At 67.1% G+C, this 57,671-nt stretch carries 41 protein-coding genes, 1 tRNA gene and 3 pseudogenes (2 of these 45 only partly in view); 22 read left to right on the forward strand and 23 right to left on the reverse strand.

Translation table 11 applies throughout. The features are described 5' to 3' along the window. On the reverse strand, nucleotides 1-289 hold the start of the coding sequence (locus BKH28_RS03235) for an NAD(P)H-dependent oxidoreductase (RefSeq protein ID WP_075417457.1). It extends 323 nt beyond the left edge of the window; the window shows 289 of its 612 coding nt (coding positions 1-289); the start codon lies at nucleotides 287-289; the stop codon falls past the left edge of the window. Then, nucleotides 289-840, reverse strand: a complete 552-nt coding sequence (locus tag BKH28_RS03240) for a TetR/AcrR family transcriptional regulator (RefSeq protein WP_075417458.1) — start codon at nucleotides 838-840, stop codon at nucleotides 289-291. The genes BKH28_RS03235 and BKH28_RS03240 overlap by 1 nt, the downstream gene beginning before the upstream one ends. A gap of 813 nt (nucleotides 841-1,653) precedes the next feature. Between BKH28_RS03240 and BKH28_RS03245 the strand changes: the two genes are divergently transcribed. Together BKH28_RS03245 and BKH28_RS03250 are read left to right on the forward strand one after the other, a co-directional pair. Beyond that, complete coding sequence (locus BKH28_RS03245; protein ID WP_075417459.1) at nucleotides 1,654-3,678, forward strand: DUF885 domain-containing protein; 2,025 nt, start codon at nucleotides 1,654-1,656, stop codon at nucleotides 3,676-3,678. 674 nt (nucleotides 3,679-4,352) lie between these two features. Continuing rightward, nucleotides 4,353-5,237: a glycosyltransferase family 2 protein gene (locus BKH28_RS03250; protein WP_075417460.1), complete on the forward strand. Its 885-nt coding sequence runs from the start codon at nucleotides 4,353-4,355 to the stop codon at nucleotides 5,235-5,237. Here the strand turns inward: BKH28_RS03250 and BKH28_RS03255 are convergent. After that, nucleotides 5,234-7,663: a hypothetical protein gene (locus BKH28_RS03255; protein WP_256695452.1), complete on the reverse strand. Its 2,430-nt coding sequence runs from the start codon at nucleotides 7,661-7,663 to the stop codon at nucleotides 5,234-5,236. The two genes, BKH28_RS03250 and BKH28_RS03255, sit on opposite strands and share 4 nt — an antisense overlap. A gap of 26 nt (nucleotides 7,664-7,689) precedes the next feature. Further along, nucleotides 7,690-8,622 (reverse strand): fructosamine kinase family protein, encoded by a 933-nt coding sequence (locus BKH28_RS03260; RefSeq protein ID WP_075417461.1) that lies wholly within the window; start codon nucleotides 8,620-8,622, stop codon nucleotides 7,690-7,692. Between the two features lie 101 nt (nucleotides 8,623-8,723). Here BKH28_RS03260 and pheA point away from each other — a divergent pair, with 101 nt between their 5' ends. Together pheA and BKH28_RS03270 are read left to right on the forward strand one after the other, a co-directional pair. Further along, nucleotides 8,724-9,668, forward strand: a complete 945-nt coding sequence (gene pheA / locus BKH28_RS03265; RefSeq protein WP_075417462.1) for a prephenate dehydratase — start codon at nucleotides 8,724-8,726, stop codon at nucleotides 9,666-9,668. Nucleotides 9,669-10,831: 1,163 nt separating this feature from the next. Beyond that, nucleotides 10,832-11,389, forward strand: coding sequence for a low molecular weight protein-tyrosine-phosphatase (locus tag BKH28_RS03270; RefSeq protein ID WP_075417509.1), 558 nt, complete (start codon nucleotides 10,832-10,834; stop codon nucleotides 11,387-11,389). A gap of 4 nt (nucleotides 11,390-11,393) precedes the next feature. Here the strand turns inward: BKH28_RS03270 and BKH28_RS03275 are convergent, their stop codons facing one another. Next, nucleotides 11,394-12,389, reverse strand: a complete 996-nt coding sequence (locus tag BKH28_RS03275; protein WP_075417463.1) for an alpha/beta hydrolase — start codon at nucleotides 12,387-12,389, stop codon at nucleotides 11,394-11,396. Between the two features lie 217 nt (nucleotides 12,390-12,606). Here BKH28_RS03275 and BKH28_RS13610 point away from each other — a divergent pair, with 217 nt between their 5' ends. The 3 genes from BKH28_RS13610 to BKH28_RS03290 all read left to right on the forward strand — a co-directional run bounded on the left by BKH28_RS13610 (nucleotide 12,607) and on the right by BKH28_RS03290 (nucleotide 15,574). Continuing rightward, complete coding sequence (locus tag BKH28_RS13610) at nucleotides 12,607-13,869, forward strand: methionine ABC transporter ATP-binding protein (RefSeq protein WP_256695453.1); 1,263 nt, start codon at nucleotides 12,607-12,609, stop codon at nucleotides 13,867-13,869. Further along, nucleotides 13,866-14,582: a methionine ABC transporter permease gene (locus BKH28_RS03285; protein WP_075417465.1), complete on the forward strand. Its 717-nt coding sequence runs from the start codon at nucleotides 13,866-13,868 to the stop codon at nucleotides 14,580-14,582. The genes BKH28_RS13610 and BKH28_RS03285 overlap by 4 nt, the downstream gene beginning before the upstream one ends. Before the next feature lie 128 nt (nucleotides 14,583-14,710). After that, the gene (locus BKH28_RS03290; protein WP_075417466.1) at nucleotides 14,711-15,574 is read left to right on the forward strand and encodes a MetQ/NlpA family ABC transporter substrate-binding protein; all 864 of its coding nucleotides are present in this window, start codon (nucleotides 14,711-14,713) and stop codon (nucleotides 15,572-15,574) included. Nucleotides 15,575-15,842: 268 nt separating this feature from the next. Here BKH28_RS03290 and BKH28_RS13695 read toward each other — a convergent pair. Together BKH28_RS13695 and BKH28_RS13700 are read right to left on the reverse strand one after the other, a co-directional pair. After that, nucleotides 15,843-16,424, reverse strand: a pseudogene (locus BKH28_RS13695) (transposase); the annotation flags it as partial. A 24-nt stretch (nucleotides 16,425-16,448) separates the two neighbouring features. Beyond that, nucleotides 16,449-16,604: a transposase gene (locus tag BKH28_RS13700; RefSeq protein ID WP_256695454.1), complete on the reverse strand. Its 156-nt coding sequence runs from the start codon at nucleotides 16,602-16,604 to the stop codon at nucleotides 16,449-16,451. Nucleotides 16,605-17,370: 766 nt separating this feature from the next. Here BKH28_RS13700 and BKH28_RS03300 point away from each other — a divergent pair. Continuing rightward, entirely contained in the window at nucleotides 17,371-19,365 is a 1,995-nt protein-coding gene (locus tag BKH28_RS03300) for an HsdM family class I SAM-dependent methyltransferase (RefSeq protein WP_075417467.1), read from the forward strand. Beyond that, nucleotides 19,362-19,925 (forward strand): restriction endonuclease subunit S, encoded by a 564-nt coding sequence (locus BKH28_RS03305; protein ID WP_075417468.1) that lies wholly within the window; start codon nucleotides 19,362-19,364, stop codon nucleotides 19,923-19,925. Before BKH28_RS03300 ends, BKH28_RS03305 begins: the two co-directional genes overlap by 4 nt. A 197-nt stretch (nucleotides 19,926-20,122) precedes the next feature. On the opposite strand, the pseudogene BKH28_RS14000 reads toward BKH28_RS03305, so the two are convergent. The 5 genes and pseudogenes from BKH28_RS14000 to BKH28_RS13520 all read right to left on the reverse strand — a co-directional run. Next, a pseudogene (locus tag BKH28_RS14000) lies at nucleotides 20,123-21,684 on the reverse strand (IS1634 family transposase); the annotation flags it as partial. A 116-nt stretch (nucleotides 21,685-21,800) separates the two neighbouring features. After that, nucleotides 21,801-22,997, reverse strand: a complete 1,197-nt coding sequence (locus BKH28_RS03325) for a glycerate kinase family protein (protein ID WP_075417470.1) — start codon at nucleotides 22,995-22,997, stop codon at nucleotides 21,801-21,803. A gap of 77 nt (nucleotides 22,998-23,074) precedes the next feature. Then, nucleotides 23,075-24,646, reverse strand: coding sequence for an SLC13 family permease (locus BKH28_RS03330; RefSeq protein WP_143224056.1), 1,572 nt, complete (start codon nucleotides 24,644-24,646; stop codon nucleotides 23,075-23,077). After that, entirely contained in the window at nucleotides 24,643-26,277 is a 1,635-nt protein-coding gene (locus tag BKH28_RS03335; protein ID WP_075417511.1) for a sensor histidine kinase, read from the reverse strand. Before BKH28_RS03335 ends, BKH28_RS03330 begins: the two co-directional genes overlap by 4 nt. 5 nt (nucleotides 26,278-26,282) lie before the next feature. Further along, nucleotides 26,283-26,432, reverse strand: a complete 150-nt coding sequence (locus tag BKH28_RS13520) for a hypothetical protein (RefSeq protein ID WP_178388096.1) — start codon at nucleotides 26,430-26,432, stop codon at nucleotides 26,283-26,285. 547 nt (nucleotides 26,433-26,979) lie between these two features. On the opposite strand from BKH28_RS13520, the gene BKH28_RS03340 reads away from it, so the two are divergent. From BKH28_RS03340 to BKH28_RS03355, 4 genes are all read left to right on the forward strand, one after another. Continuing rightward, nucleotides 26,980-27,699, forward strand: a complete 720-nt coding sequence (locus BKH28_RS03340) for an ABC transporter ATP-binding protein (protein WP_075417471.1) — start codon at nucleotides 26,980-26,982, stop codon at nucleotides 27,697-27,699. Further along, on the forward strand, nucleotides 27,696-29,087 hold the full coding sequence (locus BKH28_RS03345; RefSeq protein ID WP_075417472.1) for an FtsX-like permease family protein: 1,392 nt from the start codon (nucleotides 27,696-27,698) through the stop codon (nucleotides 29,085-29,087). The genes BKH28_RS03340 and BKH28_RS03345 overlap by 4 nt, the downstream gene beginning before the upstream one ends. Before the next feature lie 132 nt (nucleotides 29,088-29,219). Further along, complete coding sequence (locus BKH28_RS03350) at nucleotides 29,220-30,524, forward strand: sensor histidine kinase (protein ID WP_256695456.1); 1,305 nt, start codon at nucleotides 29,220-29,222, stop codon at nucleotides 30,522-30,524. 3 nt (nucleotides 30,525-30,527) lie between these two features. Then, nucleotides 30,528-31,220: a response regulator transcription factor gene (locus BKH28_RS03355; RefSeq protein ID WP_081380019.1), complete on the forward strand. Its 693-nt coding sequence runs from the start codon at nucleotides 30,528-30,530 to the stop codon at nucleotides 31,218-31,220. Nucleotides 31,221-31,640: 420 nt separating this feature from the next. Here the strand turns inward: BKH28_RS03355 and BKH28_RS03360 are convergent, their stop codons facing one another. The 5 genes and pseudogenes from BKH28_RS03360 to BKH28_RS03380 all read right to left on the reverse strand — a co-directional run bounded on the left by BKH28_RS03360 (nucleotide 31,641) and on the right by BKH28_RS03380 (nucleotide 40,046). Further along, the gene (locus BKH28_RS03360; protein ID WP_075417473.1) at nucleotides 31,641-33,224 is read right to left on the reverse strand and encodes an RNA-directed DNA polymerase; all 1,584 of its coding nucleotides are present in this window, start codon (nucleotides 33,222-33,224) and stop codon (nucleotides 31,641-31,643) included. Between the two features lie 31 nt (nucleotides 33,225-33,255). Then, nucleotides 33,256-36,306: a type I restriction endonuclease subunit R gene (locus tag BKH28_RS03365; RefSeq protein WP_075417474.1), complete on the reverse strand. Its 3,051-nt coding sequence runs from the start codon at nucleotides 36,304-36,306 to the stop codon at nucleotides 33,256-33,258. Nucleotides 36,307-36,321: 15 nt separating this feature from the next. Beyond that, nucleotides 36,322-37,260 (reverse strand): GIY-YIG nuclease family protein, encoded by a 939-nt coding sequence (locus BKH28_RS03370; RefSeq protein WP_075417475.1) that lies wholly within the window; start codon nucleotides 37,258-37,260, stop codon nucleotides 36,322-36,324. Between the two features lie 4 nt (nucleotides 37,261-37,264). After that, nucleotides 37,265-38,491, reverse strand: coding sequence for a restriction endonuclease subunit S (locus BKH28_RS03375; RefSeq protein ID WP_143224057.1), 1,227 nt, complete (start codon nucleotides 38,489-38,491; stop codon nucleotides 37,265-37,267). Further along, nucleotides 38,488-40,046: pseudogene (locus tag BKH28_RS03380) on the reverse strand (type I restriction-modification system subunit M). Before BKH28_RS03380 ends, BKH28_RS03375 begins: the two are co-directional and overlap by 4 nt. Nucleotides 40,047-40,678: 632 nt before the next feature. Between BKH28_RS03380 and BKH28_RS03385 the strand changes: the two are divergent. Continuing rightward, nucleotides 40,679-41,533, forward strand: a complete 855-nt coding sequence (locus BKH28_RS03385) for an MT-A70 family methyltransferase (protein ID WP_256695462.1) — start codon at nucleotides 40,679-40,681, stop codon at nucleotides 41,531-41,533. On the opposite strand, the gene BKH28_RS03390 is transcribed toward BKH28_RS03385, so the two are convergent. From BKH28_RS03390 to BKH28_RS03405, 4 genes are all read right to left on the reverse strand, one after another. Next, nucleotides 41,517-43,577, reverse strand: a complete 2,061-nt coding sequence (locus tag BKH28_RS03390) for a hypothetical protein (protein WP_075417477.1) — start codon at nucleotides 43,575-43,577, stop codon at nucleotides 41,517-41,519. The two genes, BKH28_RS03385 and BKH28_RS03390, sit on opposite strands and share 17 nt — an antisense overlap. A gap of 102 nt (nucleotides 43,578-43,679) precedes the next feature. Beyond that, nucleotides 43,680-44,318, reverse strand: a complete 639-nt coding sequence (upp, locus tag BKH28_RS03395) for a uracil phosphoribosyltransferase (protein ID WP_075417478.1) — start codon at nucleotides 44,316-44,318, stop codon at nucleotides 43,680-43,682. 572 nt (nucleotides 44,319-44,890) lie between these two features. Then, nucleotides 44,891-45,736, reverse strand: coding sequence for a response regulator (locus BKH28_RS03400; RefSeq protein ID WP_075417479.1), 846 nt, complete (start codon nucleotides 45,734-45,736; stop codon nucleotides 44,891-44,893). A 14-nt stretch (nucleotides 45,737-45,750) separates the two neighbouring features. Continuing rightward, a complete protein-coding gene (locus tag BKH28_RS03405; RefSeq protein ID WP_256695457.1) occupies nucleotides 45,751-46,986 on the reverse strand; it encodes a sensor histidine kinase in 1,236 nt (411 codons plus the stop codon). A gap of 433 nt (nucleotides 46,987-47,419) precedes the next feature. On the opposite strand from BKH28_RS03405, the gene BKH28_RS13720 reads away from it, so the two are divergent. From BKH28_RS13720 to BKH28_RS03425, 4 genes are all read left to right on the forward strand, one after another. Continuing rightward, a complete protein-coding gene (locus tag BKH28_RS13720; protein WP_256695458.1) occupies nucleotides 47,420-47,755 on the forward strand; it encodes a hypothetical protein in 336 nt (111 codons plus the stop codon). Then, nucleotides 47,752-48,600 carry an ABC transporter ATP-binding protein gene (locus tag BKH28_RS03415; RefSeq protein ID WP_081380020.1) on the forward strand — a complete coding sequence of 283 codons (849 nt, stop codon included), beginning with the start codon at nucleotides 47,752-47,754 and terminating at the stop codon, nucleotides 48,598-48,600. Before BKH28_RS13720 ends, BKH28_RS03415 begins: the two co-directional genes overlap by 4 nt. Further along, the gene (locus tag BKH28_RS03420) at nucleotides 48,597-49,955 is read left to right on the forward strand and encodes an FtsX-like permease family protein (RefSeq protein WP_075417481.1); all 1,359 of its coding nucleotides are present in this window, start codon (nucleotides 48,597-48,599) and stop codon (nucleotides 49,953-49,955) included. Before BKH28_RS03415 ends, BKH28_RS03420 begins: the two co-directional genes overlap by 4 nt. Before the next feature lie 720 nt (nucleotides 49,956-50,675). Continuing rightward, a complete protein-coding gene (locus tag BKH28_RS03425) occupies nucleotides 50,676-51,539 on the forward strand; it encodes an aldo/keto reductase (protein WP_075417482.1) in 864 nt (287 codons plus the stop codon). Between the two features lie 244 nt (nucleotides 51,540-51,783). Here BKH28_RS03425 and betT read toward each other — a convergent pair whose 3' ends face one another. Beyond that, a complete protein-coding gene (gene betT / locus BKH28_RS03430) occupies nucleotides 51,784-54,018 on the reverse strand; it encodes a choline BCCT transporter BetT (protein WP_075417483.1) in 2,235 nt (744 codons plus the stop codon). Between the two features lie 206 nt (nucleotides 54,019-54,224). Between betT and BKH28_RS03435 the strand changes: the two genes are divergently transcribed. The 4 genes from BKH28_RS03435 to BKH28_RS03445 all read left to right on the forward strand — a co-directional run bounded on the left by BKH28_RS03435 (nucleotide 54,225) and on the right by BKH28_RS03445 (nucleotide 56,250). Then, nucleotides 54,225-54,656 (forward strand): nucleoside deaminase, encoded by a 432-nt coding sequence (locus BKH28_RS03435; RefSeq protein WP_075417516.1) that lies wholly within the window; start codon nucleotides 54,225-54,227, stop codon nucleotides 54,654-54,656. A gap of 105 nt (nucleotides 54,657-54,761) precedes the next feature. Then, nucleotides 54,762-54,850 (forward strand) — tRNA-Ser (locus BKH28_RS13525). A gap of 128 nt (nucleotides 54,851-54,978) precedes the next feature. After that, nucleotides 54,979-55,455 carry a hypothetical protein gene (locus BKH28_RS03440; protein WP_075417484.1) on the forward strand — a complete coding sequence of 159 codons (477 nt, stop codon included), beginning with the start codon at nucleotides 54,979-54,981 and terminating at the stop codon, nucleotides 55,453-55,455. Between the two features lie 330 nt (nucleotides 55,456-55,785). Next, entirely contained in the window at nucleotides 55,786-56,250 is a 465-nt protein-coding gene (locus BKH28_RS03445; RefSeq protein WP_075417485.1) for a nuclear transport factor 2 family protein, read from the forward strand. A gap of 142 nt (nucleotides 56,251-56,392) precedes the next feature. Here BKH28_RS03445 and BKH28_RS03450 read toward each other — a convergent pair whose 3' ends face one another. Continuing rightward, nucleotides 56,393-57,671, reverse strand: partial view of an ATP-dependent RNA helicase gene (locus tag BKH28_RS03450; RefSeq protein WP_075417486.1) — the 3' end only. 1,652 nt of this gene lie beyond the right edge of the window; only the last 1,279 of its 2,931 coding nucleotides appear in the window; its start codon lies off the right edge, out of view; the stop codon is at nucleotides 56,393-56,395.

Consider the following 57,671-nt stretch of genomic DNA (forward strand, 5'->3'; position numbering starts at 1 on the left):
AGATCGGGCAGATGACAATGATGCGCGAGGCCCCCTCGATGAGCTTCTGGTAGTGGCTCACCAGCGGGTCCAGCGTGCCGCCCTCGCTGAACAGGGCCAGCTCCTCGGCGGTGTAGCGCGGGTCGAAGCCGTCGGCGTAGAGGTCGACGACGTCGTAGGGCCTTCCCGCCTTGTCCAGGGCGGAGGTGGCGGCCTCGAGTACGGCGTGGTTGAAGGAGCCGTCGTAGGGGTGGGCGTAGACGATGAGGGTGCGGTCGCCCGTCTTCTTGAGGGGCTTCTTGGCTGTCATCAGCTGTCTCCAATCGTGACGATGGCGCGCAGGGCTGCGCGGATGAAGGTGGTGTCGGCGGTGGTGGCGCCGACGGCGATGAGCTGGGTGTAGCCCTGCAGGCAGGACCACACCAGGAGGTGAAGCGGCGTCGGATCGGTTCCCTGCTGTGCAGCCAGACGCTCCACCTCGCCGCGGGTCAGTGCCAGCAGTGGGTGGTCGTCGAGGCGGTCGAGTGCCGTGATGGCCGCGGGGCTGATCTGATTGAACTCGAAGAGACGCGGGTGCTCTGCGGCCAGATCGACCAGAAGAGTCCCGATGCCGACGAGTGACTCGAGCGGATCGTCCTGGATGAGGGCGTCCGCGCGCTCGCCCAGTGAGGCCGACAGCCGGCGCGCCGCGGCCTCGAAGAGGCTCGTCTTGGACGGGAAGTGCTTGTAGCACGCGGGCGTGGTCACTCCGCAGGCGCGGGCCACCCCGCTCAGTGTCACCGCATGCCACCCGTTGGAGTCAATGAGGTCCAGGGTGGTGTCGATGAGCCGCTGACGGGTGTCCGTACTGCGTCGGTCCATCTTCACACTAGATAGGTTAATCAAGTTCACCTACCTGTCAAGGAGGTGGGTGGGGCTGTGCTCGCCCGGCCCTCTCTGTCAATCATGAGTGACCACGATGTGGTCAGGCCGGATCCGGTGGGTGCGACTCGGAGGTGGGGGCCGCTCGCCTGTGAGCGCTGCCAACGGCGGCAGCGCAGCGATGTCAGAGGGACACTGAGATGCCCCTGACCAGCGCGGATATCGGTACGGGTGAACCGCGGCCGTAGATCCTTGACACTGTCGGCGCGGCGTCCTTCAATCGTGCCACGTCCATCACAGCACAACGACAGCACGACGAAGGACCTCAACGCCGGGGCGACCCGGCCCGTCCAGAATGAGAGGAGCGCTGATGACTCGTACTGTTTGCGGCTCTGCACCGCGGTCGACGGCCATGTGTGTCAGCCTGCTGCGCTCCTGCTCATCGACCGGCTGGCGCCATCGATGCCCCTCGATCGCTACCTAGTAGCCACCTGCTGATCGCCGGCAGTCATCTTCGGGTGCTTGCGCCGGCTGGAGGGGTGGAGAGTCTCGGCTCCCCGCGTCCACTGCCGATGCCTCGGTCCGGGCTCGTCGTTGAGTCTCGCACCTCGGGATCAGATCAGTACCAGTTCCCACTCCGCGTCCGCCGCCTTCAAGCCGAGCAGGGACGCCCGCCAATTCATCCAACTTTCTTCGCCGTCAGATCCACGATGCCTATGGACCTTTGTTTCGGTTCCTGGCACCCTGGTGAAACGGCAATGTCGCCGCCGGGCCCGCACGCCATGCGGCGAGTGAAGCGAAAGGCCTGATGTCATGACCGACGACCCCTCGAAGCACTCTCCATCCGGCCCCGCCGTACCTCCGGCCGGCTCCCACACGCAGGACGCCCCCACCGGCACGGCGGACGCCACGCCTGCGCCCGTCACCAGCCCGGTGAGCACCGGGCCGCCCGAGCGGCCACCGGTCCACCCGCAGCATCCGAGCTCAGGGACCTGGCGGGCCGTCCGCACGGCCGGCGCCCCCTTGAGCGTGCGCGAGGTCGAGGCAGCATCCTCCGCGGCGCCCGCCGCTCACACCTCCGCCCAGGCCGCCACCCGCTCCTCGGTCCGCTCCCCCTCGGAGACCGCGGCCGCCGGCGTCGTCCTGCGCGACCTTGCCGACGAGTACGCCCAGCTCCTGTGTGCCCACGATCCCGAGGCGGCTGCCCGCACCGGACTGCCCGGCGGGACCATCCTGCCCGACTACTCGCCCGCGGGACTGGCCGAGCGTCTCAGTGCCGAGCGCTCCCTGCGTCACCGCGTGGCCGCCGTCGACCACTCGACCGGCTCCGACGAGCTCCTGCGCCGCCACCTCCTGGAGCGTCTGGAGACCTCCATCCAGTTCATCTCCGCCGGGGAGGAGGGCGGCAACCTCGGTTTCCTCTCCTCGCCGTTCCAGCAGATCGCCCGTCAGCTGCAGCGGCCCCCTGAGGCGCCCGACCGCGCCGGCTCCGACGAGGCGGACCTCGCCGAGGCCGAGGCCAAGTGGGAGGACGCCTGGAACCTGCACCGCACCCGTCTGGAGGCGCTGCCCGCCGCCCTGGAGGGGCTGGCCGCCTCCCTGTCCGCCTCCGCCGAGGCCGGTGCGATCGCCCCGCTCAGTCAGGTCGACGTCGTCGCCGGGCAGGCACGTGACCTCGCCCGACGCCGGACCCAGGGACTGCCCGAGGACCTGCCGGCCACTCTGCACGTCCAGCTCCAGGAGGCGGACATCGTCGCCCGCCGCGCCGCGCTGGACTTCGCCTCGCACCTGCGCACGACGCTCTCGCCGCGGGCGCCCCAGGCCGAGGGCGTCGGCCCTCAGCGCCACGCCCTGTGGATGCGCCGCGTCCTGGGCACCCGGGTGGACCCCGAGGAGACCTACGCCTGGGCCACTGAGGAGCTGGGGCGGGTCATCGCCGAGCAGGACGCCATCGCCGTCGACATCCTGGGGCCCGGCGCCGATGCCGGCAGCCTCAACCGGCACCTGCGCGCCGACCCGACCCACGCCCTGCGTGCGGAGGACTACACGACCTGGGCGCAGGAGGTGGCCGATGAGGCCTGGGACGCCGTGGTCGGCCGGGTCCTTGACCCGCCCGACGGTCTGGGCCGCCCCCGGGTGCGCCTCGGGGAGCTCGGAGACGGCGCCGTCCACTACGAGGAGCCGCGCGGTACCGGCGGAGAGCGTCGGCCCGGCATCGTCATGCGCTCCCTGGCCGACGGCGAGCAGCTGGTGTGGCCGTGGATGGAGCGGACCACGGTGCTGCACGAGTCGGTCCCGGGCCACCACGTCCACGTCGGTGCCCACGCCACCAGCACGCGCCTGACCGCCTGGCAGCGCTATCTGGGGTCCGTACCCGGATGCGACGAGGGGTGGGGCCTGTACGCCGAGTCCCTCGCCGACGAGCTCGGGCTCATGCCCACGCCCGAGGACCGCTTCGGTCGCCTGGCGGCACGCCGCTGGCGCCTGGCCCGGGTCCTCGTGGACCTGGGTGTCCACTCCCGGCTCCCCGTGCCCGACGACGTCGTGGCCCTTCCGGGGGCCTGCCGTGAGTGGAACCGGGCGACCGTCACCGCCGTGCTGCGCCACCACACCGTGATCTCTGAGGGGCGCCTGCGCTTCGAGGTCTCCCGGCACCTGGGGTGGCCGGCCCAGCCGCTGGCCTACGCGGTGGGTGAGCGGGTCTGGCGGGCCGGTCGGCGCAGCGCCCAGGCGCAGGCCCGCGCCGAGGGCGGCGAGCTGGACCTGCGCGCCTTCCACAACCGGGGCATCGACCTGGGCAGCGTGGGACTCGATCTGCTCGTAAGCGCCTTGCACTGACCTGCATGAAGGATGCAGAGGCGGTGCGCCGGGGTCTGGTCGTTCGTCGGCCGGACCCCGGGCTCATGTGTGGCCCGGTCTCTTCTCCGTCGCGCCTGTGGGGAACTGCCGGAGAGCGGGGGCGCAGGCGGCGTGAATGCCCCGCCGCCTGCGCCGATGAGTCGGGCGGCGAGTGCCCTGGGGCTGGGCGGTCGGTGGTGAGGGCCAAGGCGTGCCGGGGCGGCAGGGGAGTCGCCCCGGCACACGGAAGGACGCGAAATGCGCCGGCGGAACCCGGCTCCATTGACGGGCTCCTTGCCTCCACTGTGCCACGAGAACCGGGCGTGACGTGCCCAAACGGGTAACTTTAGTGTCTGAATGACGAAATGTGACTCATTGCAGCAACTTTTCTCAGTTTCTCCGGGGACCGTGGTCCCATGCTGAAGGTTTGACACAAATTCACCGAGGAGAGCCTGGGAAGGGCGGTCGTCGCCTCCTCCCGGCGCGTCGGCGTGTCGCGGCGACCGGCAGGACGTGCTGGGCATGGCCGGTACGTGTCCGCTGTGCGTGGAGCCTGAGGATTCCGCGCAGCATAGTACGAGAGCAGAGAACTTGATGGGCCTCACAAAAAAGGCGCGCGATAACGGGGTGCTCAGGTATCGGCTGGAGGCAGCGAGTCTGGATACCCTGGGGGCGTGAGTTCCACCAAGCGGCCCGACCAGCGCGTTGCCGTGGTCATCCCTGCCAAGGATGAGGCTGAGCGCATCGCCACCACTGTTCGGGCCTGCCGCTCCATTCCGCGGGTGGACCTCGTCATCGTCGTCGACGACGGCTCGACCGACGGAACCCAGGACCACGCCCGCGCCGCCGGCGCCGTGACGGTCCGCCACTCCGTCTCACGCGGGAAGGCCTCCGCCATGGAGACCGGGGCCTCGGTGGTCGCCATGCGCGACTACTCCGACGGTCCCGCCCGGCTGCTGCTGTTCATCGACGCCGACCTGGGGGATTCGGCCGCCTCCTGCGCCGAGCTGGTGCCCCCGGTCGTCGACGGCGTCGCCGACATGTCCATCGCGGTGCCCCCCAAGCAGTCCGGGGCCGGTGGCCGCGGCCGGGTCGTGCGCGCCGCCAGGCGGGCCATCTCGCTGTCCACCGGGTGGCTGCCGGTGGCGCCGCTGTCCGGTCAGCGATGTCTGAGCCGTGAGGCCTATGAGAAGGCGGTGCCCCTGGCCGACGGCTGGGGGGTGGAGGTCGGTCTGACCATCGACGTCCTCGTGGCCGGGCTCGCCGTCATCGAGGTCCCCTGCGACATCACGCACCGTGTCACCGGTAACGACCGGGCCGGCACGATGCACCGCGCCTCCCAGTACAAGGACGTCCTGCGGGCCGTGACCCGGCGCAAGCTGCGTCGCCACCGCGTGCCGCGCGCCTCCTTCGAGAAGGCGGCCGCCGAGCAGGACCACTTCTTCGCCTACCGTGCCGTGCCGCAGCCCCCCAAGGCCGACGACGACGTCGAGACCGCCGAGAAGCCGCACGATGGCGAGGACTCACAGACCACTGCCTCGGAGACGGCCGAGCGCTAGCGCACCGAATCGCTCCCGGCCAGCGTCAGCGCCAGCAGGGTGGGGGCGGCGGACGCCAGGATGAAACCGGCCATCGTGACGCCGGAGTCGTTGACCAGGACGGCCACGAGCGTCAGCACCCCCAGAGACTTCAGCGCCGTCGTCCCCCATTGCGCGGACAGGGACGTTCCACGCGTGGGGGGACAGGGATCCGGTCCCCCCTCGCGTCGAATGTCCCCGTGGGCGGCGGGGGCGAGCCAGACGTAGGGGCTCGTGCCGGAGTGCCAGGCCCGCACCTGCCTGCGCCCCCACCACGAGGCCGCGGCCACGAGGACCACGACGCAGGCCAGGGCGATCGCCATGACCGGCTTCGTGACGAAGGGCCCGACCAGTGCATACGCCTTGCGTCCCAGCACGCCGGCGGCCGAACCGTCCACCACCTGACGGGCGAAGCGCCCCAGGTGCGTGGGCCCACCGGGGCGGAGGAGGTCGACGACGGCGAACCCGCCCACCACCAGGACCGTCGTGGCCCCAATGACCAGCCAGCGCCGCCAGCTCAGGCGCAGACCCGCCAGGCCCGCACCGAGGAAGGCCAGCGTCGGCACCAGAGTCAGGGCGCCACCCACGTCCGCGCCCAGCTGCGGGGCTCCATCGACGAGCAGTGCCGCCCCGCCCAGCAGGGCCGTCGCAAGCAGCGCGGTCCGCCGGCCGCCGCCCAGCGCCACCCAGGCGCCGGCGATGACGACGACGAGCGCGCCGGCCACCAGCGCGAAGGCCGTATTCGACACCCCGTAGAACCGGCCCGCCACCACCGCGTTCATGCCCAGTGGGTTGTTGAAGGCCAGGGGTGCGCCCGCAGCGGCGTCGACCAACCAGGTCAGCGGGATCGCCGCCGCCACCAGCAGGGCCGTCAGGCTCGCCCCGCTGGAGGACGGAGACGACGAGGAGGGCATGGGGCTGCCCGCCTCGTCCTGATGCGGCTCGGCCGCGACGTCCCCGGAGAGGGCCTCGGCCGATCCGGCTGCCTCAGCGGCTGCCGTGGCGCCGAGTGCTGAAGGCGGAGGGATCGGGGAGGAGGTGGAGCGGGGTCGCCGGCGTCGCCGCACCAGCGCCACGGTCCCGGCGGCCAACCCCCCGATGCCGGCCGCGACCAGCACGGCCGCGGCCACAGCGACGACCGAGGCCCACACCGAGGGGGAGCCGGCCCGGGCCCCCACACGCCACCAGGGGACGGTATTGACCAGCAGCAACGCCGTCGGCAGGCCGCTGAGGTAGACGGCCACCCGGGTGACCCGGCGGCGCAGAGCCGTGCGCCGGCTCGCCTCCGGGTCGCGCAGCACGACGGCGGCCCAGACCAGGAGCGCCACGGCCAGCCCCATGAGCAGGGCGCCGGCCCGCATCACTGTGGCCTGAGAGGCACGGGCGTGCAGGGCGTCGTCGGCGAGCCGCGAGATGCGGGCGTCCCCGGTGGCGGCGGTGTCGGCTGTTGCGCCGCCCTCGCTGCCGGTCTGGGGCAGCGTGAGCGCCTGGCCGTCGAAGGCCGGGTCGCGGCGGTCGGCCAGGGCGGCCACGAGAGTCGGGGTGAGGTCGGTCAGCTGGGCCAGGCCGGGCTGGTGCGTGGAGTCGCCGACGACAAGGCCATCGGAGGAGCCGAGCGCGCTGGTCGTGCCCGCGGGCAGGACCGCCATCTGAGGGCCGGGGGCCTCGTCGTCGGCCAGGGAGACGACGACGAGGCGGGTGCCGGGGCGCGCCTGCTCCTGGACCCTGCGCAGGGCGTCGTCGAGGGCGGCGATCCGCTCGGCGTCGGAGGAGGCTTCCCGGGCGGTGTCGACGACGGTCAGATCCGCGCCGGCGGCCAGGGCCTCGGCCACGGAAGGGGCCAAGGCCGGCCTGTTCGCCGAGCCCCCCGGTGCGCCCATGGTCAGCTGCGTCCCGGGACCGACGGCCTGGATCGAGACGTCACGCCCGAGCGCCCCGACCAGGGGAGTGCTGTCGGGGATCGCGGTGGTGGGGCCGGCACAGGAAGCGGCCGGCTTGATGGCGCTTGCGCGCTTGCCCCGGCCCAGGGTGAGCCAGCCGTCGGCCGGGCAGGTGCGGTCCGCCGGAGTGCGCACGGACAGGTTCATCGGCTCGCCCTGGGAGGCGAAGGCCAGCAGGTGGGCGGCCGCCGAGTCGACGCCGGGAGAACCGGAATCCTCACCGGCGGGCGCGCGGGAGGCCTGTGCCCGCAGATCCGCCCAGGTGAGATTGTTCGTCCCCAGGACGACCACCGGCGCCGGCCGCGAGGCCGAGGCGGCATCGGGGGCCGACTGGGACGTCGACGTCGTAGGAACCGCGGCGGCCAGTGCCGAGCCCACCATCGTCAGGATCATGCCGATGACCACCAGCAGCACGAGGACGTACACGACCGCGCGCACCAGGCGCTGTTGACGTCGTCGAGGTCTCACCCTGCCAGCCTACGGGGCCTGGTCGCTCACAGGTACTGGCGGGCCACAGCGACCGCCTCCCCGCCGTAGCCCCCACCGAAGAGGAAGGCATGAATCATGATGATGTGCCAGGAGTGGAGCCCCACCCGTTCGCGCCAGCCCTCCGCCAGCGGCGAGACCTCGTGGTAGGCCGCGTAGATGCGATCCAGGTAGCGCTGCCCGAACACGCCCAGGGCCGCCAGGTCGGTCTCAGCGTGCGCCCCCTGCGCCATGGGATCGATGAGCACGCCGACCACCGCCGGCCCGCCGGCCGCTACGTCAGCGGCCCCGCCCACGGGAGCCTCCCCGCAGGCGGACTCCTGCGGCCCGAGCCCGGCGCGCGGCGGCGCCCACTGGGCGGCCTCATCGGCCGGGGTCCACAGGACATTGCCGCACCACAGGTCCCCGTGCGTGCGGGCCACCGCGACCCGCGCGCCGCGCTCGCGGGCACCGGCGCGCACCAGGGCCGGCTGGTCGGTGTCGAAGTCGCCGTCGCGCAGCCGCTCACACATCCGCTCGACGATACGGGCCCCGCCCACGCTGATCGAACCGTTGTCCCGACTGGGCTGCAGGTAGGGCAGGATCCGGTCCTCGGCGTAGAACTCGCCCCAGCGGCGCGGCTCGCCCTCCTCCGCGGCGTGCGGCCGCAGCCGGATGTCCGAGCGGCCCATCTGCGCCCGGCCGTCCCACCCGGGAGGCGCCGCCCCGAAAGCCGGGGCACCCGCCGCGTGGGTGACGGCCAGCGCCCGGCCGAAGGCCTCCGCCCCGGCCGGCGTCACGCTGGTCGTCGTCAGCCGCGGCTCCTCCAGCCAGCCCGGACCGCTGGTCACCGGCACCACGTGCGCCCCGCCGTCGGCCATCGCCTCGGCGAGCCAGGTCAGGCCCTGGGCCTCCAGGGCGGTGGAGACCGGGCCGTCGTCGTGCTTGCGGAAGACACTCATGGCTCCAGCCTGCCAGGCCTGCCGCCGCCGCGGGAGGGCTCCCGTGTTCCACGGAGCAACCCGCCGCCGGCCCGGCGGCCCGGACTGGCTACCCTGTGCCCATGACTGCTCCCGCTCCGCTCTGGTCCTTCCTCGGTCCGGCCGGCACCTTCACCGAGATGGCGCTGCGCCAGGTCGCCCCCGTCGACGTCGAGCTCGACCCCTGCCCGGACGTGCCCACCGCCCTGGACCACCTGCGCGAGCGCACGGCGGAGGCCGCCGTCGTGCCCATTGAGAACTCCGTCGAGGGCGGGGTCAACGCCACGCTGGACAACCTCGTGGCCTCCACGCCCCTGGTCATCGCCGCCGAGATGGCCGTGCCGATCACCTTCGTCCTGGCCGGCCGCCCCGGCACCCGCCTGGAGGACGTGCGCGCCATCTCCACCCACCCGCACGCCTGGGCCCAGTGCCGCGGCTGGGTCCACCAGAACCTCCCCGAGGCCGTCTACGTGGCCGGAACCTCCACCTCGGCGCCCGCCCGCGCGCTGGCCGCCTCCGACGGGGACACCGGATTCCAGGCCGTCCTGTGCAACCCGCTGGCCGCCAAGGAGTACGGGCTGGAGGTCATCGCCGGGGGCGTGGCGGACAACCCCGACGCCGTCACCCGCTTCGTCAAGGTGACCCGACCCGGCCGCGTGGGTGAGCCCACCGGCGCCGACAAGACCACCCTGCTCGTCCACCTCCCGCACGACCGCTCCGGCGCACTGCTGGACATGCTCGAGCAGTTCAGCGCCCGCGGCGTCAACCTCTCACGCATCGAGTCCCGACCCGTGGGCGACTCCCTGGGACGCTACCGCTTCTCCATCGACGTCGAGGGGCACGTGCGCGAGGAACGGGTCCAGGCCGCCCTCATCGGGCTGCACCGCACCTGCCCGGTGGTGCGCTTCCTGGGCTCCTACCCGCGGCTGGACGCCCGCCCGACGGCGGTCCTGGCCGGCACCAGCGACAAGGACTTCGTCGTGGCCCGCTCCTGGGTCGCCGACGTCCTCGACGGCCGCGCCCTGTAGCCGAGGCCCGCGCAGCCGCCCGGCTGCGCAGTCGCCTGGTCGCGGTGGCCTCTTGCCGATGTCGCGGTCGTACCTTAGGCCGCGGGTTCGAGGGTTAAGGGTGTTGCGCTGTCTCTTCACTTCTGAGAGTTTCGGATGCTGTGACATCTCAAGACGCCGGTGGGGTGGGCCTGCCGGATGGGAGAGCTGCTGCTTCGGCCTGTCGGAGGGGGTTGTTCCGGTCACTCTGGTGGCTGCCGGCGTCGTCTGGATGCACTGCACGAGGGTGGGGTGCTACTGGACGAGGGTTGGGGGTACTGGGGGTAGGTGGGGCCTTCGTGCAGTACGCACAACCCTTGGCCAGTGGATCCCGCCCCTCGTGGAGCAGGCCGACTCGGGCCGACTTGGGGGCGGGGCCGGAGTCGAACCATGACCACCGGGCCCCTGTACGGGAGCCGGCGAGGACCAGGCAGGCAGAAGCACGGCCGGCCCCGGGGTGAGGGTGCTGGGCTCGGCCGCCATGACCCCGCAGAGTCGATCAGGCACACAGCTCGGTGTCCACAGCGCTGACATCAACGAGCCCTCCACCAAAGCTCTCGACGGGGATCGTTGGAATCCTGGGGTTCTTCTTCGGTGCGCAGCGCCGGTGCGGGGTTGATGTCAGCACCATGGACACCAGCGGCCCACCAGACCTCTTCCCCTCGACCTCACCCTCGCCTCCAGGACCACCAGCCTGCCCCGGGTTCCCGCCCGAGCGAGTGCCTCAGAAGTCATGACACTCACATGTCTCAGAAGTGAGGAGACAGCACACACGACAAAAGGTACGAACGCGCGGACGCTTCACCTAGTGCCGCCCGCTCCGGAACCGTTCCTGCCCTCGTTGCCGGCGGGGGACATTCTGCGCGGCCGGGTGCGTGTCGTTCCGAGCGGGGGCGTTCGACGCCGTCGGGGACCGGAATCCCGTCCCCGCACGCGCACGATGTCCCCGTTCGAGAGTAGAGGTCTCCGTACGCGCGGAATGTCCCCGGCCGTAAGGGGGCGTCAGTGGACAGGCGACCGCAGCGTGCGCAAGGCTCAGGGGCGTGAGCTCCTCCGACGCCAGCACCGAGACAACCTCCGCAGCTTCCGCCTCTTCAGCCGCCCCGCTACCCGGCCCCCATGGCGCCGGCCCCTACCGCGTCATCATGGTGTGCACCGGCAATATCTGCCGCTCCGCCATGGCCGAGATCGTCCTGCGCGACCGCCTCGCCGCCGCCGGCATCCCCGACTCCGGGCCGGGCGGCGTGGCCATCACCTCCGCCGGCGTCTCCGACGAGGAGCGCGGCAACCCCATCGACTCCCGGGCCCGCCGCGTCCTGACCGAGGCCGGCTATGGCACCGGCGCCGACGACGTCTCACGCGCCACAGGTATCGCCATCGGCACCCACACCGCCCACCGCATCACCGACGCCGAGATCGCCGAGGCCGACCTCCTGCTGGCCATGACCGACTCCCACTGGAACGTCCTCCAGCGCCGCGCCGCGGGCCTGGGGGCCGAGCCCGCCCGCATCCGCATGTACCGCGAGCTCGACCCGGCCTCCGCGCAGCAGGCCGAGGCCGTCATCGCAGGCGGCTCCTCCCGCAGCGTCCTCAACGTGCCCGACCCCTGGTACGGCACCATGGCCGACTTCGTCGACACCCTCGAGGTCGTCGAACGGGTCAGTGATGAGCTCGCCGACGAGCTCGCCGCGCTCCGCGACTGAAAGCTCAGTGCAGGCGGTTGTCCAGCCAGCGCATGACGGCCTGAAGGTACTCGGCGCGCGCCAGCGGCCCGGACAGGGCCAGGTCGTGGACGCCCTCGGGAATCTGGCGGACGGTCACGTCATCGCCCAGGTACTGGGAGCGGTCGATGATCTGCTCCACGTCGAGGACCACGTCGGAGCGCTGCGCCTCCTCCAGGGTCGCCTTGACGCCGTTGCTGACCGTTGAGCAGCACACGAGGATCGGCACCCGGATCCCCAGCCCGTGGTGGACCTCGCGCTGCAGACGCCGGATTCCCGCCAGGAACCCGGCCCGCACCGGGAAGGACGGCGCCGGCTTGAGCGCCAGGTCCCAGTCCCACTCACCGCGCCAGCGCCGGTGCAGGGCCGCCACGTAGTTGTCCTCATCGCCGCTGCCCGGCTCACCGATGACGCGCTCGGGGTCCCGCCGCGAGAGGAGGTCCACGAAGGCCGAGCCGTAGGAGCGCACTAGCGCCGATCCGCGCAGATCCAGCCACGGGGAGTTGAGGACGAGCGCGTCCACGGTCCCGGGGTGGTCGGCCGCCCAGATGACCGCCTGCAGTCCACCGGTCGAGTGTCCGTTGAGGACGACGACGTCGTGCCCGTGCTCGGAGCGGATGATGCGCAGGGCCTCGGAGATCTCCTCATCATGGACGCGCAGGTCGCGCACGTCGTGCGGGGAGGCGTGCCCGACGCCGGCCCGCCCGCAGGCCCGCAGATCCAGTGCGTAGAACTCGAAACCGGCGTCGAGGTAGGCCTGCGCCAGGTGGGTCTGGAAGAAGTAGTCGCTGCGGCCGTGCAGGTAGAGGACCGCGCGCGAGTGCCGTGGCCGGCTGGCCCGACCGGCCGCCTCGCGCTGGAAGACGAGCACGGCGTGGTCGGCGCCGGGCGCCTTCGTGGGCGACTCGGTCACCGGGATACGGCGAGCCACCCACGGCTCGCCCAGGATGTCGGGGGTGGTCGGCTCTGCGGTCGCACTCATGAGCAGATCCAAACACGTCGCCCCGTGCGGTGCGAGTAGCGCCGCCGACACACGACCTGGGAATAGCCAGGACGTTGCCGAAACACCGGTGACGGCCGGTCCGAGAGGCGGGGAGGGGCGGATGGGCCGCAGGCCCGGCCACCGGGTGCGGGCGTGACCTCGGTCCCTTGGCGGCGGCCTCGCTTGCATCGCGAAGGCGGCGCTGCGTAAGTTATTCGTGGCCATCCAGAGCAACCGAGAGACCTGGCTCGACGACATTGCAGCAACCCCCTTCATGGTGCGGGTGCTTCCGCCAGGAACGATGGAGGAATACGTGAGCACAAGCGAACAGTCGACCGCCGACCCCGGCCGGCATGAGGAGAGTGACTCCTCTGACTCCCAGCGCGTCGAGTACAGGGAGGGCGTGAGCGCCGAGCTTCGGGACACCGATCCTGAGGGCGCTGAGGTCGGAAGCACTGACACCGAGGCGGACGGCTCCTCCGACGCCCCCATGATCTCCCTGCGCGACGTCCACAAGGTCTACCGTCTGCGCAGCGGCAAGGAGGTGCGGGCCCTGGATGGGCTCAGCCTCGACGTCGCCGCCGGCTCCATCCACGGCATCGTCGGCACCTCCGGTGCCGGCAAGTCCACGCTCGTGCGCTGCCTGACCTCCCTGGAGCGCCCCACCAGCGGCCAGGTGAGTGTCGACGGCCAGGACATGACCGCTCTGTCGGCCGGTCAGCTGCGCGAGGCCCGACGCCGCATCGGCATGGTCTTCCAGCACGCCAACCTTCTCGACCAGCGCACCACGGCGCAGAACATCGCCTACCCGCTGGCGCTCGCGGGCGTGCCGGGCGGACAACGCCGCCCGATCGTGGAGCGCATGCTCGACCTCGTGGGCCTGGCCGACCGCGGCGCCTCCTACCCCTCCCAGCTCTCCGGCGGTCAGAAGCAGCGCGTCGGCATCGCCCGGGCGCTGGCCGACGACCCGGCCGTCCTCCTGTGCGACGAGCCCACCTCCGCCCTGGACCCGGAGACCACCCGCTCCATCCTCGACCTCATCAAGAACGTCCGCGACACCCTGGGCCTGACCGTCATCATCATCACCCACGAGATGAGCGTGGTCCGCCAGGTCTGTGACTCCGTCAGCCTGCTTCAGGCCGGCAAGATCGTCGAGAGCGGTCGCCTGGAGGACATCGTGCTCGACGTCGACTCCCGGCTCTCGCGCGAGATCGTGCCCTTCCCGAAGGTGCCCGAGGCCGCCGTCGCCCACGGGGAGAGCGTCATCGACGTCTCCATCACCGCCCACCCGGGCCAGCCGGCCGCCGTCGCCCTCATGTCCATGGTGGCCGAGCTCGGCGGAGACATCGCCGCTGGCGTCTTCGAGACGATCGGTCAGGCCCAGATCGGGCGGCTGGCCGTCACCGTCCCCGGGTCCGACACCGAACAGGCCGTGAGCACCCTGCGCCACGCCGGTATTGCTGCGGAGGTCCGCTCATGAACTCGATCCTCCTTCCGCTGAGCCACGCAGCCGCCCTGCCGAGCAGCCGCACCTGGTTCGACAACCCGGCCATCCAGAACAAGCTCGGCTACGCCCTCGTTGAGACCCTGTCGATGACCTTCGTCTCCGGGGCCGTGACGGTCATCCTCGGACTTCTGCTGGGGCTCGCCCTGGTCTCCACCGGCAAGCGGGGCCAGTTCCGCAACCCGCCCCTGTACTGGGTGCTCTCGCAGATCGTCAACATCGGGCGCTCCATGCCCTTCATCATCCTCATGGTGGCCCTCATCCCGATCACCCGGATACTCGTGGGTACCTCCCTGGGGTGGCAGGCGGCCTGCGTCCCGCTGACCATCGGCGCGATCCCCTTCTACGCGCGCCTGGTGGAGACGGCCATCAACGACGTCGACCACGGCAAGGTCGAGGCCGCCCTCATGATGGGCGCCTCAGGACGGCAGATCACCTGGGGCGTCCTCGTGCGCGAGGCCCTGCCGATCCTCATCCAGTCGGCCACCGTCACCATCATCACCCTCCTGGGCTACTCCGCCATGGCCGGCGCCGTCGGCGGCGGCGGCGTGGGCGACCTCGCCATCCAGTACGGGTACCAGCGCAACCAGGTGGACGTCATGGTCATCACCGTGGTCGTCATCGTCATCATCGTCGGCATCATCCAGCTCGTCGGCGACATGCTCAGCCGGCTGGTGAACCACCGCTGAGGCGATCACCAGCCGGGTAAGCGCGCGCAGCCGCCTGGAACCGGTCGGCCGCGTCGTCGGCCCCAGCACTGTCAAGCCTTTCCTCCCTCCCGTCACTGGGGCCGCCCGGCCCCGCGAAAGGAACCACCATGTCCTCCTCCATCTCCCGCCGCACCGTCATCGCCGGTGGCCTGGCCACCGCTGCGGCCCTCACCCTGGCCGCCTGCGGCTCCAAGTCCGGTAAGGGCGGCGACGTCCAGGGCATCAAGGTCGACGGCGACACCGCCACGATCACCATCGGTGCCACCCCCAAGCCCCACGTCGAGATCCTCAAGTGGGTCCAGGACAACCTCACCAAGGGATCCGGCATCAAGCTGGACATCAAGGAGATCAACGACTACCAGACGCCCAACTCCTCGTTGGAGGACGGCTCGCTGGCCGCCAACTTCTACCAGACCCCCAACTTCCTGGCTCAGCAGAACAAGGAGAAGGGCTACGACTTCGTCTCCATCGCCGACGTCCACATCGAGCCCATGGGTATCTACACCTCCAAGGGATACAAGGACGTCAAGGACATCAAGGAGGGCGGCACGATCGTCCTCAACAACGACCCGGCCAACACGGCGCGTGGGCTCAAGCTCCTGGCCCAGGCCGGGCTCATCGAGCTGGACAAGTCCGCCGAGCTGCCCAGCGACACCGACGTGACCTCCAACCCCAAGAAGCTGAAGTTCACCACGGTCGACGGCGCCCAGGTCTACAAGTCGATGCCGGACGCCGAGGCCGCGGTCATCAACGGCAACTACGCCATCGACGCCGGGCTGAACCCCAAGAAGGACGCGCTCGTCCTGGAGAAGGGCGGCAAGGACTCGGAGTACCCCAACCAGCTCGTCGTGCGTAAGGACGACAAGGACAACGAGCACCTCAAGAAGCTCGCCAAGCTCCTCAACGACGAAAAGCTGCGTGACTACATCAACAAGACCTGGCCCGACGGGGCCGTCGTCGCGGCGTTCTGACGTCGAAGGCTGCGGGCCTGCCACAGGTCCGTGCGCGGGGCCGGTTGTGGTTGGTCGAGAGGCTGACTGCGACCGGCCCTTCGTGCTGGTGTGGGCGGGGTGGGGAGTGCGGGCAGATGTGCGGCTCGGGCGGGTGCACTCCGCGCGTCCGGGGACATTCTTGGCTCGTCGTGTTTGAGGGTGTAGTAGGTGGGTCCTATCACCGGGCTTAGGTGGTTGCTGTCAGGTGGTCTTTGAGGCGTCCGGCGTGGATGAGGCTGCGGATGGTTTAGTGCGTCAGGTTCCTGAAAATCAGAGCGATACCTCTGAGGTGCTCAAGGTGCCCATCGATGGCTTCGGTGGGGCCGTTGGAGGTGCGGGGTTGGTCGAAGTAGGCCAGGATGTCAGCAGCTCTTTCGGCCAGGGTCTTGGCCAGTATCTGGATCTCATCTAGCCCGTCGGGGACGGCCTGTTTCGGGGAGTCGATGAGCCGTTGCATTAGGAACCGTCCCAGGCCCGTCCCGCTCGGTGCGGTAGGCCTGGATGAGGCGCTGGTAGACGCACCAAGTGGCCTGGACCGGAGCGTGGCGCTGGTTGGCGAACAGCGCTCAAGGCGCTCGGCCTGGGTATCGGTGAGCATGCCGGCGTCCGTGCGCAGCGTGCGTCTGGCCTGGTATAGCGGGTTAACCTTGCGGCCCCGGCAGCCGGCGGTCTCGTGCTGGACTCTGCGGCGGCACTCATCGAGTTTGGCTCCCGTTAGGGATACGACGTGGAAGGGGTCCATGACCGCTCGAGCCTCTGGCACCTCCTCGCCTGCGGCGTTCTTGAACCCGGTGAAACTGTCCATGGCCACCACCTCGACCCACCTGCGGCAGGCCTGGTCGCGCTGGGAGGGTCAGGTCTTAAGGGGCCTCTTGGAACGCTCCGGGACCACGTCCAGCAGGCGGGCCGGACCCGCCTCGTGACGCACGGGGGTCAGGTCGATGATGACGGTGACGTACTTGTCGCCCCTCCTGGTGTGGCGCCAGATATGCTCATCAACACCTAGCACCTTGACACCCTCGAATCGGTGAGGGTCGTTGGTGATGGCCTGCTCGGCTCGAGTCAGGATCGCGGTGTTGGGGGTGTGCTAAGAGTTCCCCAGGGCCTGTGCGACGCGTGAGACGGACATGGCCTCAAGGCCCAAGGCCCGTATCCCCGTCTCGACCGCTGCGTTGGTCAGCCGAGCTCTGGACTCAGCCAGGGTGGAGGTGTCCTGCCTCACTCGGCGGCAGTGCGTGGGGGCGAAGCGCCTCAGGCGTACCAGCAGCTGTGTGGTTCGCCATCCCGTCGGTACGTAAGCCAGGCGCCGGGACACCATCCCACGAGCAACGCCTTGGGCACCGCAGACCTTGCAGAACGGGTCCTCAAACCCGATCGGCATGCGGCACTCCGCAATGGCTCACCTTGCGGTGAGGTGCTGGCCCACCGCGGTCAGTCCCAGGGCGTCCAAGCCCAGGAAGGTCGTCAGGTCAGGTCAGGGCCGGGCAGGTGAAGGTAGTCTCAGACACGTCGAGGTCGCTCGTGACGGTTGTGCAGCAGCTCCCATCATCGGGGGACCTCGACCCCCGCCCACCGCGACAACACACTCACCGCCCCCATCAAACAGATCGATAGGCCCTACTTACTACATCCCCAAACATGAAGAACCGAACATTGAGTATCCGATAAATACAGCACTAGAAAAACAGATAAGCGAACACTCTGGGAAGCCTCGACGAGTCAAGGCAGCAGTCAAGTCAACTCAGACGGTTTAACTATGGAAAAGGAGCAGTCACATGGCGAATGAGCGCAGTACAGATCAGTTCGTTCGAGATATGCTGCGAGACATCGGTTTCACGCGACCCTGGGAACAGAGTATCTCGGATGCGCCGGCCTATCTCTACGAAGCCATGGAAGGTGCTTCGAAAGGCCAAGGTGGTGGTCGAGGAAAACCAGAATTCGTTGTCGAGTCAGGCGATTTCATCGTTGTAATCGAAGACAAAGCACGTGCTGATCAGATTGTGAAAACAACCGATGATGGTGTCGTTGATCTGGATTATCCCGCGCGAGCAGACTTCGCTCTGAATGGTGCGATGCACTATGCCGAAGTGTTCGCTGCAAAGACAGGTAAGAAAGTCTTTGCCATCGGAGTGGCTGGTAGTGAGACACACAATGCCATCCAAGTAGCCTTCTCCGCCCCACAGCGAGTTCCTAAAGTGCTTGACAGTCAGTTCGATACATTTACGAGTTTTTCGCCTCAGGCGATTGATGAATTCTATCGGGTGGCGGTGCTTGGTGAGCTTCCTCAAGAGGAAAAAAACGTCCGCGAGATTCGCAAAGTCGCAGCGGAACTCCACGAAGGTATGCGTAATTACACCTCGTTGGAGAATGAGCACAAAGCCACCCTTGTCTCTGCAATTTTGTTGGCTCTGAAATACCGACCAGAACTAGTAAAAGACCTTACTGGTGAGAAGGGTAAAGGCTATCGAGATGGGGAGAAGGTTTATCGTGCTGCCCGGGAATACTTAGAAAGTGACGAAGCAGATCTCGGGCCTAAACAAAAAATCGGCATCATGCTTGACCGCTTTAAATTCATTCAGCGCCATGTGCTACTCAACGCTCGCAACAGCGATCTTGGGAAGACCCCGTTGCGTCACTTCGCGGAGATTCTGGATCGAGACGTATTCAAAGTCGTATCTGATCCAACTTATTCGGCGTTTGATGTACTTGGAAACTTCTACGGGGAGTTTGTCAAGTATGGTGGATCCGACGGTAACTCCCTTGGGATCGTGCTTACGCCACACCACATCACGGATTTAATGTCGGAGCTCATCGATGTCAACTGTGATGACGTTGTCCTGGATCCCACAGCAGGTTCGGCGTCCTTTCTGATTGCAGCAATGCGTCGGATGTTCAATGACGCAGAAAATAGGTTCAAGGAGGACTCACATAAGCTGGAGGATAGAATTGATGAAATCAAACGGTTTCAACTCCATGGTGTAGAACTACAAGAAAAGTTGTTCGCCGTTGGAACGACGAACATGATCCTTCGAGGGGATGGTAAAGCGAACTTCCAGCGCAACTCGATCTTCGATGTGACACGTGACGGGTTCTTCCCATACGATCCCGAGCGCCCGGGACGGCTAGAGGGCTTTACAAAGGTGCTGATGAATCCGCCGTATTCGCAAGCGAAGGATAAGACGACTCGGCATCTCTCTGAACTGTCGTTCATCAGCTACGCGCTTGATTTGTTGGAGGTGCGAGGACGTTTAGCCGCTATCGTGCCGCAATCGGCGATGGTAGGTAAGACTCGCGAGGACAAGGCTTTGAAGGCTGCGATCATGAAAAAGCACACGCTTGATGCAGTGCTAACCATGAACCCTGACACGTTCCACGGCATAGGGACTCACGTCGTAATTGCACTGTTCACTGCAGGGGTGCCTCATCCCGAATACAAAAAAACATCCTTCATTGATTTCAAGGATGACGGATACAAGGTTCGTCAACACGTCGGGCTTGTGGACGATGGGCGGGCCGAGGATCGTCGCAAGCACCTAATGTCAGTCCTTAACGACGGAGTACCAGACGACACGCACTTCATCGTACGGACTGAGGTCACGGCGACAGATGAGTGGCAGCACAGTTACTTCTATTTCAATGACCAGCCGCCAACCGAGGAAGAGTTCCTCCACACCGTTGCCGACTATGTAACCTGGCAGGTCAAAATGCACACTCACGGGCTTGGAAACCTTGTAGCTCCGACTTTGACAGACACGGAGGATGCATCATGAATACGTTCGAATCATTGCATTTTCAGCCGATGCTAATCACAGATGTATTTGAGTCGATAGCGGCTTCTAAAGCCTGGTACGACAAGTCGGCACTCAGCACGACGGGTGTTCCCTCATATCCTTTCGTTTCACGGACCAAAGCCGATAACGGCGTTGACGGATTTTGCTCTCGTCAAGAGAAAGACCCTGAAGCTGGCAATGCCATCACAATAGGACTTGACACGCAAACGGTGGGATTTCAGCCCGTAGCGTTTTACACGAGCCAGAACATCCAGATATTACGCCACTCGAATCTGACTCCAACAACCGCAGTTGTGCTTATGACCGTAATCCAGACCCAGTTGCGCAAGTTCAGCTGGGGTGGAAATGGGGCAACCTTGGGGCGTTTGAAAGCAACGAAGATCATGGTTCCAACTACCGCCGACAGTGCGGACGAATCGGTCGTTGACTGGGGTGGTATATCTGAACTCGGTCGGGAATTGTTCGCCGAAGTCCACATGCACACACGCATCGCGCTTGACCATCTGTTACAGGTTATGTCGGCGAGCGACCTGAGCTGACCTTCGAACCAACGCTGATCGCGGATATCTTCAAAGCGCATAGGACTCCATCCTGGTTAAACATGAACTAGGTTGAAGCGGGACCGGCCCGGTATCCCCACGTCACGAACTCGGTCAACGCCAACAGCGTCGTGGGCTTTATTCTGAGTTGCACAGTGTTTAGTGCCCTGTTGGGATTTTAAGAGCGGTGAGATGTCTTCGGCCCCGGGGGCAGGGAGCGGCGGGGTGAGATGGTGGCCGTTGAGGTTGGTGGTGACGTCCTGGAGGGGTTTGAGGGTGCGGATGACGCGTTTGATGCTGATCTCGGTGGCGTCCTGAAGGTGGCGGGCTACGGCCAGGGAGGCCACGACCACGGTCAGGTGAGCCTCCATCGCGTCTCGGGTGTGGTGGAAGATGGGGCGGGCTCGCAGGTCGTGTTTGCTCATCCGGAAGGACTGGCCGGGCGTGCCACAGTTCGTGGTAGGAGGAGACGACCTCACCAGTGTCCATCAGGTGCGCGGGGATGCTGGTGACTTAGCCCTTGAGACCCACCAGGGACCTGGCCCTGGCGATGGACGTCTCGTCGAGGACCTGATCGCCTTTATGGGCGGTGACGAAACGGGTGCCCTGAGGATGCTTTTCGCCGGCGATGACGGCCCGAGCCCGGTCGGCCTGGGCCGTGAGGGTCTGGTTGTCCCGGGCCGCTCGCTTCTTGGGGTAGGCCCAGATGGCCCGCCACGAACCGGGATGGATGTCCGGGTCCCACACCGGCTCATGACGCCTGCTGACGTCGCGCTCGCTCCTGGAGCCCTGCTTGGGGGTGATGGTGTCGATCAGCCGACCATCGGTGAAGGCGTCGCCTTCCCAGTGGAAGTGCACCTCCAGATCCCCTGGGGTGCGGACCTGCCGGGTCCCGACGATGAACCGCAGCCGGGCGTCGTCCAGGGCCGTCAGGTTGGCGGCCGAGAGCATGCCGGCGTCAGTGACACCACGAGGTCCTCGATATCGTGGGCGGCCTGGAAAGCCTCCACGATGGGGATGATCGTGGTGGTCTCAGCTTTGTTGCCCTCCCAGCAGCCGACCTGGAGAGGGAAACTGGCCCGGTCGACCAGCAGGCCCACGATGACCTGGGGGTCGACCCTCCGCTCCTTGGAGTAGCCGACCTTGCGCAGGTCATCCTCACGCTCGGTCTCGAAGTACAAGGTGGTGACGTCGTACAGGCACAGGGCCAGACCCCCACTGGCGGTGACGTGCTCGAACAGGGCTCCAGACAGGCTCTCGCGGTAGCCCCGCTCCTGGGCCCGGGCCAGACAGGCTTGCAGGGTGTTGCGGTGGGCCGGGGCTGGCCAGCCGATCTCGGACAGGACTCTGGGGTGTCGGCCTTGGAGGTCGGCTCGATCAAGCGCGCGACGACCATCTGCTCAAAGGCTCGGTCACCCCCCGACCGCCTCACTCAGCTCCAGACGGGCGTAGACCGTCTTGATGGCCTCGATCAAACCGCCCGACCTGCGGGAGATGATCGCCGGCCTTCGCGCCGCACCACCATGACCCGGCTCATGACTGGGTGCCTGGCCTCCACCGTCGAGCGCCGACCCCAGACCCAGGACCTGCTGACCCGCCAGAAGCCTCTGGTGTCCCAGGTGCAACAGAGCGGCCAGCCAGCCTTGTCATGAGCTGAACCCAGGTGCTCAACGATCCGGCGCGCACCGTTCTCCTTGACCACGACCTGCACGGCCGTGGCCCCAGAGGCGGTCATGACCTTACGCAGGTACGGGGTCACCCACCAGTTCCTACCGGCCCCTTAGTGCCCCACAACAGCCACTCCACCCCCCCCCACCATTCCAACGAAAAACCCCACCCTGAAGCATCAACCAACCCCAAACTGTGCAACTCAGGTCAGGCGGCGATGGCGGCGCCCAGGAGGATGAGGCGCAGCGCCCGCTCGGTGGCGTCGGTGACGAGCTCGTCGGCGTGGGAGACGGCCTCGGTCAGGTCCATGGGGACCGGGATGATGCCCATGACGGCGTCGATCCCGGCGGCGTGGACGGCGTCGGAGCCCTGGCCGATGGAGCCGGCCAGCGCGATGACCGGTTTGCCGGCCAGCTTGGCCCGCCGTCCCACCTCGGCGGGAATCTTGCCGCGCGGTGTCTGGAAGTCGACGGCGCCCTCGGCGGTGATGACCAGGTCGGCTCGGGCGATCTGGGTGTCGAGGTCGACGCCGCACAAGTCGGCATCCATGAGGACGTCGAAGCGCGAGCACAGTCTGGCCCCCAGTCCCGCGGCGAGCCCGGCTCCCAGGCCGCCCGAGGCGCCGGTCCCAGGGCCGGTGAGCAGGTCGCGGTGGGCCGCCTGGGCGGGGAAGGCCTCGGTGAGGAGACCGGCCCAGTGGACCAGGCCCGCCTCGAGGGCCTCCACCTGCTCGGGGGTCGCCCCCTTCTGCGGCCCGAATACGCGGGCCACGCCGCGCTCGCCGGTGAGGAGGTTGTGCATGTTGCCGGCCACGAGGACCTCGACGTCGCGCAGGCGGGGGTCCATGCCGGAGGTCTCGATCCGCTGGACTCGGGCCAGGTTCGAGCCGATCGGGTCGATCTCATCGCCGCCTGCGTCCAGAAGCCGGGCGCCCAGGGCGACGAGCGCGCCGGCCCCGCCGTCGCAGGTCCCCGAGTCGCCGCAGCCGATGATGATGCGCCGGGCGCCGTTATCGAGGGCCACTGAGATGAGCTCTCCGACGCCGGTGGTCGTCGTGGCGCCGGGGTCGCGCATCCCGGCGGGCACCAGGCGCAGGCCGGCCGCCGCGGCCATCTCCACCAGCCAGGTGCCCTGGGCCGATCCGCCCAGCCGGGCCAGGTAGGAGTCGACCGGCTCACCGACGGGGCCGGTGACGCGGGTGGTGACGAGGTCGCCGCCGGTGGCCCGGGCCATCGTGGCCGCCGAGCCCTCTCCGCCGTCGACCAGGGGCAGCTCGACGACGACGGCGCCGGGCAGGAGACGGCGCACCCCGGCGGCCACCGCCTGGCACACCCCCTCGGGGGACAGGCTCTCCTTGAAACCGGAGGGGGCGACGAGAATGCGGGTGGGAACGGATGTGGGCATGACTTTCCTCCAGGGTTGCAATGTGTGCGGGGTTCTCAGGGGATGGGGCGGGCCCGGGGCGCGGGTGTCGCCCGGCCTCACCAGCTCAGGCCCAGCAGCGGCCACAGCCAGGCGCTGCACGCCATGACCAGGACCACCATGAGGGGGCCGAGGAGCAGCGACAGGCGCCGCAGGTCGTCGGGGGAGAAGGTCTCCACGCCCTCGATGTCGGAGAACATGGCCACGGGCTTGGCCGAGGACGGCAGCGTGTGGCAGAAGCCCGCGGCGGCGGTCGAGGCGAAGGCCGCCGCGGCCGGGCTGACACCCACCGCCGGAGCCAGGGCCACGACGATCGGGATGAGGACGGCCGAGCGGGCCGAACGCGACTGGATGACCAGGTGCGATGCCGTCGAGAGCACCACGACGACCAGCATGAAGGGCCAGGGGGAGTGAATCCTCACGGCGTTGAAGGCCGAGGTCGCCACCCACTTCGCGGCGCCGGTGGACACCAGCGCGTCCCCCATGGCGAGGGTGGCCGCCATGAAGACCAGCAGCGACCAGGGGGCCTTGGCCAGGGCCTTGCGCAGGGCCACCGAGCCGTAACCGGGCAGCGAAGTCACCAGGACCCCCATGAGGGCCACGATGGCCGGGTCGATCCCGTGCAGGGCCTCGGTGCACCACAGCACCACGACCGTGCCGACGAGCAGGGCGGCCCGGTTCTCGGCCTGGGTCAGGGGGCCGGTGACCGGGGTCGGGGAGGCCGCCGCGAGGTCGGCGATGTCGACGCGCACCCGACGGCGCATGTCCTCCCTGCGGGTGAACAGCCACACGATGAGCTCGGTGGACAGGTGGCTGGACAGGGCTGCCAGGGGCAGGCCCAGCAGCAGCCAGCCGGCGAAGGAGAACTCCTGCCCACCGGCCGAGGCCACGATGTGGGAGGTCACCAGGTGGGCGCCCGCCCCCAGGAAGGAGCCGACCGCGGACAGCAGGATGACAGTGGGGAAGATGATCGACAGGGCGTGGATGAGCCGCTTGCGGGAGGCCACCAGGGCGTCGTCGTCGCCCGACCCGGTGCGCAGCGCGCCGGCCAGGGCCGTGTACACCGGCAGCAGCAGGGCGGCCCGACCCGAGGTGGAGGGGGCCGCGAAGACGGTGGCGACGATCGCGGCCGTCACCAGGTGGAGCAGGACACGCGGGTGGTCGGTGCCGGTCACCAGCCAGGCCGCCAGGCGGCCCGTCAGACCCGAGGCGCTCACCCCGACGGCGATGACGAAGGCCGCCACCAGCAGCCAGATCGTGTCGTCACCGAGGCTGGCGAACATCTCGTCCGGGCTCAGGGCGCCGGTGAGGACCAGGGCGGTGGCGGCCCCCAAGGAGATGTAGGTGTCGTCCACGCTCGTGAAGGCCCAGGCCCACACCGAGGCGATGAAGATGATGAGGGTGAGTGCGCCGGTGACGGTCAGGCTCCCCTCGGCGCCGCCGGCGCGCCAGGCGGCCACGCCCACGGCCGCGCACAGGCACACGGCGAGGGCGGCGGAGATGATGCGCCGCCATGGCAGGCGTCGGGCCGGAGCCGGTTCGCCGCTCCTGGCCAGGGAGAGCGGCAGGGTCTCGCGCACGGTGGGCACATCGGTTTCGAAGGAGGCAACGGCGTCAGTCGCGGTGGTCATGAGCCGGCCTCCTCTCCCGAGGCGCCGTGCGCGCGGTCATCGTGGGTGCCGTCGTCGTGGGCGCTGTCGTCGTGGGCGGCCGCCGGCTCACCGTCGCTCACCCGGGGCGCCGTGGCCGCCGAGGTGCGTGAGGAGGGGGCGGTGGCCGGGGAGACGACGGAGGCGGGATCGGGGTCCGAGGAGAGGTGCCAGGAGCTGTCGGCCGGGATGCGCAGGCCGACGGTGGCGCCCTGACCCGAGGCGGAGACCGCGAAGACGGTGCCGTCGTGGGCGTCGGCGATGGCCCGCACGATGGCCAGACCCAGCCCGCTGCCGCGTGGCCTGCCATCGGCCTCGCCGTGCGTGAAGCGCTCGAAGAGCCAGTCGACGTCGTCGTCAGCCAGTCCGGGGCCCTCGTCGGTTACGGAGATCTCCAGCCCGCTGCGGCCGTAGCCGTCGGTGCCGGGGGCGACGGTGAGGGTCAGAGGACCGTCGCCGTGCTGCAGCCCGTTGCGGGCGAGGTGACCGGTGGCCTGACGCAGGCGCTCGACGTCGAGTGTGGCCGTGCCGCGGGCCCTGAGGTCGAAGCTCCAGCGGCCCGGGGCCATGGCCTCGACGTCGTCGAGCAGGGTGCGAGCCAGCTCGGAGACCTCGACGTCCGGGGTGAGGTGGGCGAAGTCGCGCCGTTCGGCCTGGGTGAGGGACTGGAGGTCGTCGAGGACCCGCTGCAGCTCGGCGATCTGGGCGCGCTGCTGGAGGACGGTGCGGGTGGCCGGCTGGCTGGCCAGGCGCGCGTCCATGACGGCCAGGGGGCCTGAGATCTCCTGGTGGGCACGCAGGACGAACTGGGTCTGGCCGTCGAAGGCCTCCTGAAGGCGGTCCAGCATGCCGTTGAACGCCTCGGTCAGGCCGGCGATGTCGTCGCGCCCCTTGACGGGTAGGCGGCGGTTGAGGTCCTGGGTGGAGACGGAGGCGGCCGCGGTGCGCAGGTCGTGCAGGGGACGCAGGATCTGGCGGGCCACGAGCAGCCCGACGACGCCGGTGAGGACCAGGACGGCCGCGCTGATGCCGACCATGAGCCAGATCGTGGCGTTGAGCTGGTCCACGCGGGAGGCGGTGAAGCTCATGGTGATGACGGACAGGTGCTGGGAGGGGTTGTCGGGCTCGAGCTCGACCCGGGCCCAGCGGACCTCCCCGCTTCCGTAGGAGGTGGCGCCCGACGGCGACTGCAGCATCTTGACGAACAAGGGGTCCGTGCTGGTCAGGTCCAGGTTCGGGGCGGAGGCGCCGGAGGCCTGGGTGGCCTTGCCGGTGGCGTGGTTGTAGATGATGACGGCCTCGCGGTCGGTGAGCTGCTGGCCGTCCCGGTAGACCTCCATGAGACGGGTGGTGGAGGTGAAGGGTTTGGAGGTCCGCGGGTCGACGCCGGTGGAGGCGAAGTTCTGCAGCTCCTTGACCTCGTGGGCGACGTCGGCGTTGGCGGAGCGGGAGATGTCCGCCATGAGAGTGGAGCGTACGGAGACGATCATGCTGGTCAGCCCCAGGGCGACGACGAACAGCATCCAGGCGACGATGCGCAGCCGTGCGGGCACCGAGGGACCGGAGACCGGGTTGGCGGCCAGTGGGGGAGGAGACGAGGGGACGGTGGTCATCGGCATCAGCTCCCTTGGCCAGCAGAGGTCAGGTGGACCGGGCTGGGCTGCGCGGGCGGGCCGGGGACGACGGCCATGAACTCGGCGGCCAGCGCCAGCGCCACCGGGACGAGCATGAGCAGAGCCAGGGCGAGGATGCGGCGTGAGGTGTTCATGCTTCAACTGTCACGAGCCAGCCCTAGAGGGACCACAGGTGAGCGTGAGAGTTCTCTTATGTTGAATGGCTTAGCGAAACAGTAATATTTATAGGTCTTAGTGGTGGGTGGGGTGGGCGTGCGACGTCGTCGGGGACATTCTTGTGCGGCCGGGGACGTTCGACGCCGTCGGGGACCGGATTCCTGTCCCCGAACGCGCGGACTGTCCCCGGCTGGAGCGGACCGCGCCCGGCCGCGCGGAATGTCCCCAACCGCGCTGCCCGTGGGGTCGGTTGTCATCATCTGTGGACAGTTCGCGGTCTGTGGGCCCGGGAGCCGAGGCGGTCGCCTAGGTTGATCCGCGGGCGTCCGACGGCGTCCCGCGATTCCGGCGGATTCACAGGGGAGAGGACGGTCCAGGGCCATGGCAGCTCGACGTGAACGGAGACAGCCGAGCCGGTCGGCTCAACCAGTGCGGGGACGCACACCCGGGGGCCTCGGGGGCCCGGGCGGCGCGGCTGGGGAGGGAGACGTCGTCGGCGTCGGGGGAGAAGGTGGCCCGGCCGCTGTGGAGGCGCGTGATCTGCGCAAGTCCTTCCCGACCCCCGGTGGGGAACCGATCGAGATCCTGCACGGCATCTCCTGCGCCATGATGCCGGGGCGGATGACGGCGCTGGTCGGACCCAGTGGCTCGGGCAAGTCCACGGCGCTGCTGTGCCTGGCCGGGCTGGAGCCGGCGACGTCGGGGCGCGTCTCGCTCATGGGGCGTGACCTCGGCGGGCTCCCGGCGGCGCGGGTGGCCGAGCTCTACCGCGATCGGGTGGGCTTCGTCTTTCAGGCCTACAACCTTGTGCCCTACTTGACGGTGCGGGAGAACATCACGATCTCCGACACCCTGGCCGGCAGGCGCCCCGATTCGGCACGGGTGCGAGAAGTCCTGGTCGGGCTGGGACTGGAGTCGCGCGCTGACGCGGTCGCGACCACGCTCTCGGGCGGCGAGCAGCAACGCGTCGCCCTAGGGCGGGTCCTCTACCGCCGTCCACCGGTCGTCTTCGCCGACGAACCGACCGGGGCCCTGGACACCCGCTCGGCCGCCTTCGTCCTGGCCGAGCTGCGGCGCCTGGCCGACGACGGGGCCGCCGTCATCCTCGTGACGCACGACCTGGGGGCCGCAGCCCTGGCGGAGAGCGTACTCATCATGCGCGATGGCCGTATCGTCGACCGCCGCCGCGGTGCCACCCCCGACGAGCTGCTGGCCGCCGTCAATCAGATGGGAGATGCGGCATGACCCGCTACACGCTGCGCGCCCTGGCTACACAGTGGCGAGCCTGGTCGGGGACGGTGGCGGTGCTGGCCCTCGCCGCCGGGCTCATCAACGTCTGCCTGGTGCACCGCATGACCGTCACCCGCCCCGACGTCGTCGCCGCGGCGCGGGCGGCGGGCGTGGACCCGGCCGAGCTCGTCGTTCCCGGTATCTCGGTCGCTTTCTACACGGCGATGGTGACGGTTCCGGTGGTGGCCGTCGTCGGGCAGTCCTGCGTGCAGGCACTGCGCACGAGCTGGGCCCTGTGGCGGTTGGCCGGCGCCCTGCCCCGCCAGGTGCTCGCCGCCGTCCTTGCCGCCGTGGCGGTGCTGGGCCTGGTGGCCTGTGTGCCCGGGATCCTGCTGGGGCAGGTGGCGGCCCAGCCCTTCGCCTCGGTGCTCACCCGCCTGGCGGCCGCGCGCATGGGGCGGATCGAGGTCGCCCAGACACCGACGACACTTCTGCTCACCGTGGTGGTCGTGGTCGCCGTCGCGGTCCTGGGGGCCGTGGGCCCGGCACGCGCCGCCGTGAGAACGCCAGCCGTGGAGGCAGTGCGGGACACCGCATCGGAAGGCCGACGCCGCATGGGGGTGGGGCGATGGATCCTGGCCGGAGTGTGGGCGCTTGCGTGTGCGGGGCAGCTGTTCGTCGCTTTTCTGGCCCCACCCGGAAGGAAGATCGACGGATTGCCGACCGGTGGGGGCCAGGCGATCCTGGCGTCGCTCCTGCTCGCGGTCCTCGTGGTGCTGCTGGCGCCCGCGCTCATCCCGCGGCTGCTGCGGCTGTGGTCGGCGCCGCTGGCGCGGCTGGGTGGACCGTGGCTCATCGCGCGGCGTTCGGCGCTGTGGCGCAGCGAGTCGTCGGCAAGTGCCATCGGCCTGCTGGCCCTGGCGATCTCCTTCACCGCGGCACTCACGACCAGTCTCGCCACGGGGCAGGCGGTGGTGGAGGCGGCGCGCCTGAACGTGGCGATCAACCAGGTGGACTCGCTGGTGCTGGCGGCGATCCTCGGGGCGATGGCGCTGCTGGGGGCCGTGGCCGTCGTCGGCATGTCCTCCCGGTCCCGGCAGTGTGAGTTCGCGGTGCTGCGCTGCGCCGGGAGCACGGTGCGCGGCGTGTGCCGGCAGGTGGTCGTCGAGGCGGCGCTGTACGTGGGGACGGCCCTGCTGATCTCGCTCGTGCCACTGGTGGTGACAACGGCCGGCGAGTCCCTTTTCTACGCCAGGGCGGGGATGCCGCTGGTAGTGCGCCCCGGCGTCGGGCCAGTGCTGCTGGTGGCCCTCCTGTCCTTCCTGGCCCTGGTCGCGGTGCTACTCGCTCCGATCCGGGGCGCCACCCGGACCCCGATCGGCACTGTCCTGGCGGCCGAGTGACGATGGGCCCGAGGTGGGAGGGGCAGCAGATCGCTAGGACTGAGTAGGTTGGCCGCTCGCGGCCCGCTGGCCGTGGTCGGGGTTCAGGTCTCGGGGCGTAGGGTACGGACGCAACGGGGAGGAGGGGCGCTGGTGTTCGGTGCAGAGCGTGGTTCGTCGTCGGCCATGAGGATGCGGATCGACTGGCGGACGTTGGGGGAGTGGGTGCGCCAGCCGGCGCCCGCGCAGGCCGGCCCCGGCATCCTGTCCACGCTGCTCCTCATCCTGTGCGCCACCTACCAGGGCGGCATGATTGGCAGCGCGGTGCTGACCGGCCGCGTCGGCGACGGCGGCCTGGTTGCAGGGATCGCCCCGACCAGAATCGGTTCTGCGATTCTCATTCTGGCGGCCATGGGGTCCACGGCGCTCCTCACTGCGCGACGCAGGTACCCGCTGGGGGTCTTCCTGATCGAGTGTGCCGTGTACGTGGTGGCCTCGGCGCTGGGGCTCAACAACTTCTTTCTCTTCCCGATGCTGGTGGCACTGGGGAGTGCGGTGAGCCGGCTCCCGCTGTGGCAGCACCTCGCGGTGATCGGCGCGGCCTGCCTCATGGCGACGGCCAGCGCGGTCCTGGTGGCCCCGCCCGGGGTCCTGATGGAGGAGTGGCTCAGCCAGGTGGTCGCGGTCCTGCTGACGGTCATCGCGGCAATGATGGCGCGCAGCGTCGCGAACTGGCGAGCGGCGCAAGCCGGGGCCAAAGCCGAGCGGGAGCGCTTCCGGGCGCTTCGGGCCGAGCGCGATCGTGCGGTGAGCCGGGCCGGTATCGCCGCCGAGCTGCACGACTCCGTGGGGCACGGCCTGACCACGATCATCGCCCTGTCCGAGGGGTTGGCCGGTGGCGCCGACCCGGAGATCGATGAGGCGCTCGGCGGTATCAATGAGGTGGCGCGGGAGTGCTTGGAGCAGACGCGCCGGGCGGTGAGGGCCCTGGCCGACGGCGAGGATGAGTCGGCGGAGTCGCCGGACCGGGACGGTGCCGGGCGCCGGTCTTGGGATGAGATCAGGGGCGTCGTCGGCAGGGTGAGGTCATTGGGCGTTACGGTCGTCTTCACCGAGACCGGGCAGCGGGCCGACGACGCCGGGCAGGCCGAGCTGTGCTTCGCACTCACCCGGGAGGCGCTCACCAACGCGGTGCGGCACGCGCCCGCGCTGTCGCAGGTGCAGGTGTCCTGGGACCACGGCGAGTCGGCGGTCACGGTGACGGTTCGCAACGACGGCTCCTCAGGTGGCAGAGGCGGGGAGGACGACGGCCACCATGGTGGCCTCGCGGAGGGGACCGGCCTACTGCGGCTGCGGGCCCGGGTCGAGGCTGCGGGAGGCTCGCTGGACTGGGGGCTCGAGTCCGACGGTGGCTGGTTGGTGACGGCGACCGTGCCGAGAACTCGCGGTGAGGGCTGAGGCGTGGGCGCGGAGTCGGAGGGATTGAGGCCGACGTCGGTCATGATCGTGGACGACCAGCGCTACGCGCGCCTGGGGCTGGCGCTCATGATCCGCAAGGCGCCGGACCTGCGCGTGGTGGCGGAGGCCGGTGACGGGCAGGAGGCGCTGGAGGTCCTGGAGCGGCTGAACCGGTCAACGGGGCTGCCCGACGTCGTGCTCATGGATGTGCGCATGCCGGGCATGGATGGGATCAGCGCGACCCGGGCGATGGCGCGGCGGTTCCCGACGGTGAAGGTGCTGGTGCTGACCACCTACGACGAGGACGACTACGCCTTCGGGGCGTTGGAGGTGGGGGCCTCGGGGTTCCTGCTCAAGGATGTGCGGGCGGCGCAGCTGGCTCAGGCGGTGCGGGCGGTGGCGCAGGGCGACGCCGTGCTCACGCCGCGCATCACCAAGGAGCTCATTGCGCGAGGGGTTCAGCGGGCGCTGTTTGGGGCGCAGCGCGAGGGGCTGCGGGAGAGGTTTGGGGTGCTGACGCCCAGGGAGCTCGACGTGGCTCGGCTCATTGCGGAAGGCATGTCGAACGAGGAGATTGCCGAGCGGCTCGTGCTGCAGCCCGCCTCCGTGCGCCGCAACGTCAGCCGAATCCTGGCCAAGCTCCACCTGCGCGACCGCGTCCAAATCGCCGTCGCTTGGTACAAGAGCGGCGGTTGAGATGTGTTGTGTCCTCGCGTCCGGGGACATCCTGCGCGGCCGGGAACATGTCGTCGCGGGCGGAGACCATCGACGCCGTCGGGGACGGGAATCCGGTCCCCGACGGCGTCGAAGGTCCCCGGCTGGAGTGGACCGCACCCGGCCGTGCGGAATGTCCCCGCCGGCGTCGGGTGGAGGAGACCCTGTGAGACATAGTGGCCGATGCCCAGGCGATGGGCACCTATGACGACGACCTCGCCGAGATTCGCTAGTTTCTCACTGCTGTCATCTGAAGATCCCTTGATTTGTCTTGAGAAGAAGGGGCCTCCTGTATTTCCTCGAATACATTTTATTCCCTCCAGAATTCTATTTCCTGCCCACGATTATTTGTGTTTAAGTAACTCCATGAGAATCAACTCACTAAGGCCCTCGGTGGATCTATTATGCTTGTACTTTACGTTCGGAGAAAATGTGTGTTCGATAAGGCTCTATAAACAATGTTGTTTCTTCTATAGGAACTATTGGCGACAATGATTTAAGGGCGTCAGAGTCCACTATTGGGGTGCACTTTATGACTCGCTGCAGTTTTTTATCTACCCAACTGGTGTCCCAAAGTTGGTGCTTGAGCCTGGGGCTCCTGCTATTGATGTGCTGGCATAGTTTTTCTTGGTATGGGAGAAATAATCTCCGAGGATGGGCGATTCGCTGCAACCATAAGTCAAAGTACCCTGTATTCGGTACTTCTTTCATTCGATTTTGTATCATATCCACCTGTCCTTCAACCTCTTTTGGCTCAAGAAAGTCAAAGAGTACAGACAGTAGAGACATACATTGCGCATAGGAGCGAGGGTTTCGTATCATTATGTCGAATACCAGAGATATCAATACGGCAACATCCGAAAACTTTCCACTATGTACTTCGGTAGATTCAATGTGATTTCGAAAATTCGACAAAAGCCGCTCGAGCCCACCACTATTGGGGTGTTCGATAGCGAACTGACGTATGGCGAAAAGGCGTTTCTGGTGCCCTCCTACCGGGAATGAGCCTGGAAACCCCAGGTGCATTAGGTGTGCCTTATCTTTTTTTACAGAAGAAGAAATTATATCGCTGGAAATATGTGTCTTAGTTTGGTTGAGCTGCATGTTGACCGATTGAAGTGTTTTCGTTAAGTTTAAGAGAACTGTTCTGGCGTCCTCCGTAGGATGAGTGAATATCCGGTAATCGTCGCGATAGCGGATAATTTTATACCAATTTTCGGACCGCTCGACTGTTTCATTGTCATCTTGAAGTGCCGATGAAAGTAAACTGTCCGCATAGCCTAGGATCAACTCAGCGATTATGTCGGAAATGACGTTACCTTGCGGAATTCCGTTCGTCTGTCCGTGCTGCATATCCTGTAGGATCTGGTCGATCTTCCCCCCGAGGAGTTGTGGCGGATGCTGTTTGCGATCTTCTTTCCCGGCTTCTTTTCCATGCAGGGCCCAAGATAAGGAGTGTGTGTATATAGAGCCGTAGCAGTTTGTGATATCAGTAATAGCGACACATTGGTATTCGATGGACTGTGCGATCGATTCCTGCTCGAATTTGCTCCAATAGTCTGTGATTGAAGCCTCTGTTGTTTGTTTTGCATTTTTTTCGAAGGTTGGCAGCGAACAGCAAGTTATATTTGGAATCTGTCGAAATTCAAGAAACTTGTTCTTGATAAATGACCAGTTGTCTTTGTCTGTAATTAAGTTTACTAGTTCTATGTATAACACGGGGTTGATGAGTGAGAATGGGCGCCAAGATGAGCCCCCATCTTTGTTTGCTAAAAATAGATAATTTGCATCCTGTATGTCTCGTATGTCAGGGTATCCTGTTTTGTAATCATTTCTAGTTCCCCCTAATTCTTCCATAACTTTTGAGGTTTGCGCCAATAGGTTAGTGAAGTCGAAATATGAAGGAATAGGAAGGGATGAGTATGAGTGTGACGACATGAAATGTTGTCTTGCTTCTGATTCGGAAAGGTCGGTGATTTGTTGCATGTTCTACTGCTCCAATTGATGGTATGTGGCGTCAATCATGCCCTAATCCCCGGAACCTCTCGACGTAGGCGGCCAGGGCGGCTTGGACTCGGCGCTTCTTCTCGTCGTGGCTGTCGTCGGCCGCGCGCCGGAATCTGGGGGTTGGCGGCAGGATCCTTGTGATCGCGGTCCCCTCAGTGGGCACGTACCCGTTTCGCATGGCGGCCTCCACCAGCGCCTTCGCCGGCCCCTCGCGCAGCTTCTCGTTGCGGATGATCGCCGCCAGCTCCTCGCTGCGTCGCTGCTCGATGAATGCCCGCCACTGTTCGTCCACGTCCCCGAAGGCTGACACCGTGTGCACGAACTCCTCAATGAGGTCCCGCTTGTTGTGCAGGCTGGGACTGGACATCACTGCTCGGCGGATCGCCACTGGGATCTCCTTGTCCTCGCCGTCGCCCGCCTCCTCGCGGTGCTTTTCCACCAGCATGAGGACGTAGTCGACTCCCACCTCAACCTGCTTGACCAGCTCAATCTCGAAGACGAGATCGTCGTTGACGACTTCCTTCTCCACGTCGGCCGCCCGCCGCATCTCGGCGTATAGATCCACGTACACGCTGCGGTAGTCCTGGAACTCGGCCTCGCCGATGACGTCGTCGTCTCCGAAGTCGTCAAAGCTTGCCAGGATGTTGCGTAGCCGCAGGATCTTCCCGAACTGCCGGATGAACTCCTTCTGCTCGGCCTCCGAGGCGATCATCTGCCCCGGCTCGAACCTGGCCCGCAGTTCGCCAATCTTCTCCAGATACTCCTCCAGGTACTCCTTGTACGGCTTGAGGAGAACCAGCCCACCGGCGGCCTTGTTGCCGAACAGGGCGATGGCCTCATCGGTGTCCTCCTGCAGGTCCCGGAAGCAGACCACGTTGCCGTAGGTCTTGACTGAGTTGAGGATCCGGTTCGTGCGCGAGAACGCCTGGATGAGCCCGTGCGTGCGCAGCGACTTGTCCACCCACAGGGTGTTGAGGGTCTTGGAGTCGAACCCGGTGAGGAACATGTTGACCACGATGACCACGTCGATGGTCCGCTCCGCCAGCCGCCGAGAGATGTCCTCGTAGTAACCCTCGAAGCCCTGCGCACTCGTGTCGTAGGCGGTACCGAACTGAGCGTTGTAGTCGCGGATCGCCTCATCGAGGAAGGCGCGGTCGTCCGCGGTCAGCTGCGAGGGGTCCACGACCTCATCGGCCAGCGTCTCCCCGGGCGCATCGGCGTTGGGCGCGTAGGAGTAGACGATGCCGACGCTCAAGCGTCGGTCCGAGGCCAGCCCCTCCTGCTGCCGCTTGAACTCCATGTAGTAGGCGCGCGCCGCCCGGATCGACGCCGTCGCGAACAGCGAGTTGAAACCCAGCACCCGCCTCTGCCCCAGCGTGTAGGAGGAGTTGCGTCGCGTCTTCTGGTCGAAGTGCTCACGGATGTAACCCACCACCTGGGCCAGTCGCTCGGGTGCCAGCAGCGCCCGCTCGGTATTGATGCCACTGATCTCCTCGTCGCGCACGACGTCGGGCATCTTGATCGTGTCGATGTAGTCGATGCGGAACGGCAGCACGTTCTTGTCCCGGATCGCATCCACAATCGTGTACGTGTGCAGCTGGTCGCCGAAGGCCTGCGCGGTGGTGCGCAGCTGGACATTCCCGCTGGAGCCGGAGTTGGCCGCGAAGATCGGCGTGCCCGTGAACCCGAAGAGGTGGTAGTTGCGGAAGGCCTTGGTGATGGCCGTGTGCATGTCCCCGAACTGGCTGCGGTGACACTCGTCGAAGATGAGGACCACGTGCCCGGTGTAGATGGCGTGCTTGCGGTTGTGCCCCACAAAGTTGGAGAGCTTCTGGATCGTGGTGACGATGATGCTCGTATCCGGGTCGTTGATCTGCCGGCTCAGCTGGTTGGTGGACTGGTTCGCGGAGACCGTCCCATCGGCGAAGCGGTTGTACTCCTTGATGGTCTGGTGGTCCAGGTCCTTGCGGTCGACGACGAAGATGACCTTGTCGATCCCCTCCATCCCGGCGGCCAGCTTGGCGGTCTTGAAGGAGGTGAGTGTCTTGCCCGAGCCGGTGGTGTGCCAGATGTAGCCGCCGCCCGCCACGGTGCCGGTCTGCTTGTTGGCCGACGCCGTGAGGATCCGTTGGAGGATCGCCTCGGTCGCGGCGATCTGGTAGGGCCGCATGACCAGCAGTTTCTGCGCGGTGGTGAAGACGCAGTAGCGGGTCAGCAGGGCCAGCAGCGTGTGCTTGGCGAAGAAGGTCCGGGTGAAGTCGACCAGGTCCGTGATCGGTTTGTTGGCGGCGTCGGACCACCAGGAGGTGAACTCGAAGGAGTCGGAGTTGGCGGCCTTGGACTCGCGCTTGCCCCGTGTGGACTCGGTGACGTGGTCGAAGCGGGTGGTGTTCGAGTAGTACTTGGTCTGGGTGCCGTTGGAGATGACGAAGATTTGGACGTAGCCGAACAGGCCGGCGCCCGCCCAGAAGGAGTCACGCTGGTAGCGGTTGATCTGGTTGAAGGCCTCGCGGATGGGCACGCCGCGGCGCTTGAGCTCGATGTGCACCAGTGGCAGGCCGTTGACGAGGACGGTGACGTCGTAGCGGGTGTGGTGGGCGCCTGTCTCGACGACGTACTGGTTGGTGACCTGCAGGCGGTTGTTGTGGATGTGCTGCTTGTCGATGAGCCGGATGTTCTTGGACTCGCCGTTGTCCCGGATGAGGGTCTGGACGTGGTCCTCTTGGATGCGGCGGGTCTTCTCCGCGATCTCGTCCCCGCCGCCTGAGCGGGTGCGGATCGACTGGGCGAAGAAGCGCTCCCACTCCTCATCGGTGAAGGTGTAGTCGTTGAGGGCTTCGAGCTGGGTGCGCAGGTTGGCGACGAGCTCGTCCTCGCTGGTGAAGGAGACGTACTCGTAGGCCTGGGCCTGTAGCTGGCGGATGAAGGCCGCTTCCAGCTCGGCCTCCGACTGGTAGCCGGCGCGGTCACTCTCCTCGGGCTCATAGAGTCCGACGACGGTGCTCTCACTGGTGAGAACAACCGGTTCGACGCCGACGGCGGAGGCTTCACGAATGGTCATGGGAGGACGCTTTCGTCAGGGGTGGAGAGAATCTGCTGCGACTGTGGCTGTGGGATCGGGGTCCCGGTTCTCCCAGTCACCATAGGTGCCCCCTGTCCACTTCCAGGCGGTACGACCGTTACAGGAGTAGCCGACGGCGATAGAGCCGGCGGTGGATGGTGAGCGGAAGGGGATGTCCCGTGTGAGCCTGCCAATCATTCCCTCGACAGCGATACTTCCGTCATCAACGAGTTTGGCGTGTTGGGTGCGGAGTGATTCATAGGATTGGCGGGTGCTCGACGTGCGTCCTGCGTTAGTCCATTTGCCAACGATGTGGGATCCTTCCAGCATGATGAACTCGTACCCGACAACGCGAGCCCGGGCTTTAACTCCGTGCTTAGGGGCGAGGAGTGTGAAAATCGGGGAGTCGATATCCGGCGGAGGTGTTTGCCGGTCAGGAGGCCTGTGAGTGCCACGTAGAATGTTGACTCCAAGGATTGGAAGGACGCCACGAATCTGCTCGAGGAATACCTCAGTGTCGGACTGCTGAGCCTCCGAGAGCTTCCGGGGCTGCGGTGTCTGGGTGTTGTCGGGTAGCGAACAGCGCTTGGCGGTGTTAGCGATTTCGACAAGACGAGCCTCGAGGTAGCCCCAGTGCCCTTCGTTGAAGGAATCGTCACGACTGCTGATGAGGACTGCCCGGTCCCACCAGTCTTTTTGACGATCGTGCTGACGGAATCGGGCGGAGAAGCCCTCAGTTTTCCCGATGTAGCAGGCGACGCTCTCGATCGCATCAGGGTCGTCACCCAAGAGGAGGTAGACACCGTTGCGATGAGCCTCTTCGCGGTCGAAGAGACGAGTGAGGGCTGAGCGAGGGCAGACAAGGATATCTCCAGTCCAGCCTGAGATGTTTGCGGTCGTGATGCCGCCTGGCTCTCCATCGACGAGGAAGAGCTCGATGTGTTTTCCGCTCATGGGGTCATTTCTTCTCAGGGAAGGTGAGGAGGCGGTCACGGTAGTACTCGTACTGCTTGCGACGAGCTTCGATCTCGGCGGGGAGGCCAGAGGACAGGTCGTTGACGAGGGTGTCAAATTGATTGAGTTTCTCGACGATCCGATCCTGTTCCGTGCGTGGTGGTACAGGTATATGAATCTTTGAGAATCCGTCGATCAGAAGAGTCTTCACCTTCGTTCGCGCGACATGCTTTGCCTTCTGGCGTGTGAACCAGTCGGTGCGCATCACGTAGGAAACGAACGTGGGGTTCAAAGTGCTGCGGAAAGCGTAACTGTGGTCGTGAATAGCAACAGGTTCATTCCCAATCCAGGCAACACTGCGACCGACATCGTCAACCACCTCTCCGACGTCAACAAGAATCACGTCTCCCGGCTGGGCAAAGCGAAGTTTCTGGCGAAGCGATTCGTCAAGATTGCTCACAACAGATGATGTCGATACCCCATATCTAGTGTAGATTTCGCCATAATGAATGCAGGGGATGCCATAGTCGGAGTAGTCAGTCTTGACGAACCGTTTTCCTCGATGGAATGTGCCAAGTTGAGCTAGAGGGCGCCAGGGTGTATTTGGGTCACCCTTAAAGCTCAGAAGTTCGTTGAGGTAGTAGTTATACTGGTATTGGCGAGCCTCCAGCTCCGCCTCCAGCTCCGCCTCCAGTTGGATGAACTGATCTAATGTTCGAGTAATTTCATGTTGTATTTCAATAGGGGGTGCGGGAATGATGATTTTCGATAAGGAGGGTGCGGTGATGCGTCGAACTTTAGATCCTGTTATATGGGTCTGTCTTTGTCGCGAGAATGTGGTGGATGAGAAAAAATAGGATACATACTTTGGCTCCATCGAGTGCCTAAAGATGTATGAGTCGCCGCCCACTGCAACCGGTGTGGTGCCGAGCCAAGCTGTTGCCTTGCCGACAGCGTCGTCGTCTTCGCTTGTTGTGGCGATAACGAGGTCTCCAGGTTGTGCTTTTCGAAGTCGGGTAGCCTGTTCTGGGGGTATGTGTGAGATGGTTTCGGCTGCGCTGATCCCGTAATGAGTGTGGATCTGCCCGTAATGAATACAGGGATAGCCTTGTTTGGTGAAATCACTTTTCTTGATTCCGTTGCCTCGTATAAACTCGCCGACTTCACCGAGAGTCTTGTGTTCCACGCCGTCAGGGCAGAGGTCGCGGATGAGGTCATCGATGCGGCTCACCGGGCACCGCCTTCGAGCTCGGCCACGATCTCATCGATGCTGGCTCGCAGCACTGCCTGTCGCTCCACCATCTCCTTGATCCGGGCGTTGAGCTCCACGATGTCGACCTCCTCGCGAGTGTCCTCCGCCTCCACGTAGGAGGACACTGACAGAATGAAACTGTTCTCCCTGATCACCTCCGCGCTCATCAGTGCGGCACGTGATCGACGTCGGCGCGTTTGGCGAGCGTCTCCAGGATCATCTCCTGGTTCTCCGCCGAGAGTTTGTTCTTGTTGCCCTCCCGTACGAACTGCTTCGAGGCATCCACGAACAGGACGCTGTTGTCCTGCTTCGACTTCTTAAGCACGATAATGCACGTGGCGATTTGTGTCCCGAAGAATAGATCTGGTGGAAGCTGGATGACGGCGTCGACATAGTTGTTCTCCACCAGGTACTGGCGGATCTTGGCTTCAGCGGCGCCGCGGAAGAGTACGCCCGGGAACTCGACGATCGCCGCTGTCCCATCCACTGCTAGCCAGGACAGCATGTGCATGGTGAAGGCCAGGTCCGCCCTCGACTTTGGGGCCAGCACGCCCGCCGGGGAGAAGCGCGGGTCGTTGATGAGAGCCGGATCGTCCTTGCCGATCCACTTCGTTGAGTAGGGCGGGTTGGAGACGATCGCCTCGAAGGGCTCATTGTCCCAGTGCGCCGGGTCTGTGAGGGTGTCCCCGTGGGCGATGCTGAAGTCGGCGAAGTTGATGTCGTGCAGGAACATGTTGATCCGGCACAGGTTGTAAGTGGTCAGGTTGATCTCCTGGCCGAAGAACCCGCCGCGCACGTTCTCCTTGCCGAGCACCTTTGCGAACTTCAGCAGCAGCGAGCCCGAGCCACAGGCCGGGTCGTAGACGCGGTTGACGCTCGTCTTGCCCATGACCGTGATGCGGGCCAGCACCTCGCTGACCTCCTGCGGCGTGAAGAACTCGCCGCCCGACTTGCCCGCGTTCGAGGCGTACATCGTCATGAGGAACTCGTAGGCGTCGCCGAAGGTGTCGATCGAGGACTCCCCGTAGGACAGGTCAAGGTCCCCGATCGCCTGCATGAGCCGCGTGAGCTTGTCGTTGCGCTGGGCCACCGTGCGGCCCAGCTTCGTGGAGTTGACGTCCACGTCGTCGAACAGGCCCCGCAGATCCGACTCCGAGCCCGTGCCGGTCGCCGAGGCCTCGATGCTCTTGAAGATGCGTGACAGGGTCTCGTTGAGGTTCTCGTCGCGCGGTGCCCGCTCGCGCACGTTGTCGAACAGGTCCCCCGGGGCGATGAAGAAACCCTTCTCCTCAATGATGCCGTCGCGGGCGCCCTCGGCGTCGGCATGCGACAGGAAACGGTAGTCAAAGTCCGGGTCTCCGGCCTCGTGCTCGCCGGCGTTGATGTACTCGGTGAGGTTCTCGGAGATGAACCGGTAGAAAAGAAAGCCCAGAACGTAGGCCTTGAAGTCCCAGCCGTCCACGCTCCCGCGCAGGTCGTTGGCAACTCGCCAGATCGCACGGTGAAGCGCATCGCGCTCAGTCTCTTTGCTCAACAGTCGGCCTCTTCGTCGTCAGGATGGGGGATCGGGCAGAAGTATCCCACCAACTGAGGATGTCCGATGACCATGTGCAGAGGTTGGGGCGTTGGGAGGATGGGGGACTACACTCGTCGCCAGACAACGAGCACCGGGCTTGGACCGGTGCGCCTATTTCTGCCGATGGCCGATCTGCGATGGTTGGGAAGGCCGGCGTGCCGGTCGCCGGAGGCTCGGCGAGCGGGGCGATCTGTGCGAGTGCACCCACTCATGGTCGGGGGACATGTGACGCCAGCGGGGACATTTCTGTGCGGGCCGGGACTTTCGACGCCGTCGGGGACAGGATTCCTGTCCCCGTACGCGTCAGGTGTCCCCGGCTGGAGCGGACCGCACCCGGCCGCGCGGAATGTCCCCGCCGGCGTCGGAGACACGGTCGCCTCAGGCCGCCGCGGAAGCGCGCGATCTGCGCCAGCTCTGCCTGACCTCCGGCGGGGAACCGCTCGAGAGCCCGGATTGAAGAAGTAGGGAGTGGGGAACGGGGGTCATTCACAGAGAAAGATCCATGAGTGACAAATCAGATCTTTTTCTGGTACACCTAGGGGGTGTCCAAGGCTCTGGGATCCTCTGCGGAAATCGCTCCACTTCCCACGGTGGAAGGAGGATTCCAGACCATTCTGGCCGACCCTCCGTGGCGGTTCACTAATCGAACCGGCAAGGTCGCTCCCGAGCACCGTCGCTTGGGGAGGTACGGGACGATGTCTCTTGGGGAGATCAAGGAGCTTCCCGTCGGTGATGTGGTCGCAGCGAACGCTCACCTATATCTGTGGGTTCCCAACGCCTTGCTTCCTGAGGGCCTGGAGGTGATGCAGGCGTGGGGCTTCCGCTATGTCTCGAATATCATCTGGGCGAAGCGGCGGAAGGACGGCGGGCCGGACGGTCGTGGCGTCGGCTTCTACTTCCGCAATGTCACTGAGCCGATCCTGTTCGGTGTCAAGGGTTCGATGAGGACGTTGGCGCCTGGTCGCTCGACGGTCAACATGATCGAGACGCGCAAGCGTGAGCACAGCCGCAAGCCTGACGAGCAGTATGACCTGATTGAGTCGTGCTCGCCGGGGCCGTACCTGGAGATGTTCGCCCGTTACGCGCGACCGGGATGGTCCGTGTGGGGCAATGAGTCGGACGAAGAAGTAGCGCCGCAAGGTAAAGCTCAGCGAGGGTACGAAGGCGGCAAGATCGACTCCCTGCCGCACCTGGAGCCACATGAGCGGATGAGTGACTGGCTCTCGGATCGAGTCGCCCAGATCATGGCTGATGAATATCTGAAGGGGGCGTCGGTTCAGCAGATTTCGACACAGTCGGGTTACTCCATCACTCGGGTACGGAGCCTCTTGGCCAAGGCTGGCGTGGTGCTACGTGGGCGGGGGCGCCCTAAGAAAGTAGAGCGGAATGTCTCCGAAAGCACCGCGTCAGTGTCGCCTCGGCGCCGTCTCAGGAGGCGGGCTTGAAGCCGATGACCTTGCCGTCATCCTTGTCGTAGCCGATGATGAGGTCGGGCTTGGCGATGATGAGCGAGTCTCCGTTTTTCCAGTCGATCCCATTGAAGGTGATCTCTTCGCCGGTCTTGATGTTCATAAGCATAGTCAGCCCGTTGATGTCACCACGGCCCAATGTTGCCAATCTAACGATGTCACTGCCCTGAGGGCTTGTTGCGACGGATGCGCAGGATGGTGAAATCCAGTCGTAGGATAAGCCGCTACTGTTGTCGGGTGGCTGGATGCTGATAGGCTTTCTGTCTTTCGGTTTGAGTTTCGTGATGCACCCATTCGCGTTGACTTTTGATGTCAGTTTTGCTTTGCTGTAGTCCTGGTCCTTGAAGTACGTGCGGTACTCCTCGGCGGTGATGAGCTCGCTCTCGCCTATGACAACTTGTTCGCCCAATGTGATTGTCTCGGTGAAGCTGCTCCGCTTCTTGCCCGTAAAGTCGTATATCGTCACTTTGTACGTGGTTGACCATGGTGAATCGCTAGCAGTGTCGTCAGCCTCGGACTCGCCATTCTTTATCTCGAAGGTCCCCCAACCATCCTTGAAGAAGGTGCTGGTGAGGTCAGAGTCGACCTTGGAGCCTCCGCCCAGGATGAGTGTCTCGCCGTTGTCGATGTTGATGATGGCGTTGTACACCCAGGCGTAGCGCCGACCTCCTCTGGTAAGGGTGGAATCATTGCGATAGTAGGTTTTGGAGGACATCTCTCCAGTCCCGGGGATCTTACGTGTCCACTTCTGCTTCGCCGGGGAGTCCCAGGCGGTGCAATTGTCGCTCGAATTGCAGGAGATGGCGATGTTGTCGGCGATAATCGCTGACTTCCCCTCTTTCCAAGGGGCTGAAGAAACTTTTCCAGTTTTCATATCGATGAGGGACGACTTGTAGACGAGCGTGTTGTCGCCCCAGGTCTGAAAGCCCGGCGTGGGACGGGAGATGGATGTCAGGTCCTCGTCGTCGAGGTTCGCCTGCCATGCCTCCTTCATATTGTCGTCCAGAGGCGTGTAGCCGGTCAGAGTGCCGTCGGACTTGTCGAGTAGGAGGAAATGACCGCCGACCACATAGGGCTCCTTGTTGGCTGCGACATCGGCGCTCCAAGCCTTGTCTGCGCCTTTCGTCCATGCCTCTGATGGGGACACGAACGGAGAGGCCAAGGAAACGTCGCGGCGCCCCAGGAAGTACCAGGCGGCCACGCCACCAACACCCAGAACGAGAATGACCGGCAGAACGACAGCTACAACCCTGAGCAGACGGCGCTTGCTCGGAGCCTGAGCCTGCGGCGCATACATCGGAGGCCCGTATGCCTGCGCGTCTGGTTGACTCGGGCCGTACGCCTGGCCCGGGGCATAAGCCTGCTCCTGGCCCACTCCATATCCCGACGGCACCCGGCTCGGTACCCCAGGCGGCATCGCCGTCTGCTGATCCGCGGGCTGTGCCGCCGACTGCAGCGAGGGCGCCGAATACCCCTGGCCGGCTGGCGGCGGCGCGACGGGCTGCGACGCCGCAGAGGCCTGCGCCCCCTGAGGCACTTGCGGGAGCGGGCCCTGCGGGGACTGAGGTGCCGTGCTCCCGTTCCACTGAGGGGCGGGTCCCTGAAGCGAGGCCCCCTGCGGCACCGTGCCGGGAGCGCTCAGCTGGTGACCGCCATACCCCTGAGGAACCTGCGTGTATCCGGAACCGGCGGGAGTCGGCTGCTGGGGTGGTGCCCCCTCCGTCCCCACCGCCATCGTCGGCGCCATCGGGCTGAGCTCGCCCGGGACAGGAGGCTGCGCAGGCGGCACCGGCTGAGCGCCACGACCGGCCTGGCGCGCCAGCACCTCCTGGACGACGGCGTCGTCGGACCGCTCCAGTATCTCGCGGGCCCGGGGTGGGAGCGACGGGTTGGTCGCCAGAATCGAGTGCAGGTCCGGACGGGTCTCGGCGATCCGCTCGAGGTCTTGCGGTGAGGCGAACCTGCTGAGCGCTGTCGTTGCGTCGTAGTCGCCGGAAGAAGGTGAATGCCCCGTCGTCATGCTTCCCGAGCCTAACGAAATCTATGGTCCTGGGTCACAGAATGGGAGCATCGGCCTCCAACTGCGCCGTTGAAATGATGCGGTCAGACGGGGACAGGCGAGTCAGTCGACGATGCCGTAAAGGCGGTCTCCGGCGTCGCCGAGACCGGGCACGATGTAGGCGTGCTCGTTGAGCCGCTCGTCCACCCCGGCGGTCACCACCGTGACGTTCGCGCGCTCGCCGACCGCCTCCTCCAGCGTCTTGACCCCCTCGGGTGCGGCGATGAGGCACAGCGCGGTGACGTCGCGCGCCCCGCGCTCAAGCAGGTAGTCGATGGCGGCCACGAGGGTGTGGCCGGTGGCGAGCATGGGGTCGACGACGAAGCACTGCCGGCCCGAGAGGTCGTCGGGCAGGCGGTTGGCGTAGGTCTCCACCTCCAGGGTGTCCTCATCGCGCTTCATCCCCAGGAAGCCGACCTCCGCCGTGGGCAGCAGGCGGGTCATGCCCTCGAGCATCCCCAGACCCGCGCGCAGGATCGGCACCACGATCGGCCGCGGGTCGGCCAGGCGGCGGCACTGGGCCAACGCCACGGGGGTGCGGATCTCCACCTCCTCGGTGCGCACCTCGCGGGTGGCCTCGTAGGCGAGCAGGGTGACGAGCTCGTCCACCAGCTGGCGGAAGACCGCCGACGGCGTCCTCTCATCACGCAGGACGGAGAGTTTGTGGTCGATGAGGGGGTGATCGGCAACGTGGAGGCGCATGGGGACAGCCTAATCCCGCAGCCGGGTCCGCACCGTCACAACGCGCGTCGGCCTCGTCCTCGCTCACGGCGTGACCACGTCGCCCCGGCGGGCTGGAAGCAGCGCCGGCCATGTTGTGTCCAAATCGGTGACAAAGGAGCTCTTGCGTTCTTCACTCTTTCAACAGAACCGTGGAATCATGCGGTTTCATTTCGCTCGTTTCACTCTGCCCAAGCCCTTTGTCACCGATTTGGACATCGGGCTCGCCGTGGGGCCGGTTCGGTCCCTCTATGGGTCACTGGATCCCGACGTACTCCCTGACTACAACCAGTCCAAGACTCAAAACGCCCTCCCCCGAGTGGCGCATTCGCCACCAGGCCCCACCCTGTGCAGTGCGGCCGGGGACATTCCACGCGGCCGGGTGCAGTCCGCTGCGGGTGGGGACGTTCGACGCCGTCGGGGACAGGAATCCTGTCCCCGTACGCGTGAGATGCCCCCGGCTGTAGGGAAGAGTCCCCGACTGCGCAGGATGTCCCCGTCGGTAGCCGGGCGCAGGCCCAGGTGTACGGCCGGGTTCGGGGGCGTGGCTGGTCTCAGGCTCGGGCGTGCAGCCAGGCCAGGACAGCTCGCACACGCCGGTTCTCCTCGCCGGGCTGCAGGTCCAGCCCTCGGAAGATATTCGCCACGTGCTTGGCCACCGCCCCGTCGGAGAGCACCAGCCGCTCGGCGATCTGCGCATTGGACAGTCCCTGCGCCATGAGCCCCAGCACCTCCTGCTCGCGTCGCGTCAGCCGGTCCAGGCCCACCCCGCCCGGCGCCGCACTTGTGATCCCACTCGACGGCGTTGACTGCGAGACCGCCCCCGCCGTCTCCGGAACCTGGGAGCCGGGTGATGCGGTGGCCGCACTTGTCCCCGAGCCTCCTGTTGTCCCCGTGGCCGCGCCCGCACGGGCCGCCTTCATGAGGTGGGAGACCACCTCCGGATCAATAACCACCCCGCCGCCCACGACGACGTCGAGCGAGTGAAGGAAGTCCGCCACTCGTCCCACGCGCTCCTTGAGCAGGTAGCCCACGGCGCCCCCGCTGCTTGCGCCGGGGGTTCCGGAGCCGGCCGGCGGGGCCGGGGACTCGGTCTCCTCGAGCAGGTCCTGCACGTAGGGGCCGGCTACGTAGGCGCTCAGCACCACCACCGGTAGCCCCGGGTGGGTTCGGCGCAGCTCGATCGCCGCACGTAGTCCGTCATCCGTGCCGGTCGGCGGCATCCGCACATCGGTGACGACGACGTCGGGCAGTTCCCCGGCGGCGGCCAGGCGCTCGACCTCAGCGCGCAGGGCGTCGGCGTCGGCCACCTGTGCCACGACCTCGTGCCCGGCGGTGGTCAGTAGTCCGGCCAGTCCCTCGCGCAGAAGGGCGGCGTCATCGGCGAGCAGGATCCGCATGGGTACATCCTCCCTCACCTAGCCGGGTGGTCGCCTTCCGGTTCGTTCATCCGCCCGTCCTGCGAGTTATCCGTGCCCCATGGCGGCGTCAGCGGCGCTGTGATCGTCAGCTGCGTCCCGGCACCCTCGGGGGAACTGACCTCCAGCCGCCCGCCGATGGACTCCACCCGCTGCGTCATACCACGCAGGCCGGTGGCGTTCTCCCGCCCCGGGTCGGCCCCGCCACGTCCGTCGTCGGTGATGACGGCGCTCAGGCCGGTGCTCGTGCAGCGCAGCGCGACCGTGGCGCGTGTGGCCCGAGCGTGCTTGGCGGCGTTCGTCAGTGCCTCGGCCACCGCGAAATAGACGACTGTCCCCACCGGCTGTGAGATTCGGGCCAGGTCGGCCTTCTCCGCCTCGATGACGACGCTGGTCGGCAGCGGCGCCCGTCCTGCCAGGTCCTTCAGGGCCGGTGCCAGTCCGCGTTCGGACAGGACCGCCGGTCGGATGCCGCGCACCGTTTCACGCAGGTCTTTCAGGGCGGACTCCGCGCGGTCCTGCGCGGTATCGATCCCCTCCAACAGTGCGGTCCGGGACGTGGAGGCGGCGTCGTCCTCGGGCAGGGACTCGGCGGCCAGGCGCAGCCCGCCCAGGTTCATGGCGAGGGCGACGAGTTCCTGCTGGGTGCCGTCGTGCAGGTCGCGCTCGATGCGGGTGCGCTCGGCCTCGAAGGCGTCCATGAGGGTGGCTCGGCTGGCCGTGAGGTGGCCGACCTCGGCGGTCAGCTGCTCGAGGCGCTGCCTCCTGCGCTCGCCTGACAGCGCCTTGACCAGCAGCAGCCGTAGTCTCCCCAGTCCCCAGAGCGCGCCGAGGAGGAGGCTGAGGGCGATCAGGCCGACCGGTGCCAGTATCGGGGCGGATTGCAAACCGGACACCGCTATCTCGCGACCGCCCAGGTCCAACCTGATGGGGGCCTCAGAGGATGACATGAAGGGCGCCAGCACGCTGGCGGCGAGTAGGGCTCCAAGGAGCGCGGTCAGGAAGAACGACGCCGTGCTCAACGCCATGCCTCCCACGCACAGGGGCAGGTCCTGGCGCCAGAACTCCACGTGAGCGACGCGTGCCAGCAGCCACGGGCTCCTGCGCTGGTTCTCCTTGTGGCCTGACGGAGCGTCGGTTCCCAGTCTGCGTGCAACGGCGCGCTCCAGCGACGCGCCCAGGGGGAGTGTCAGGTGGAACAGCAGGACGGAGGGCACGAGGAGAACAGCCATTGGCATCCACAGCGCGGCGTGCAGGAACTCCCAGCCGATGATGCTGATCCACCGGAGGCTCCGGCTCGGATGGCGCTCCGGCGAGGAAGGGGCGGACTGTGGACCTGCTGCGGATGGGACGGTTGCGGACGTGCCGGCAGCCGATGGAAGAGGGATGGTCCTGTCCTCCGGGCCCCCTATGGGTGCGGTCGTAGGAAGGTCGGGGAGGGGGGCGAGTGATGATGCCGAGGTCATACCGACGACGCTAACGGGCCCGGCCCTAGGGGCGCACTCGTGCTGGCTCCCCAGTACTTGCCGCATGTGCGCCCTAGGGTGGTGCTGGCACCCCCGAGGTGGTGCGCGCTCGACCGGGGGGTGAGGTGGGATCGGCCCGACTCGAAGACGGGAGTGGGCACCAGTGCGTCGGCGGCCTGTGATGAGTGAACTGGTGAGCATGAGCCTTGACCTGTTCCGTCCGCCCCTGTTCCGTCCCCGCGCCGTCGACGTCGCGGGCGTCCTCTCGCCGGTACCGGCCCGTTTCCAAGGACTCGCTCGCACCGAGGTGCTTGGGGTGGTGACGATCTGGATACACGACCCGCTGGCCAGGATGAGCGACGCCGAGGTGCGGACCTGGCTGCCCTCGGTCCTGGCTGCGCTGCTGATCATCGTGGGGCCCTGGCTGAGGCGTCCGGCCGTGCGATGGGGGCTGGGCGCCCTGGCGGGAAGCCGAGCGGTATCCGTCCTCACCTGGCTCGTCCTTGCAGTCGCAGGGGTTTGGGGGCTGTCATGATCCGTCATCAGGGTCGTCCCGCCGCAGTCAGCGCCGACCATCAGGGGCCGCAGGTACCGCCGGCCATCGAGGTAGCCGGACTCACCCGTGTCTTCCGCGTCCAGGGGCGCCGCAACGCCGATGTCACCGCACTCAACGGTGTCGACCTCGCCCTGCCCGTTGGCAGCTTCACCGCTCTGGTCGGCGCCTCCGGCTGCGGCAAGTCCACTCTTCTGCAGTGTATCGCCGGACTTGATACCGCCACAGCCGGGACCGTTCAGCTCCTCGGCACCCGGACGGGCTCGCTTCGCCCCCGAGCTGCGGCCCGCTTCAGGGCCCGGCACGTCGGCTTCGTCTTCCAGGACGACAACCTCGTCACTTCCCTGTCCGCGCGCGACAACGTGGCCCTGCCCGGTCGCCTGCGTCGCAGACCCCTGAGCCGCAGTGCCGTCGACGATGCCCTCGAGCGCGTGGGCTTGAGCGAGCAGGCCCGCCATCTGCCTCATCAGATGAGCGGCGGCGAGCGCCAGCGCGTCGCCATCGCCCGTGTTCTGGCCTCCCGCCCCGACATCGTCTTCGCCGATGAGCCCACGGCCGCCCTCGACGTCGTCGCCGCCGCGACCGTCCTCGACTGGCTCGCCGAGCTCGCTGGAGGCCCCGGTGCTGTGCCCGGTGCCGTGCCCGCGGCTCCTGCCCAGAAGCCGACCACGGTCCTCATGGTGACGCATGACGCCGCAGCCGCCGCCCGGGCCCAGCACGTCCTCGTCATGGACGCCGGCCGCCTCGTCGCCTCCCTCCCCGGAGGTGACCCTGCCGCCGTCTCCGATGCCGTCCTGTCCGCCCGCGGTGCCGGAGGCCCTCGATGATCCGCCTGCTCCTGTCCGACCTGCGCCGCCACGCCGGCTCCTGGGCGTGGACCGCCGTCGTCGCCGTCGTGGCCGCCTCTGCCGTTGCCGGCCAGTTCCGGGTCGCCCATGGCGCCTTCGCCGCAGCGGAGGCTGCGGGAGATCCTACGATGATCGATGGGGCCGAATCCGTCTCAGGCATCATCATCATTGGGGTCGTCTTCGCTGCCGTGACCGTTCTGTCCTCCACCAGCAACCTCGCGGTCTCCCAGCGTGAGCGCGACCACGGGCTGTGGAAGGCCCTGGGTATGAGCCCCTCCATGGTTCGCCTGGTCATCCAGGGCCAGCTCCTCGCCCTCGGGACGCTCACCTCTCTCGTCGCGGTGCCGTTGAGCCTGCCCATCAGCCGATTCATGATGCACCGGCTCATCTCCGAAGGGGCTGCCCTGCCCGGCGCGGTGCCTCAGTGGAAACTCGCCGACCTCATCTGGACCGCGATCATCAGCGCCGGCACCCTCGTCATAGGTGGTCGGGGCGCGGCCAAACGGGCCTCACGCACTCCGGAAGCCCTGCTCCTGCGCGGATCGGGCGGGCAGAGAGTACGGTGGAGCGCGGGACGAGTCCTCAAGGGTCTCCTGCGGCTGCTTTGGGCCGCTGCCGCCGCGGCTGGGTGGGCCGCCGAGTTCCTCGTCATCCGCAGTGGGGAGAATCAGGACGTCTTCACGAGCCTTTTCGGTGGCGTTCTGTGCGGGTTGATGTTCGTGTGCATCCTGTGCGGCTGGATCAGCCCGGTCCTGGAGCGCCTGCTCGCTGCTCTCATTCCGGATCCCGGTGTCGCCTGGCATGTCGCCGGACGCACCTGCGCCCTGGAGTCGCGCCGCTCGGCGGCCACCGTCCTGCCCTTCGTGGTGACGATCGGGCTGGTTGCCATTGCCTTCGGCCCGGCATCGGCCTCCTCCGAGATCACCGTCACGGGCTTCACCTCCGTGTTCGGGCTGCCCTTCCTCGTGTCCTGGGTCGGGGGCGTGGCCGTCATCGCCATGAGTGCGGGCCGGCGCCGCCGTGACGCCGCCCTTCTGCGCGCCGCCGGGGCCATGGAGCGCGACGTGCTGGCCATCGAGGTCCTCGAGGGAGTTCTCCACGCCGCCGCTGCGACCGTCCTCGGCCTGCTTGTCACCCTGTCCACGGCCGTTCTGGTGGCAGAGGCCGTGCACAGGCCGCTGGCCAGCATCTTGCTGGGGTTCCCCTGGGCGACGCTGGGCCTCGTCTGCGCGGCGACCCTGGCGACCACCTGCCTGGCCGTCGTCGTCTCCGCCCGAGCCGGGGCGCTCGCGGGCGAGCAGAGCCTGGGGCAGGTGCTGCGTGCCCGCGACTGACCTTCACCGCCGGTGTCGGATTTGCCGCCGGCGTCCCCGCTGAGATCTCGCGATGCTGACCGTGTTGTGTCCAAATCTGCAGCAAAGGGCGTGAACGAGCTGAGGTCAGCGACATGAAACCGCATGATTCCGCGGTTCTGCTGAAGGTGCGAAGAGTGCATGGGCTCCTTTGCCGCAGATTTGGACATCGGGTCCGCCGTAGAGGGCTGTCTGGGCCACCGCGTGCCGTCGCTTCCCGATGCACAACCCCGACCAAACCAGGTTCAGACTCCACACATCTCTCGCGTGAGTGGCGCATTCGCCACCAGGCCCCACCCTGTGCAGTGCGGCCGGGGACATTCCACGCGGCCGGGTGCAGTCCGCTGCGGGTGGGGACGTTCGACGCCGCCGGGGACAGGAATCCTGTCCCCGTACGCGTGAGATGCCCCCGGTTGTAGGGAAGAGTCCCCGACCGCGCAGGATGTCCCCGTCGGCGGCCAGGCGCAGGCCCGAGGTGTGTCCAGGTTCGGGTCCGGGATGTGTCCGAGCTCAGGCCTGAGTGCGACCAGGTTCAGGCTCGGGCGTACGGCCGGGTTCGGCCCCGGGGGCCGGGCTCAGGTTCGGGGCGCGGCCGGACCAGGACGGCCCGCGCACGCCGGTTGGGCCGGGGGCGAAAGGGTCTGACGTCGCACCCGCCTGCGGGGCTAAGTTGCCGGCACCGAACGCATCGAAGGAGAACTCATGGCCAACGGCTCCACCCCCACCATTACTCTCAACAACGGTGTCGACATCCCGCAGATCGGCTACGGCGTCTACCTGACCCCGCCGGAGGAGACCGAGCGGGCCGTGCTCGAGGCCTTCGAGGTCGGTTACCGCCACGTCGACACCGCCCAGGCCTACCGCAACGAGGAGGGCGTGGGAGCGGCCGTCGCCGCCTGCGGACTGCCCCGCGAGGACGTCTTCCTCACCACCAAGGTGTGGCTCACCAACGCCGGGGACGAGCGCGCCGCCCGCTCCATCGACGGCTCCCTGCGCCGCCTGGGCACCGACTACATCGACCTGTTGCTCGTCCACCAGCCCTTCGGCGACTATTACGGCACTTACCGCGCCATGGAGAAGGCCCTGGCCGCCGGCAAGGTCCGCGCCATCGGCGTCTCCAACTTCTTCCCCGACCGGTTCGTGGACCTGGCGCAGCACGTCGAGGTGCCTCCGGCCGTCAACCAGATGGAGACCCACGTCTTCAACCAGCAGACCGACACCCGCACGTGGTACACCAAGTACGGCACCGCCCTGGAGTCCTGGGGCCCGCTGGCCCAGGGCCGCAACAACATCTTCACCCACCCGGTGCTCACCGAGGTCGGCGAGAAGTACGGCAAGACCGCCGCCCAGGTGGCTCTGCGCTACCTCATCCAGCTGGACATCATCGTCATCCCCAAGACGGTCCACCGCGAGCGCATGGTCACCAACCTCGACGTCACCGACTTCCAGCTCGACGACGCCGACATGCGGGCCATCGCCGCCCTCGACGAGGGACAGGGCGTCGTCAACCACTACGACCCCGCCTTCCAGGAGCGCCTCGCCTCCTTCACGGTCGAGGAGGACTGACTTCCGGCCGCCTGCGGACGCTGCCGACTGCCGGCGGGGACATTCGACGCGGCCGGGTGCGGCCCGCTCCGGGCGGGGACGTTCGACGCCGTCGGGGACAGGAATCCCGCACCCGCACGCGCAGGATGTCCCCGTCCGGAAGAAGAAGCCCCCGGCCGCGCGGAATGTCCCTGTCAGCGTTGGGGGGGGCGGATCGGGAGACGGTGGGGGATGGTGGGCCGGAGCGGGCGCGGGAACGCGGGCGTCAGAGCCGGTGTGAGAACCGGGATTCACTCTTCTCGGAGGTGCCCACGTACTCCAGCCAGCGCTCGTAGTGGTCGAGGACGTCGTGGGCCACCTGGTCGGAGTTCCAGTCGACGACGTCGTAGCCCTGGCCGCCGCTGTGCGGGCGCACCTCGAGGCGCACCGTGAGGTCGTCGGCCTCGTGGACGGCGAAGCCGTAGGCGGGCACCGGCGTGACCACCATGCGCACCACGTAGCGGAAGGAGTCGATGGAGCTGGACTGCTCCTCACCGCTGTTGGTGGCCGGGTGGGAGGAGACCACCAGGCTGGCGCGCCCCAGGAATGTGCGCTCGTCGTCGGGGTCCTGGGCCTCGGGGCCCTCGACGAAGACCTCGGCGGAGACGTTCTCCTTGCGCAGCTCGGTGGCCACCGCCTCCAGGGCCGGCACGATGCGCCGCTCCATGGCGTTGCCGGCCTCGTCGGGGGACACCGAGTTGAGGGTGTGCGCCAGGCGCTCGCGCCAGGGCGTCTGCTCCAGCCCCGCGGCCGACCCGTTGAAGCCCAGGGCCCGGTTGCGGTTGGCCTGGCTCAGGGCCTGGTTGTAGGTGTCCTCGGTACTCAGGGAGCGCCACAGGGTGTACATGATGAGGACGAGGACCCCGGAGAAGGGCAGCGCCATGACGATGGTGGCCTGCTGCAGGATGGGGATGCCGCCGGCCACGAGCATCGCGATGGTGAGGATCCCGGTCAGGGCTGCCCAGAAGATCCGCAGCCAGGGGGCGGCGTCCTGGCGCGCCGAGCGGATGCGGCTGGAGAGGTTGGCCATGACCAGGGCGCCGGAGTCGGCGCTGGTGACGTAGAAGAGGATCCCGACGAACAGGGCCAGGGCGATGAGGATCTTCTGTCCCGGCAGGTGCTCCAGGATCCAGTACAGCCCCTGCTCGGGTCGCTCCAGGGTGATGTCCCGGAACTCGCCGTTGCCGCGGATGACCAGGTCCAGGGCGTGGTTGCCGAAGATCGCCACCCACATGAGGATGTAGCAGAAGGGCAGCAGGAGGCTGCCGAGCACGAACTGGCGGATGGTGCGGCCGCGTGAGATGCGGGCCAGGAACATGCCCACGAAGGCCGCCCAGGCGATCCACCAGGCCCAGAAGAACAGGGTCCAGGCGTTGAGCCAGTCGTCGGGCCGGTTGTAGGCGTAGGTCTCCAGCGTCAGCTGCGGGAAGCGGGTGAAGAAGTCGCCGATGGAGCCGACGAGCGCGTCGATGAGGAAGGCGGCGTCACCGGTGATGAGCACCCACAGGGCCAGGCCGATGGCCAGCAGCACGTTGATGGTGGACAGGACGCGCACGCCCCGGTCGACGCCGGAGACGGCCGAGACGGTGGCCATGACGACGGCCAGGGCGGTCAGCCCGATCTGGGTGGGGAAGCCCTGCGGCAGCCCGAACAGGATATTGAGGGCCACGTTCAGCTGGACGACGCCGACCCCCAGCGAGGCCGCGATGCCGAAGACCCCGCCGACCAGCGCCGCGGCGTCGACGATGTCACCGATGACGCCCTCGGTGTGCCGGCCCAGCAGCGGGCGCAGGGTGGAGCGCAGCGTGAGCGTGTCGCGGCGTCGGTAGGCGAAGTAGGCCATGGCCAGGCCCACCAGGGCATACAGGCCCCAGCCGGAGATGCCGTAGTGGAACAGGGACAGGACGATGGCCTCGCGGGCGCGGACGGCCTGGGGGATGGCCTGGGCGTCGCCGGTGGGCGGGTGCACGTACTGGTCGACTGGCTCGGCGACTGCGAAGAACAGGATCTCGGTGCCGATGCCGGCGGCGAAGAGCATGGCCGTCCAGGCGAAGGTGGAGAAGTCCGGCGTCGAGTTGTCCGGGCCCAGACGGATGCGCCCGAACCGGGAGAAGGCCAGGCCCAGGATGAAGACCAGCGCGGCCGTGATGAGCAGGATGTAGAAGGAGCCGAACCATCGGCTCGTCCAGGTCACGGCGGCCCCGAAGGCGCTCTTGACGACGTCGGGGGCGACGAGCGCGGCCAGGGCGACGATCGCGATGATGGTGGCCGACACGAAGAACACCACCGGGTTGAAGGGCTGCTTGCCCGGCAGCTTGCCGAGCAGTGCGCCGGGGAGGGAGCCGCTGGGGAGCCGCAGCACTGAGAACCGGTCCGACGACGGGGCCGGCGGGGAGGAGCCCTCTGAGGGGTCGCCTGCTGCGGACTCGCTCTCATCGCTCGATTCGGGGGACCGGCTCACCGACCTGCTCCGTTCTTCATGGGGGTCTTCACGGGGTCTTCATGGGGTTGGGAGTGCTGGCCTCGGAACGCGCACGACACCGGGAGCGAGGCGCCGGGGGCCGGTGGGGGCGGGCGCTGTCCGAGCCCGGGCATGTCGTCGGGAGCCTATAACGAGATAATGAACTCGTGACGCCTCCGCCCTCTGCGCAACTGCTGGACTCCGCGATGGCTCGCGCCCTGGAGCTGGCCCGGACGGCCGGTGAGGCGGGGGAGGTGCCGGTGGGCGCCGTCGTGCTCTCGCCGGAGGGGACCGTCCTGGCCGAGGCCGCCAACGCCCGCGAGGCCGAGCGCGACCCGACGGCGCACGCCGAGATCCGCGCCCTGCGCGCCGCCGGTGCCGCACTGGGCGACTCCCACCTGGACGGCTGCACCCTCGTGGTCACCCTCGAGCCGTGCACCATGTGTGCCGGCGCCATCGTCCTGGCCCGGGTGGCCCGACTCGCCCTGGGGGCCTGGGAGCCCCGGACCGGGGCCTGTGGCTCGGTGCGCGACGTCGTGCGCGACACCCGCGCCAACCACCAGGTCGAGGTGCGCGCCGGCCTGCGCGCCCAGCAGTCCCAGGAGCTCCTGACCGCCTTCTTCACCGACCGCCGCTGAGGGACCTCAGGCGACCGGGCCAGATGAGAATGACGTCGGTCGTGACTGATACCGCAGGACGTCGCATTGGGGAGTAGGGCAACGTCCGTGTAACCTCATGGACGAGGTAGCGTGTCCGAGCGGCCGAAGGTGCAGATCTCGAAAGTCTGTGTGGTTCATAGCCACCCTGGGTTCGAATCCCAGCGCTACCGCCACGGGAGGGCCCGCCACTCCAACGAATAGTTGGAGTGGCGGGTTTCTGTTTCGTATCGTTGGAGTCCTAGTGGAGGACACGGTTCTAGGCTTGGGATCACCTCATCCCTATGTCTCTGAAGGAACATCCATGTCCGTCCCTGTGCCTGTCCCGGAGCCCAAGCCGTTCTATCGGCGGCGCTGGTTCATCATCGTGGCCGTCATCGTCGCTCTCACTGCTTTCGGTTCTTGCCTGAACGATGGTATGTCGTCCTCGTCGTCGCCATCGCCGTCTGCGACTGAGGGAGATGTCGTGAGGGCTCTGGCCTCACAGTCGGCCGCCGCGGCAGCTGCCAAGGAGACACAGCAGGCGGCCACCCCGAAGGGTCTGAGCGATGCTGAGGCACGCAAACTGTGTGACAGGCATCTACCAACGCTGCCGGATACTGAGAACACGGGGGTGGACTGGTCCGTACACTGGTCGCGGACTGACAGTACTGACGGGGCTGTGACGATCAAGGGGAAGTCCTATAACCGGGATAGTGCTGGCAAGCGCTATCCGTCGTTTGATGTCTCGTGCACGGTCGGTACTGACAGAGAGGTGACTGACTTCCAGTTTGTTGAGTAATCGCGGTGGACCAGACAGGAGGCCTCGCAACCACACCGGTTGCGAGGCCTCCCGCCTTATAGGGTCGATCTACGGGACAGGACTTCAGGAATAGGCTCGTTGTGGGCCTGACTCAAGTCGCGCGCACCTCCTGAGATGCATTGCCGTCACCCGCTGTGTTCGGGGCGCGAGGGTCCGAACCCGTCGCGTTCAAGGCATGGAGGCAGTAGCGATGGAAGTAGTCATCTGTCGGGGAGAGGTGGGGAACCCGCGAGGGCTCCCCACCCCGACCCGGCCGCATGAGCGCTCTTGGTCCCTCATATATTTGGCGTCGGGCCTTACTCTTAGCCTATGAGTCGCCGCCCCCACGAATCCCGTCCCCTGTCCCGTTCCCGCACTCAGGTCCGCCCGCATCCCCACGCCTCCGAGATCGCGCCCCGTGCAGCCGCCGACCTCTACTCACTCCTGTGCGACGCCATGGTCGCCGGTGACACCAAGGCGATCGACGCCCTGCTCACCGACTACTGCGTCCTGACCCACATGACCGGCTACCCCCAGCCCAAGGTCGAGTGGCTCGGCGACATCGCCAACGGCGCCATGCGCTACCACTCCCACGAGGTGATCTCCGTCCAGGCGGACACGATCGCCGGCTTCCCGGTGGTGCGCGGCCGCACCCGCACCACGGCCACCCTGTGGGGCGGGCGCGGCACCTGGAACCTTCAGATCGTCGGATACGTCGTGCCCGACGCCGACCCCGACACCGAGCGCAACCCCACCGGCTTCCGCTTCAGCCGCCTGGACGCCTCCACCTGGTGAAGCCCGCCGGACCGGTTGTTTCTCAGAGCGTGTGAGCCGGCCGGGGACGTCGGAAGCGCTGGTAGTGCCGTGACGGTGCCGGCCCGTTTGGGCACGTGCCGCCCGCCGTCCCCGGATGACCCCGGCTGGGCTTCGCCCCCACCTACCGACGCCGCCCGGTCCCCCTCGTGGCGGGCGCGTTCCACGGGTCCTCCGGCCAGGCGTGCTTGGGGTAGCGGCCCCGCATCTCGGCGCGCACCTGCGGGTAGCCCTGCTCCCAGAAGGAGGCCAGGTCGTCAGTGACCGCCACCGGACGGCGCGCCGGGGACAGGAGGTGCAGCAGCACCGCCACCCGGCCCTCAACGATCCGTGGCGTGGCCGCCCACCCGAAGCACTCCTGGACCCGTACCGCCAGAACCGGCCGACCCGCCCGCACGGCGTCGGCCGAGACCGTTGAGCCCGCGGCACCTGCCGAGCCGCCGACCAGCGCGGTGTAGTCCACCGGCACCTGTGAGCCGGAGGGGACCTCAAGGCGCTCGGGCACCAGCTCGTCCAGGCGAGCCGCCTGCGGCCACGGCAGCAGCGCCCGCAGCGCCTGAGCCACGTCCAGCCGCTCCAGGCTGAAACGCCGGCCCCCGGAGCCCGATGACGCTGACTCACCTGACCTCCCTGACCCGCCCGAGCCGCCGGACTGCCCGGCCAGGCTCATCACCGCCGGTGCCAGCCACTCCTCGGCCCGCTCAGCCAGGGCCGCATCGCTCATATCCGGCCAGGGCTCACCCAGGTGCTCATGCAGCAGGGCCAGGCGGGCGCGCAGGCTGCGAGCCTCCTCATCCCAAGGCAGCACGTCCAGGCCGGCATCGGCCCCCTCAGCGCGCACCCGTGCGACGACGGCGTCCGCCACCTCCGCCGGACCCGGCGGTGGCCCCGGGGTGGTGGTGAGCGTGATGGCCCCCAGGCGGCGTAGGCGCTCAGTGCGCAGTCGCCCGCCCTCCCAGACGGTGCGCTCCTCCTCCGCCAGCCAGGCCCCGGCCAGTTCCAGGGCCGTCGGCTCATCGAGGGGCGCCGCAGCCCGGACGAGTGCGTCCCCGCGGCCACCGGTCAGGTCCACGCCGGCCACCGCCAACCACTCGGACTCCGCCAGCGCCGAGCCCACCGGCAGGCGCAGCCCGGTCCCGGCGACGCTCGCGTAGTGCGCCTCCTTGCCCGCCTGGGGAGCCGACCCCCGACGACGCGCGATCCACTGCGGCTGCGCCGTCCCGGCCACCAGCGCCACTGCCGACTCCAGGTCACCCTCCATGTCACCCGACCCGGCGCCCTCACCACTCCCAGCCCCGGCAGCACCCCCGCCGAGATCATCGGGTCTTCCCGTGATCCGCCGGCCGCGGCCCGTGGCCGGCGAGCCCGACACCCCCATGGCGCCCGGCGCCTCAGGGTCTGCG

This window comes from Actinomyces oris (genome assembly GCF_001937665.1).
Taxonomy (GTDB): Bacteria; Actinomycetota; Actinomycetes; order Actinomycetales; family Actinomycetaceae; genus Actinomyces; species Actinomyces stomatis.

Excerpts from the sequence above, each read along its gene's own strand:
- BKH28_RS03335 (WP_075417511.1), bottom strand. The coding sequence starts at position 26,277 with ATGACCACCGTCCCCTCGTCTCCTCCCCCACTGGCCGCCAACCCGGTC.
- BKH28_RS03440 (WP_075417484.1), top strand. The coding sequence starts at position 54,979 with ATGTCCGTCCCTGTGCCTGTCCCGGAGCCCAAGCCGTTCTATCGGCGG.
- BKH28_RS03400 (WP_075417479.1), bottom strand. The coding sequence starts at position 45,736 with ATGCGGATCCTGCTCGCCGATGACGCCGCCCTTCTGCGCGAGGGACTG.
- BKH28_RS03285 (WP_075417465.1), top strand. The coding sequence starts at position 13,866 with ATGAACTCGATCCTCCTTCCGCTGAGCCACGCAGCCGCCCTGCCGAGC.
- BKH28_RS13720 (WP_256695458.1), top strand. The coding sequence starts at position 47,420 with ATGAGCCTTGACCTGTTCCGTCCGCCCCTGTTCCGTCCCCGCGCCGTC.
- BKH28_RS13520 (WP_178388096.1), bottom strand. The coding sequence starts at position 26,432 with ATGAACACCTCACGCCGCATCCTCGCCCTGGCTCTGCTCATGCTCGTC.
- BKH28_RS03275 (WP_075417463.1), bottom strand. The coding sequence starts at position 12,389 with ATGAGTGCGACCGCAGAGCCGACCACCCCCGACATCCTGGGCGAGCCG.
- BKH28_RS03270 (WP_075417509.1), top strand. The coding sequence starts at position 10,832 with ATGGTGTGCACCGGCAATATCTGCCGCTCCGCCATGGCCGAGATCGTC.
- BKH28_RS03240 (WP_075417458.1), bottom strand. The coding sequence starts at position 840 with ATGGACCGACGCAGTACGGACACCCGTCAGCGGCTCATCGACACCACC.
- BKH28_RS03365 (WP_075417474.1), bottom strand. The coding sequence starts at position 36,306 with ATGACCATTCGTGAAGCCTCCGCCGTCGGCGTCGAACCGGTTGTTCTC.
- BKH28_RS03300 (WP_075417467.1), top strand. The coding sequence starts at position 17,371 with ATGGCGAATGAGCGCAGTACAGATCAGTTCGTTCGAGATATGCTGCGA.
- upp (WP_075417478.1), bottom strand. The coding sequence starts at position 44,318 with ATGCGCCTCCACGTTGCCGATCACCCCCTCATCGACCACAAACTCTCC.
- BKH28_RS03325 (WP_075417470.1), bottom strand. The coding sequence starts at position 22,997 with ATGCCCACATCCGTTCCCACCCGCATTCTCGTCGCCCCCTCCGGTTTC.
- BKH28_RS03415 (WP_081380020.1), top strand. The coding sequence starts at position 47,752 with ATGATCCGTCATCAGGGTCGTCCCGCCGCAGTCAGCGCCGACCATCAG.
- BKH28_RS03370 (WP_075417475.1), bottom strand. The coding sequence starts at position 37,260 with ATGAGCGGAAAACACATCGAGCTCTTCCTCGTCGATGGAGAGCCAGGC.
- BKH28_RS03360 (WP_075417473.1), bottom strand. The coding sequence starts at position 33,224 with ATGCAACAAATCACCGACCTTTCCGAATCAGAAGCAAGACAACATTTC.
- BKH28_RS03425 (WP_075417482.1), top strand. The coding sequence starts at position 50,676 with ATGGCCAACGGCTCCACCCCCACCATTACTCTCAACAACGGTGTCGAC.
- BKH28_RS03245 (WP_075417459.1), top strand. The coding sequence starts at position 1,654 with ATGACCGACGACCCCTCGAAGCACTCTCCATCCGGCCCCGCCGTACCT.
- pheA (WP_075417462.1), top strand. The coding sequence starts at position 8,724 with ATGACTGCTCCCGCTCCGCTCTGGTCCTTCCTCGGTCCGGCCGGCACC.
- BKH28_RS03390 (WP_075417477.1), bottom strand. The coding sequence starts at position 43,577 with ATGACGACGGGGCATTCACCTTCTTCCGGCGACTACGACGCAACGACA.
- BKH28_RS03290 (WP_075417466.1), top strand. The coding sequence starts at position 14,711 with ATGTCCTCCTCCATCTCCCGCCGCACCGTCATCGCCGGTGGCCTGGCC.
- BKH28_RS03420 (WP_075417481.1), top strand. The coding sequence starts at position 48,597 with ATGATCCGCCTGCTCCTGTCCGACCTGCGCCGCCACGCCGGCTCCTGG.
- BKH28_RS03405 (WP_256695457.1), bottom strand. The coding sequence starts at position 46,986 with ATGGCTGTTCTCCTCGTGCCCTCCGTCCTGCTGTTCCACCTGACACTC.
- BKH28_RS03305 (WP_075417468.1), top strand. The coding sequence starts at position 19,362 with ATGAATACGTTCGAATCATTGCATTTTCAGCCGATGCTAATCACAGAT.
- BKH28_RS03330 (WP_143224056.1), bottom strand. The coding sequence starts at position 24,646 with ATGACCACCGCGACTGACGCCGTTGCCTCCTTCGAAACCGATGTGCCC.
- BKH28_RS03445 (WP_075417485.1), top strand. The coding sequence starts at position 55,786 with ATGAGTCGCCGCCCCCACGAATCCCGTCCCCTGTCCCGTTCCCGCACT.
- BKH28_RS03435 (WP_075417516.1), top strand. The coding sequence starts at position 54,225 with ATGGCTCGCGCCCTGGAGCTGGCCCGGACGGCCGGTGAGGCGGGGGAG.
- BKH28_RS03345 (WP_075417472.1), top strand. The coding sequence starts at position 27,696 with ATGACCCGCTACACGCTGCGCGCCCTGGCTACACAGTGGCGAGCCTGG.
- BKH28_RS03260 (WP_075417461.1), bottom strand. The coding sequence starts at position 8,622 with ATGAGTGTCTTCCGCAAGCACGACGACGGCCCGGTCTCCACCGCCCTG.